Origin of the sequence: Acinetobacter sp. 1130196, from assembly GCF_000588095.1 — a bacterium.
Classification (GTDB): Bacteria; Pseudomonadota; Gammaproteobacteria; order Pseudomonadales; family Moraxellaceae; genus Acinetobacter; species Acinetobacter nosocomialis.
Genome location: NZ_JFWX01000033.1, coordinates 1 through 45,873 on the forward strand (window position 1 = coordinate 1; position 45,873 = coordinate 45,873).

43 protein-coding genes and 11 pseudogenes are annotated in these 45,873 nt (G+C 36.8%); 22 read left to right on the forward strand and 32 right to left on the reverse strand.

The genetic code is table 11. The features are described from left to right. Positions 1–328, forward strand: a 328-nt coding sequence (locus J671_RS25315; protein ID WP_031995575.1) for an IS30 family transposase, incomplete at its 5' end; no start/stop codon positions are given. Between the two features lie 78 nt (positions 329–406). Next, a complete protein-coding gene (locus tag J671_RS0104855) occupies positions 407–1,462 on the forward strand; it encodes an ATP-dependent nuclease (protein ID WP_228132360.1) in 1,056 nt (351 codons plus the stop codon). 270 nt (positions 1,463–1,732) lie between these two features. Here the strand turns inward: J671_RS0104855 and J671_RS18840 are convergent, their stop codons facing one another. From J671_RS18840 to J671_RS18850, 3 genes and pseudogenes are all read right to left on the reverse strand, one after another. Next, positions 1,733–2,053, reverse strand: coding sequence for a type II toxin-antitoxin system Phd/YefM family antitoxin (locus tag J671_RS18840; RefSeq protein ID WP_001081101.1), 321 nt, complete (start codon positions 2,051–2,053; stop codon positions 1,733–1,735). A gap of 242 nt (positions 2,054–2,295) precedes the next feature. Continuing rightward, positions 2,296–2,760, reverse strand: a pseudogene (locus J671_RS18845) (IS3 family transposase); the annotation flags it as partial. Between the two features lie 268 nt (positions 2,761–3,028). Beyond that, positions 3,029–3,712: a hypothetical protein gene (locus tag J671_RS18850; protein WP_000478902.1), complete on the reverse strand. Its 684-nt coding sequence runs from the start codon at positions 3,710–3,712 to the stop codon at positions 3,029–3,031. 557 nt (positions 3,713–4,269) lie between these two features. On the opposite strand from J671_RS18850, the gene J671_RS18855 reads away from it, so the two are divergent. From J671_RS18855 to J671_RS18865, 3 genes and pseudogenes are all read left to right on the forward strand, one after another. Further along, a complete protein-coding gene (locus J671_RS18855; protein WP_000269908.1) occupies positions 4,270–4,626 on the forward strand; it encodes a type II toxin-antitoxin system RelE/ParE family toxin in 357 nt (118 codons plus the stop codon). After that, positions 4,619–4,922 (forward strand): annotated as a pseudogene (locus tag J671_RS18860) (helix-turn-helix domain-containing protein). Before J671_RS18855 ends, J671_RS18860 begins: the two are co-directional and overlap by 8 nt. A 765-nt stretch (positions 4,923–5,687) precedes the next feature. After that, positions 5,688–5,915, forward strand: coding sequence for a hypothetical protein (locus J671_RS18865; protein ID WP_000555567.1), 228 nt, complete (start codon positions 5,688–5,690; stop codon positions 5,913–5,915). A 109-nt stretch (positions 5,916–6,024) separates the two neighbouring features. Here the strand turns inward: J671_RS18865 and J671_RS18870 are convergent, their stop codons facing one another. The 14 genes and pseudogenes from J671_RS18870 to J671_RS18915 form a co-directional block, all read right to left on the reverse strand. Beyond that, positions 6,025–6,234 (reverse strand): hypothetical protein, encoded by a 210-nt coding sequence (locus tag J671_RS18870; RefSeq protein WP_000069470.1) that lies wholly within the window; start codon positions 6,232–6,234, stop codon positions 6,025–6,027. Next, positions 6,227–6,529 (reverse strand): helix-turn-helix domain-containing protein, encoded by a 303-nt coding sequence (locus J671_RS18875; protein ID WP_001140619.1) that lies wholly within the window; start codon positions 6,527–6,529, stop codon positions 6,227–6,229. The genes J671_RS18870 and J671_RS18875 overlap by 8 nt, the downstream gene beginning before the upstream one ends. 40 nt (positions 6,530–6,569) lie before the next feature. Beyond that, complete coding sequence (locus tag J671_RS18880) at positions 6,570–6,878, reverse strand: type II toxin-antitoxin system RelE/ParE family toxin (RefSeq protein WP_000269910.1); 309 nt, start codon at positions 6,876–6,878, stop codon at positions 6,570–6,572. A 1,014-nt stretch (positions 6,879–7,892) separates the two neighbouring features. Continuing rightward, positions 7,893–8,009 (reverse strand): annotated as a pseudogene (locus J671_RS25325) (transposase); the annotation flags it as partial. 186 nt (positions 8,010–8,195) lie between these two features. Next, positions 8,196–8,489 (reverse strand): type II toxin-antitoxin system RelE family toxin, encoded by a 294-nt coding sequence (locus J671_RS18885; RefSeq protein ID WP_000221360.1) that lies wholly within the window; start codon positions 8,487–8,489, stop codon positions 8,196–8,198. Continuing rightward, on the reverse strand, positions 8,479–8,724 hold the full coding sequence (locus tag J671_RS18890) for a type II toxin-antitoxin system RelB/DinJ family antitoxin (RefSeq protein ID WP_000246757.1): 246 nt from the start codon (positions 8,722–8,724) through the stop codon (positions 8,479–8,481). The genes J671_RS18885 and J671_RS18890 overlap by 11 nt, the downstream gene beginning before the upstream one ends. 256 nt (positions 8,725–8,980) lie before the next feature. Further along, on the reverse strand, positions 8,981–9,883 hold the full coding sequence (locus J671_RS18895) for a hypothetical protein (protein ID WP_000466974.1): 903 nt from the start codon (positions 9,881–9,883) through the stop codon (positions 8,981–8,983). Between the two features lie 207 nt (positions 9,884–10,090). Further along, positions 10,091–10,603 (reverse strand): SMI1/KNR4 family protein, encoded by a 513-nt coding sequence (locus J671_RS18900; RefSeq protein ID WP_001089570.1) that lies wholly within the window; start codon positions 10,601–10,603, stop codon positions 10,091–10,093. Positions 10,604–10,734: 131 nt separating this feature from the next. Continuing rightward, complete coding sequence (locus tag J671_RS18905) at positions 10,735–11,253, reverse strand: tetratricopeptide repeat protein (RefSeq protein WP_000447196.1); 519 nt, start codon at positions 11,251–11,253, stop codon at positions 10,735–10,737. A gap of 316 nt (positions 11,254–11,569) precedes the next feature. Then, positions 11,570–11,665, reverse strand: a pseudogene (locus tag J671_RS26335) (DNA-binding protein); the annotation flags it as partial. Then, positions 11,663–11,833, reverse strand: a pseudogene (locus J671_RS25830) (IS3 family transposase); the annotation flags it as partial. The pseudogenes J671_RS25830 and J671_RS26335, both read right to left, overlap by 3 nt. A gap of 185 nt (positions 11,834–12,018) precedes the next feature. After that, positions 12,019–12,303: a putative quinol monooxygenase gene (locus tag J671_RS0104865; protein WP_000155817.1), complete on the reverse strand. Its 285-nt coding sequence runs from the start codon at positions 12,301–12,303 to the stop codon at positions 12,019–12,021. A gap of 20 nt (positions 12,304–12,323) precedes the next feature. Beyond that, entirely contained in the window at positions 12,324–13,322 is a 999-nt protein-coding gene (locus J671_RS18910) for a zinc-binding alcohol dehydrogenase family protein (protein ID WP_002120211.1), read from the reverse strand. A gap of 73 nt (positions 13,323–13,395) precedes the next feature. Then, entirely contained in the window at positions 13,396–14,136 is a 741-nt protein-coding gene (locus J671_RS18915) for an SDR family oxidoreductase (protein ID WP_001059480.1), read from the reverse strand. Positions 14,137–14,271: 135 nt separating this feature from the next. Here J671_RS18915 and J671_RS18920 point away from each other — a divergent pair, with 135 nt between their 5' ends. Next, positions 14,272–15,171, forward strand: coding sequence for a LysR family transcriptional regulator (locus J671_RS18920; protein WP_031983105.1), 900 nt, complete (start codon positions 14,272–14,274; stop codon positions 15,169–15,171). A gap of 50 nt (positions 15,172–15,221) precedes the next feature. On the opposite strand, the gene J671_RS18925 is transcribed toward J671_RS18920, so the two are convergent. The 8 genes and pseudogenes from J671_RS18925 to J671_RS25345 form a co-directional block, all read right to left on the reverse strand. Further along, on the reverse strand, positions 15,222–16,238 hold the full coding sequence (locus J671_RS18925; protein ID WP_031983106.1) for a zinc-dependent alcohol dehydrogenase family protein: 1,017 nt from the start codon (positions 16,236–16,238) through the stop codon (positions 15,222–15,224). Continuing rightward, positions 16,228–17,223, reverse strand: a complete 996-nt coding sequence (locus J671_RS18930; protein WP_031968895.1) for a zinc-dependent alcohol dehydrogenase family protein — start codon at positions 17,221–17,223, stop codon at positions 16,228–16,230. The genes J671_RS18925 and J671_RS18930 overlap by 11 nt, the downstream gene beginning before the upstream one ends. A 485-nt stretch (positions 17,224–17,708) precedes the next feature. Then, positions 17,709–18,399: pseudogene (locus J671_RS25835) on the reverse strand (IS5 family transposase). A gap of 195 nt (positions 18,400–18,594) precedes the next feature. Continuing rightward, positions 18,595–19,509, reverse strand: coding sequence for an aromatic amino acid DMT transporter YddG (gene yddG, locus J671_RS18935; RefSeq protein WP_000925802.1), 915 nt, complete (start codon positions 19,507–19,509; stop codon positions 18,595–18,597). Positions 19,510–19,521: 12 nt separating this feature from the next. Beyond that, complete coding sequence (locus tag J671_RS18940; protein ID WP_000794339.1) at positions 19,522–20,814, reverse strand: MFS transporter; 1,293 nt, start codon at positions 20,812–20,814, stop codon at positions 19,522–19,524. Between the two features lie 56 nt (positions 20,815–20,870). Further along, complete coding sequence (locus tag J671_RS18945) at positions 20,871–22,109, reverse strand: M24 family metallopeptidase (protein WP_001094923.1); 1,239 nt, start codon at positions 22,107–22,109, stop codon at positions 20,871–20,873. Between the two features lie 115 nt (positions 22,110–22,224). Continuing rightward, a complete protein-coding gene (locus J671_RS18950; protein ID WP_000941154.1) occupies positions 22,225–23,184 on the reverse strand; it encodes a GlxA family transcriptional regulator in 960 nt (319 codons plus the stop codon). Positions 23,185–23,350: 166 nt separating this feature from the next. Next, a pseudogene (locus tag J671_RS25345) lies at positions 23,351–23,929 on the reverse strand (DDE-type integrase/transposase/recombinase); the annotation flags it as partial. Positions 23,930–24,018: 89 nt separating this feature from the next. Here J671_RS25345 and J671_RS18955 point away from each other — a divergent pair. From J671_RS18955 to J671_RS18970, 4 genes are all read left to right on the forward strand, one after another. Continuing rightward, complete coding sequence (locus tag J671_RS18955; protein ID WP_001133624.1) at positions 24,019–24,294, forward strand: metal/formaldehyde-sensitive transcriptional repressor; 276 nt, start codon at positions 24,019–24,021, stop codon at positions 24,292–24,294. A 21-nt stretch (positions 24,295–24,315) separates the two neighbouring features. Then, positions 24,316–25,428, forward strand: coding sequence for an S-(hydroxymethyl)glutathione dehydrogenase/class III alcohol dehydrogenase (locus J671_RS18960; protein ID WP_000842149.1), 1,113 nt, complete (start codon positions 24,316–24,318; stop codon positions 25,426–25,428). A 228-nt stretch (positions 25,429–25,656) separates the two neighbouring features. Continuing rightward, the gene (fghA, locus tag J671_RS18965) at positions 25,657–26,487 is read left to right on the forward strand and encodes an S-formylglutathione hydrolase (RefSeq protein ID WP_000402510.1); all 831 of its coding nucleotides are present in this window, start codon (positions 25,657–25,659) and stop codon (positions 26,485–26,487) included. A gap of 334 nt (positions 26,488–26,821) precedes the next feature. Continuing rightward, positions 26,822–27,124, forward strand: a complete 303-nt coding sequence (locus tag J671_RS18970) for a putative quinol monooxygenase (protein ID WP_000920558.1) — start codon at positions 26,822–26,824, stop codon at positions 27,122–27,124. Positions 27,125–27,209: 85 nt separating this feature from the next. On the opposite strand, the pseudogene J671_RS26340 reads toward J671_RS18970, so the two are convergent. Then, a pseudogene (locus J671_RS26340) lies at positions 27,210–27,539 on the reverse strand (IS3 family transposase); the annotation flags it as partial. Between the two features lie 184 nt (positions 27,540–27,723). On the opposite strand from J671_RS26340, the gene J671_RS18975 reads away from it, so the two are divergent. The 3 genes from J671_RS18975 to J671_RS18985 all read left to right on the forward strand — a co-directional run bounded on the left by J671_RS18975 (position 27,724) and on the right by J671_RS18985 (position 30,975). Beyond that, the gene (locus J671_RS18975) at positions 27,724–28,881 is read left to right on the forward strand and encodes an iron-containing alcohol dehydrogenase (RefSeq protein ID WP_000931663.1); all 1,158 of its coding nucleotides are present in this window, start codon (positions 27,724–27,726) and stop codon (positions 28,879–28,881) included. Between the two features lie 85 nt (positions 28,882–28,966). Continuing rightward, positions 28,967–29,644, forward strand: a complete 678-nt coding sequence (locus J671_RS18980) for a type 1 glutamine amidotransferase domain-containing protein (protein ID WP_000697979.1) — start codon at positions 28,967–28,969, stop codon at positions 29,642–29,644. A 203-nt stretch (positions 29,645–29,847) separates the two neighbouring features. Further along, positions 29,848–30,975, forward strand: coding sequence for an alkene reductase (locus J671_RS18985; RefSeq protein WP_000655283.1), 1,128 nt, complete (start codon positions 29,848–29,850; stop codon positions 30,973–30,975). Between the two features lie 83 nt (positions 30,976–31,058). On the opposite strand, the gene J671_RS18990 is transcribed toward J671_RS18985, so the two are convergent. Further along, positions 31,059–31,289, reverse strand: a complete 231-nt coding sequence (locus tag J671_RS18990) for a hypothetical protein (RefSeq protein ID WP_001088959.1) — start codon at positions 31,287–31,289, stop codon at positions 31,059–31,061. Positions 31,290–31,396: 107 nt separating this feature from the next. After that, positions 31,397–32,002, reverse strand: a complete 606-nt coding sequence (locus J671_RS18995) for a TetR/AcrR family transcriptional regulator (protein WP_000805351.1) — start codon at positions 32,000–32,002, stop codon at positions 31,397–31,399. 145 nt (positions 32,003–32,147) lie between these two features. Here J671_RS18995 and J671_RS19000 point away from each other — a divergent pair, with 145 nt between their 5' ends. Next, complete coding sequence (locus J671_RS19000; RefSeq protein ID WP_000859510.1) at positions 32,148–33,167, forward strand: NADP-dependent oxidoreductase; 1,020 nt, start codon at positions 32,148–32,150, stop codon at positions 33,165–33,167. 15 nt (positions 33,168–33,182) lie between these two features. Further along, the gene (locus tag J671_RS19005) at positions 33,183–33,821 is read left to right on the forward strand and encodes a glutathione S-transferase family protein (protein WP_000631290.1); all 639 of its coding nucleotides are present in this window, start codon (positions 33,183–33,185) and stop codon (positions 33,819–33,821) included. 414 nt (positions 33,822–34,235) lie between these two features. Here the strand turns inward: J671_RS19005 and J671_RS19010 are convergent, their stop codons facing one another. After that, entirely contained in the window at positions 34,236–34,667 is a 432-nt protein-coding gene (locus tag J671_RS19010; RefSeq protein ID WP_000684953.1) for a PPC domain-containing protein, read from the reverse strand. A gap of 299 nt (positions 34,668–34,966) precedes the next feature. Between J671_RS19010 and J671_RS19015 the strand changes: the two genes are divergently transcribed. Next, the gene (locus J671_RS19015) at positions 34,967–36,166 is read left to right on the forward strand and encodes a tyrosine-type recombinase/integrase (RefSeq protein ID WP_000059636.1); all 1,200 of its coding nucleotides are present in this window, start codon (positions 34,967–34,969) and stop codon (positions 36,164–36,166) included. Positions 36,167–36,199: 33 nt separating this feature from the next. Beyond that, a pseudogene (locus tag J671_RS26075) lies at positions 36,200–36,421 on the forward strand (antitoxin HicB). A 276-nt stretch (positions 36,422–36,697) separates the two neighbouring features. On the opposite strand, the gene J671_RS19020 reads toward J671_RS26075, so the two are convergent. Next, positions 36,698–36,949: a hypothetical protein gene (locus tag J671_RS19020; protein WP_000937271.1), complete on the reverse strand. Its 252-nt coding sequence runs from the start codon at positions 36,947–36,949 to the stop codon at positions 36,698–36,700. 194 nt (positions 36,950–37,143) lie between these two features. Between J671_RS19020 and J671_RS19025 the strand changes: the two genes are divergently transcribed. After that, positions 37,144–37,365, forward strand: a complete 222-nt coding sequence (locus J671_RS19025; RefSeq protein WP_000627021.1) for a helix-turn-helix domain-containing protein — start codon at positions 37,144–37,146, stop codon at positions 37,363–37,365. A 544-nt stretch (positions 37,366–37,909) separates the two neighbouring features. Here the strand turns inward: J671_RS19025 and J671_RS19030 are convergent. Further along, entirely contained in the window at positions 37,910–38,842 is a 933-nt protein-coding gene (locus J671_RS19030; protein WP_001043693.1) for an IS5-like element ISAba13 family transposase, read from the reverse strand. Positions 38,843–38,978: 136 nt separating this feature from the next. Between J671_RS19030 and J671_RS19035 the strand changes: the two genes are divergently transcribed. The 4 genes and pseudogenes from J671_RS19035 (at position 38,979) to J671_RS0104870 (ending at position 45,081) form a co-directional block, all read left to right on the forward strand. Beyond that, on the forward strand, positions 38,979–39,956 hold the full coding sequence (locus tag J671_RS19035; RefSeq protein WP_000276416.1) for an MDR family oxidoreductase: 978 nt from the start codon (positions 38,979–38,981) through the stop codon (positions 39,954–39,956). A 93-nt stretch (positions 39,957–40,049) separates the two neighbouring features. Next, a pseudogene (locus tag J671_RS19040) lies at positions 40,050–41,273 on the forward strand (IS256 family transposase). Between the two features lie 43 nt (positions 41,274–41,316). After that, positions 41,317–43,983, forward strand: coding sequence for an excinuclease ABC subunit UvrA (locus J671_RS19050; protein WP_005804864.1), 2,667 nt, complete (start codon positions 41,317–41,319; stop codon positions 43,981–43,983). Positions 43,984–44,148: 165 nt separating this feature from the next. After that, positions 44,149–45,081, forward strand: a pseudogene (locus J671_RS0104870) (IS5 family transposase). 130 nt (positions 45,082–45,211) lie between these two features. On the opposite strand, the gene J671_RS19055 reads toward J671_RS0104870, so the two are convergent. After that, positions 45,212–45,873 (reverse strand): replication initiation protein (locus J671_RS19055; protein WP_031983109.1); only part of this gene is annotated, 662 nt, incomplete at its 5' end.

Here is a 45,873-nt window from a genome sequence, read left to right on the forward strand (position 1 = left end):
AGAACTGCGTAAAACGTTGACCTATGACCGTGGACGCGAGATGTCAGAACATAAAATACTCGAAGAAGATTTAGGCATAGATGTATATTTCTGTGACCCACATTCACCTTGGCAAAAAGGCACATGCGAAAATATGAATGGTTTAATTAGGCAATATTTACCTAAAGGGATTGATTTAAATCAGGCAGATCAGCATTATTTAAATCAAGTTGCCATGTCACTGAATACTCGTCCTAGAAAGGCGTTAGATTGGCTTACACCATTAGAGAAATTTGCTCAGCTTGTTGATTATCATATGGCTTTTGAAACTGTCGCACCTCATGTTTGAATTCGCCCACTATTTCAATATTGGTCTGCAAATCAGAACTTAAATATTGAATTTAAAATTGATAAAAAAACAGCTACTGTGAAAAGGCAAGTAAATACAAGTTATGGCAGTGCTACAACGGTCGATACAAATATTGTTGAACATGTCTTAGATATTCGAGTAAAAAACTCGAAAACGAGAGTTTCTTTACCTCTTCAGAATAGAAGTAAAGGATTTAATTGGTTTTTTTCATTCTTAGTTTGGTTTAACAAAATTCAGGCTGATTCAAATTCAAAATATATTCTACTCTTAGATGAGCCAGGCCTTAACTTGCATGCAACTGCTCAAGCAGATTTACTACGTTTTTTAGAAAGTTTGGTTGATAAGTATCAAGTTATTTATACAACTCACTCACCTTTCATGGTAGAAACAACGAAATTAAATCGGGTCAGAACGGTATTTAGTGACTCCGATAGCTCTATCGTTAGTGATAGTATTCAACAAAAAGACCCTAATACACTTTTCCCTTTACAAGCTGCTTTAGGGTATGATGTTGCACAGAATTTATTTATTTCTAAAAAAAATCTATTGGTAGAAGGTGTCTCAGACTTACTATACTTGACCACAATTTCAGAATATTTGAATGCGAATAAACGAACTGGCTTAAATGAAGATATTACAATTGTGCCTACAGGCGGTTTAGATAAAGTTGCTAGTTTTATTTCATTACTTCGAGGTTCAAAACTATCAATTTTCTGCCTATTAGATTCGTTTACTGACCAAAAGTCTCAGGCAAGATTTGATAGTCTAACTATTCAAAAAATTATATCTGATAAAAATATAAAATTTTTCCATGATTTTTTGGATAATAGAAAAAAAGCTGATATTGAAGATATATTTACTATTGATGAATATCTGCAACTTTTTAATATTTCTCTCTCATCTACCCATGCTGAAATTAAGGTGGAAGAATTAAGTACTGAAATTGAAGATATATTATCAAAAATTAATAAAGTTATTAAAAAGAATAGATTTAATCATTATTTACCTGCAAAAGAATTTGCTAGTAATAAGGATTTTGTTAATAGCCTTTCAGAAGCTACTTTATCAAGATTTGAAACTATCTTTAAAGAGGTCAATAAGAATCTTAAATAGTTTTTGGTTTAATAGACTTGCCTATTAGGGTGAGTCTATTACTTTACCCAGTACGTTATTTAATATAATTTTATAGACATCCAAGTGTTCTTTTTAATTTTCAATAAAATTAGTCAACTCTATGATGTCAGTGCTACTTAACTTACGAATATGTTTTCCACTTCTTAGTATTTTACGAAAATAAAAGCTCATTGTTCAACGAATATAAATATAAGATGACTTTTAAATCAGCTTGTCTCTAATCTCGAATCCGTTAATATCCTCAAAAAGCTATTTTTCTTGTCCATTTACTTCTTCAAATACACCTTTTGGGTTCAAAAGCATGTGTTTGATCGGTTGACCAGTGAGCTGATTAATATCCAAAAGATCATAAACCATTTGTTGTCCTAGCTGTTCACGCCGGACAGCTTCAATAATTTCCTGCATTTTTTGAAATTCTTCAAAACTCAGAACAACAGCTTCGGGCGCATTCTTCGTATAAACAAAAACAGGTTTATGACTATCTTTGACACATTGAACAATTTTGCTCCAAGATTTGCGAACATCAGTCGCAGAAACAATCGCACCGTTTATAAAAGTTAATCGATTCATATCTAAGACCTTATACGGGATAGCAAAAATTAAATCATTTCAGAATCTTGTTCCGAATGTAAGAAAACGACCGTTATTTATTATGGGACGATTTTATATTTCTAAAATTAGTAGATGATATTTGTATGTAACTATATAATCTAAAAAAATAAATTTTAAATCGTGCAAATTAAAAATAGGGAAATCTATGCTTACTGGAGTCTATGAACCGTACCGGGTTTGTCGGAGACTTTTTATTTAAGTTAGGCCACCTGACCTAACGGGTTAATCTTATCATAGTACATTGCTTCGAACTCAAAAGGCGATACATAACCCAGTGCACTGTGTACACGCTTTTTATTGAACCAATCTACCCAGTTTAGTGTCGCAAGTTGTACATCTGCTAAACCTTGCCAATCTGCTTTTAAATATTCAATCACCTCTGTTTTGTATAAGCCATTCACCGTTTCAGCCAGAGCATTATCGTATGAATCACCAGTTGTACCGACTGATGCTCGTAAATTTGCAGCTTCTAAACGATTGGTATAGCGAATAGAAAGATATTGAACACCTCTATCGGAATGATGAATCACATTCTTTGGCATGCCTCGATCATGCAATGCTTGCTCAAGTGCATCGAGCACCATATCTGTATTCATCCGTGTAGATACTTTCCATCCAACAATTGCTCGTGAGAACACATCAATAATAAAGGCGGTATAGAGAAATTTGATGTTTCTCAACCATCATGAAAGTATCATTGCTTATCCATCGTACTCTAGTTGGTAAGTCTACCGTACAGGGAAACTGATCTCCAATTAAACCAGCATTTTTTGAAAGAGATAGGCCAGCACAATTTCCGCCTTTCATATAAAGAGTTTTTCTTGTTAAAACAGTTTTGTAATCAGTTGCATTTCAACCCCTGTAAAAACTAATACACTCAATAAAATAAATCTTTTCATTTTTAACAAATCATCAATAACGCTATCTAAAAATTTAATCTAAATCATTAAACGTTGAGTATCTAACTAATTTATCTGCAAATATTTCTTTAGCTAAAACTCTCAATTGTGTATATAAATTTTCAATTCTATCTTCTTGATTTTTTATCTCAGAGAGATCTAAAAATAGATCTCTATTTTCTTCAGAGAGCCACATAAACTCATCTAATATGCTTTTAAAATTATCTATTTTTTTTTGCATATTAGTGTCTAAAGATTGAGATATAAAGAAAAGTTTGTATTTGATTTTTTCAGAAGATTCAACAAACTCACTAATACTTGTACTGGTGATCATATCGGAAATTTTTGCTCTAAATTCTTCTGATTTTCCTTTTTCGCTTTCATATTCTTTTAATTTATAGAATTGGCCAATAGTACATCCCAATGAATTTTTCAGAAAAAATAAGGATGATGCTAAATCATTTAGCATCGGGAATACTTCAGTTGAGTGTTGGCTAAGAATTTCGGCTTTCTTAATATCTCTCCAATCTTGAAATAGGATAACAGCAATGTAAGCAGTAAGTATTGTTGCTGCCGTGCCTGAGATATCTTTAATAAAACTAAGAATATCATCAATAAAAGGTAGAGATACTGCCGAGATTACGATGACTAAGATTGTTAGTATACAAACTGCTCGCCAAAACTTATTCTCAATACCTTCTTTATTTTTTAGAAACATATAGCACTCAAATTTTTAGTTTCTCTAAAATTAACATAATGGTGCTTATACGGAACGTGTTTTTAATATTACTTTAAGATTAGTATCTTATCGTTATTCATACCCTCTGGAACGTTCTCGTTCAACCGACTTGGAAACAAGTCGGTTTCTTTTTAAGCAAAACTGTAACTTTTAGCCAACAAAATTGATCAAAAAACATTCTATTTTGCATTTTTTCCTGATTTATCAATGTTCACATTTCAGAAATAACCCCCAATTTCTGCGGACAACTCTTGGGATAAAATAGGCCAACTTTGTAAGCTAAAACTTACACAGATTTAAGGATTTTGCGGATTGGTAATTCAAGTCATTAGCCGTATGATGAATATATAACGAAACTGGATGTTTCCAGACAACAAGAATAAGAAAATTGCGCAAGGAATGGGCAGCATGAGATCAGTAAGACGAGCAACCCGATATGAAAAAGCCCGACAGGATGTAGGGCTTTTTTATTGCCATTTGAAAACTGGCTGAGTTCGCTATAAAACATAGACTATAATCTATATTGTGGTTGTTGTATGTGGACAGTCATCACGACAGATCTGTTTAATGAATGGCTTGAACAGCAAGACGAATCAACACAAGAGAAAGTCTTAACCGCTTTAGTTGTTTTACAGCAGCAGGGACCAAGTTTAGGTCGCCCTTTAGTTGATACCGTATATGACTCTAAATTTACCAATATGAAAGAGCTACGCGTTCAGCATCGAGGAAAACCCCTGAGAGCCTTTTTCGCATTTGATCCATTTCGACAGGCAATTGTGCTGTGCATCGGTGATAAAGGCGGTAAAAAGCGTTTCTATAAAGAGATGCTGAACATTGCAGAGCAGCAATACGAACTTCATCTCTCAACCCTTGGAGATCAATCTAATGGCTAAAACCTTACAGGAATTATTGGCTAGTCGCTCTCCAGAGAGCCAAACTCGTATTCAACAAATGGCTGACGAGCTACTTTTAGAAACTCAGCTTCACTTTATTCGAGAAGAATTAGAGATTTCCCAAAAGGAACTGGCTGCAACTCTTGGAATCAAACAACCTTCATTGTCAGCAATCGAAAACCGTGGCAATGATCTTAAGATTTCAACCATGAAAAAGTATGTTGAAGCTATGGGGGGGGAAACTCCGTATTGATGTAGAGCTTCCAACAGGAAAACATATAGGATTCAATGTTTAACAAACAAAATGGGAGCGTTAATCTCTCCCATTTTTTTACTTCGTAGAGGCTCTATTATGTTTAACAAACTAGAATTTATTCTTCTATTTGAAAGGATTCTTAAAATACTCTTTTAATATGGAAATAATTAATAGTGTACTGATTAAAACTAGAAATACTATAAGAATCGAAAACATACAATCCAAAGAATATTAAACATTACTGATACAAAAATAATAATATTTTTTTGTCTATTAAGTAACTGAAATTTAGTTTTCTTTACAAGTTAAGTTTTTTATTAAGTTATAATTAAAAGTAAATTTTTCCCAACTAGTATAAAGTTTAAGATTATAGGTTATTGAATTGTTTCTTATGCAAAAAAAAGTCAAGAATCTTTATTTAAGAAAAGGTGAACACTCATTTGTTCTGCAATCACAGTTCATTTTTAAAGCTAAGCAGCAAAAATGGACTAGTGAAGATATCCAAAAAATTATAGAAAAGACCTTATATCAAGATAAATATAGGGTATATGCAATTTTGAGAGAGTATTCTAGCCAGAATTACGGGTAAATTTGACTTGAAAAGAGAAGGACTAAAGTCTTTTAGAAGGACATATCTTGGATCCTGAATAAGATTTTTAGTATTAAAGGAGTAAAGTTTAGCCTCGATATAAGTTTAATCTATTATTTTACAATAATATTCCATATATCAATACCTAATTTAACTTTAGTTCCTATCGCCAACCCTGTATGGTGCCCGTTCAGAAACACTCTATCCGAGGCTAATATGCATAGTTTTTCTGTAAAAGATTTAGATCAATTAATTGAAACGAATCTCAAAGATGGGAATAAATACAGTAAATTATTGATTGAATATAAATTATTTTCTGATTTGATGTATGATTCTATATTTTATACAGAAGTGTCTAATTCAGCTCTGAGCACTACGAAAAGAAAATATAAGCAACTAAAAATTAAAATCACCACACATCAATATCAGCTTCATTTTGAATAAATCAATAAAACGAAAGTTCTCAGCTCTCTCTTCGTATATGGGAAAGTCACAATTTATGGCCTTTCTCATATCTATTTAACATAAAATTTCTTATGCGAATCTTGAAAGATTAAGCTATTTCGTAATATTTTATCCAATAAGCATTGTCGAAAATATCAGTGTAATAGCTTAACTTCTTACAATGTGAAAAATAGTCACAGCATAAATCTCTAATAATTTCAATTTCCTCTAGGCTATCAGCAGCATTCACTAAAAATATAAACTTGTCCAAGTTAACAAGTAATTTACTACTATTTTTCAAAGGTTTATTATTAGACATTGAATCCTATATGTTTTCCTGTTGGAAGCTCTACATCAATACGAAGTTTTCCGCCCATTGCTTCGACATACTTTTTCATCGTTGAAATTTTAAGATCATGACCACGATTTTCGATTGCTGACAATGAAGGCTGTTTGATTCCAAGGGTTGCAGCCAGTTCTTTTTGAGAAATCTCCAACTCTTCACGAATAAGGTGAAGCTGAGTTTCCAACAATAATTCATCCGCCATTTGTTGAATACGAGCTTGACTCTCTGGAGAGCGATTAGCCAATAATTCTTGTAGGGTCTTAGCCATTAGATTGATCTCCTAAAGTTGAAAGATGAATTTCGTATTGCTAATCGGCAATATCTAACATCTCTTTATAAAAACGCTTTTTACCGCCTTTATCACCGATACACAGCACAATAGCTTGTCGTAAAGGATCAAACGCGAAAAAGGCTCTCAGTGGTTTACCTCGATGCTGAACACGTAGCTCTTTCATATTGGTAAATTTGGAGTCATAGACGGTATCTACTAAAGGACGTCCTAAACTTGGTCCCTGTTGCTGTAGAACGACCAACGCTGCGAGTACTTTCTCTTGTGTAGATTGATCTTGCTGTACAAGCCATTCGTTAAACAGATCCGTTGTAATGACTGTCCACATATTACAACCATAATATAGATTACAATCTATATTTTATGCTTAATTGAATTATTATTCAAATGAAAATAAAAAATCCCGACGTCATGTCGGGATTTTTCGGTGTGGAGCGCATAGGTAGGGCTGACTACCTAATGGTCATGGTGTCTGACTGATTATTCTTGTTTTAAGTCATTGAACATCCTGTTCATATAGATCGATCATAGGGACTTCACTGGTGCTTGGATACAAACAATTTCGTAAAATGCTGTAAGCCAAAGCGTACAAAAAATCATCAAAAATTATCCCAAAGCTTAACCGCAAGAAATGGGGATAAATTCAGAAATGGAAGCCTTAAGGAATCGGAAGGAACTTACGAATTGATCGTTTTTTAACCAATTTTATTGGCAAAATATATCAAAACTGCTCATAAAAAGCCGACTTGTTTCCAAGTCGGCTTTTCGTCATCGTCGAGCAAATTATTTATAGCATAAGTTTTTGATTTTTATATGTTTCAATTTGTTCATTTCGTATAACGCCCATTATGTTAAATGGATTAAAATTGAGTCATTTATCTGAAAGGATTTTTAAGATGTTCCTTCACTATAGAAATAATTAATAGTATACCAATCAAAACTAGAACTGCTATAAGAATCCAAAACATACAAACCACAAATATTAAACATTAATAATACAATAATAATATTTTTCTGAGCATAAAGTAACTGATATTTAGATTATTTTACAAGCTCAGGCTTTTGTTAAGTTTTAATTAACAGTAAATTTTTTCTAATTGGTATAAATTTAGAAGTAGTAAGCTATTTAATTGTTTCTTATGGAAAAAAGTAAAGAATCTTTATCTAAGAAAAGGTAAGCACAAATTTATTTTGCAATCAATATTCATTTGTAGGGCTAAGTTTCAAAAGTGGACGAATGAAGAGATCAATGAAGTGATAGAGAAAACTATATATGAAGATAAAATTAGGGTGTAGGAGATTTTAAGAGAATATTCTAGAAATATTTAGGGCGTGTTATCAATTAAGCCTGGTAGATCGCTGATAAAAAGTTTTGAGCCAATTTATCATAGCGTGTGGCAATAGCACGATACTGCTTGAGCTTGGTAAAAAATTTCTCGATCAGATGTCTTGCCTTGTAGGAGGCATCCCAGTATTGGGCTATATTTTGCAGCAGAACAAGCTGACAAAAAAATGTATGAGAATAAGCAAAAAATTAAATCAGCTTTAAAATTAGTTGCAGAAGCTATCTAAATTTTATATTAACTAAAAATTAACATAATACACCTTATACGAGGTCAAAAATGGGAGCTTGAAGCTCCCATTTTTAGTCTTTAATGCGTTTTTTTGCTTCGTCATAAACTATGCTGTCAGCTCGTTTCCCAACGGTGATGAGCAAGATAACTACCTGATCATCTTTGACTTGATAGACCAGTCGAACTCCAGTCTTTAGTAATTTAATTTTATAACATCCCGTGAGATCACCTCTAAGCATATTCTTGGGAATATGTGGCTGCTCTATGACCTTGGCGAGTTTCTTCTTAAATTGATCTCTTATAGCACTAGGAAGCTTTTCCCATTCAGCTGTGAAGTCCTTATTACGTAAAAGCTTATAAGTCATCTAAAGTAATTTCCTCGAACATTTCTTTAGGATCATTCATACGTTTACGAACAATCGCTAATAGCTCGGTATCCTCTTCTGAGAGTAAAGCTTTTTGTACAGGGAGTTTCCCAGTCGCTGCAATGTATTCAAGGACATTTGTAAAAAACTCAGTAGGTGCAATACCTTGTTCTCTAAGAACTGAATAAGATTTTTCTTTAAGGGCTTCATCAACCCTGAAGTTAACAGTAGCCATTATTTTTTTCCCATTTATTGAATGTATGGGGATATTGTAATGCGAATTGCATTACATAGCTAGTTTTTATAACAGCCATTATGTTAAATGATGAAATTTTAGATATTTTTACTAAAAAACGATATAGAACAGTAAAAGTAGCTGAGCAAACCTCGATCTAAGCAAGATCGAGGTATGGATTTTAGTTTTTATAGCTAGGAAATAGTAAAAACTTTATCTTAAATATAAGCGCTTATGTAAATTATAGACTACTATCTTACAAGCCTGATTTAGCTGTATTCACTAAATGTGAAGAAGTCTGTCTGTCTATAACAATATAATATTTATTGATCCACTCTAGTGCTTTATCTAATGATGATTCTTGAAAAGAGACTTGCTCTTCTCTAGAAATAGATTGGCCGATTAGAATGACTCTATTAAAAAAGCCTTGATCAACAGCATCAAAGTCAGCTTTTGAACATATTCCTTGAGAATACATGCCAGCATAAGCGATACGAAGAGCGTAAAGTAAGGGCATAAAAGTACTATGTGATGGCTGTTCATATAAGCTACTTAAATAATCCTCAAGGTCTTTGAACATGTCATAGTACTTTCCTTGTGCTGTATGGTTTGAAGGAGTAATAATTTTTGTTAAATCATCGGGTTCTAGGATAGTTTTTTTACTAGCTCCTTGTATTGAGTTAATGACATCAAACCATGCTTGAATTTCACCTTCTGGAAGATAAGAACTTCCAACCTGAATGTAGCTTTTTGCAAAAGTTAAACGGCTACTATTTAATGTGTTTTGATTTGCCTCTATTAACCTTTTTATAAGCGTACATCTTATTTTTACAGCCTCATCTATTCCTAACTCCTTAATCAACTGGGGGCTGACACTATTATTTAATATTGATAGTGGGCTATTAGGTAAGTCCATTGCAGATTCTTTATTTAATGCATTCCTATATTCAATTTCATGAAATTGTGAAAAATCTACTAGTTGTTTTCCATCATTGTTCCCTTGTGATGCTCCACAAAGTTCCTCAATTAAAAAAAGATAAAGCTCATTGGGTGATTTAATACTATTACTTAATTCTAAGTAGGCATTATTTATGAATTTTTCTAAGTAAACAGGGTTTTTTAAGGAGTTTTGCTTTTTAGAAGAAAAAATACCAAACATATATTGCACTCTTTAAATTTCTTTTAATTATTATACTGTTTTTATCCATTAGAAATATCTAAATTTTATTAATAGGAACTGTATAGATTTTCTAAAATTAACATAATACGCGTTATATGAAATTCAAAAAATGATACTATTTTTATGATAATTAAATAAATTTTAGGTGAACATAAGTTAAATAGAGCTTATGTCCGCCATATAATTTTAAGGTTCCCAGAATTTATCACCCTGAGTTTCATAAAATTTACTAATGAATTCTTGAAAAGTATTAGCAACAATGTACCAATCTTGTCTTTGATCTATAGGTAAGACAACAAAAATAGAGCCGTAATCATCACTATTAGGATCACATCGAACTAACAATAAGTCTGAATCTCCATAGAATTCTCCAATAATTAAGTCACTTTGAAGAGCGTCATTATTACGATTAATTTTATAAATTTTTGAAGCAAAAATTACTTCCTCAATAGAATATAATTTTAAGCCCCATTGTCCGTATTCTTGATCTTTAAATAGATCTGCACCATTAGATACTGTATAAAAATCCTCTAATACTTTTGGTAAAAGTACTTGGGGTATTTGTGAGTAAATTTTGCTTTTTAGGTTTAATGAACACTGCAAAGGAAAGGGACATTCCATACCTCTCTGAATAGCTTTCTTAGGTTCAATCTCCCATTCATTATGTATTTTTGCTATAATTTCATGAACACTATTCATTTATTAAACTCTTAAAAATCCTTAACTTTTACTAAAATTAACATAATACGAGTTATACAAAGCCTGAGCCAATTTCCTACGTTTTTTGCTTCGTGTAACCGCCATTATGTTAATTTTAGGAAGTCTTAAGACTAATTTTCAGACTTATCCCACCAACTTTGAGCTAAATCAGTATTTTTAGGAATGCCTATACCATCACGATACATAACGGAAAGACTTCGCATTGCTTTCTTATTACCTAACTTTGCAGCCTTTTCACGAAGTTCTAAAGCTTTCTTAATATTAACTTCTATTCCGCTATCTGCGCGAGTATATAGGTCAGCTAACTCAACCATTGATTCAGAATGACCATTTTCTGAAGCTTTCTGAAACCACTTAAAAGCTTTTTGGAAATGTTCTAAAGAATCGTTTTTGTCATCATCCTCTATTAATCTAGCATAGGTAACATATCCATCAGCTAACCAAAACATTGCTGCTACATTTCCATTTTCAGCTGATTTAATAGCCCAAATTTCAGCTTGATTTTCATCTGAATCAACACCATGACCATATAGATAAATCTCAGCTAATTCTAACTGGGCAGAAGTATCTCCACTTTCTGCTTTCGCTAATAAATCATTAGAAAAAACAGGTTCTGCAAATGTTTCCATTGAAAGGCAAACTCCTAAAGCCATAAAAATATTTACTAATTTATTCAATTCTTAACCTTTAAATTAAACTCTTAGGCTTGTATGTTTTTACATCATACCTAAAAGAGAACTCTAAAATTAGAGTATATTTTTAGTCCTATTTAACATAAAAACTCTTATACGAAATGCTATTTTTATTCCTTTAAAAATCAATTTTTTATATACTATTAAAAAGCTCATTTACCCTCGAATGGGCTTTTTTAATGATTTTTTATGTTCCACGCTTACTATTTGATCAATGTTCCACGGTTTTAATAAGCCAAGGTGAACAATCAGATCAGCCATACGGCTTAAAGAATCGGCTCCCAAAGCCTCTTTTTTCCGGTTAAGGCTCTACGTGTTCAGGAATAGGAATTCGCTTATTCTCGATTACCCAGTTTAGTGTCGCAAGTTGTACATCTTCTAAACCTTGCCAATCTGCTTTTAAATATTCAATCACCTCTGTTTTGTATAAGCCATTCACCGTTTCAGCCAAAGCAATATCATATGAATCACCAGTCGTACCGACTGATGCTCGTAAATTTCCTGCCTCTAAACGATGACATTGTTGTCAAAATGCAGGGTATTGGTGGCTCCCCTTAGGGGCATAATTTGTTGAAGCCTAGGTTACTACTAAAAAATTAAAAAAATATTAAAAAACAGGAGCTTATAGCTACAATTTTTATGTTAGCTTTCTAAGTCTCTATGTTAATTTGAAGAATACTTCATCATAATGTCCGAATACAGCTATATTTTTTTGATTTCTATAATATCACTTGATTCAATTAGCGATTGGATATTACCAAATAAACTTTGAATATAATCAGAGGCTATATGGATATCTAAATCCTCCCTGCTACGCCATTCTTCTAAGAAGAAATATCTACTCGAGTCATTTTCGCTAATATAAAGCTCATATTTCAAGCATCCTTCTTCTTGAAGCGTAAGCTCTATTACACTTTTTAAAAGCGCTTCTAACGTCTCTTTTTGATCTGATTTTGCCTTAAAGTTCGCAATTATTGAAATAGTCATTATTTCACCTTGAATTTGTTTTAGAAGTTTTCTAGTACAATTTTGCCTTTTGACTTGCCTGATTCAAGCAACTTATGCGCCTTCTCCAAGTTTGCAGCGTTAATTTTTCCTAGATTTTGGTTGAGGGTACTTCTAATTTTTTGCTGGTCAACTAATTGGGCAACCTGTTGCAATAGATTACCTTGCTTTTCAATATCATCGGTTTCATACATTGAACGGGTGAACATCAACTCCCAATGGATAGAAATAGATTTAGTCTTAAACGGCATAATATCAAATGCTTGTGGATCATCGATCAATCCAAGCTTGGCTTGTGGTGCAATCAGAGAAACTATTTGCTTGATATACGTTTCTGTATGATTTGTAGAGAATACATATTTTGGTTTTTCAATGCCTAGTGTCTCGATTTGTACATTTAAATCTTTGCTATGATCAATGACATGGTCGGCACCAAGTGATTCCACCCAAGATTTCGTTTCTTCACGTGAAGCTGTTGCTATAACGCTCAGATTTGTTTTTGCTTTTAGGAGTTGGATAGCAATTGAACCTACACCGCCTGCACCACCAATAATTAAAATACTGCCAACTTCTGTTTCTGAAATTTGAAACCGATCAAACAGCATTTCCCATGCCGTTATTGCAGTTAATGGCAATGCTGCTGCTTCTGCATTAGATACTGTAATTGGTTTAAGACTGATAATTCGTTCATCGACTGCTTGAAACTCAGCATTACTACCATCTCGGGTTAAATTGCCAGCATACCAAACAGAATCTCCTACTTTAAACGAGGTAACTTTTGAGCCAACTTCGATAATTTCCCCAACGGCATCCCAACCTAAAATACGATTATTTGCTTCAGACGAATTTTTTCTCACTTTAGTATCAACTGGATTCACAGAGATTGCCTGAACTTTTACCAGTACATCACGTTCCTTAAGCGTAGGCTTCGCTTTTTCAATATCTACCAATGAATTTTTAAAATCATCATGGTTATTTATAACATACGATACGGCTTTCATAGATTTGTCCTCAACTTTAAAAAAATATAGTAAAAATGGGAGCGAAGTACTCCCATTTTATGTTATTCAATAATTAAAACTCTTGGCTCGTTGGGCGCAAAACAATTTCATTAATATCTACATCCGCAGGCTGTTCAATTGCATAAGCAATTGCTCGAGCGACTGAGTCAGCTGGTATGGCTTGTTTGTAGAAATCAGTAACAAACTCTGAACTTTCTTTATGAGAAGAACCAAATTTTAGTTCTGACTCAATTGCACCAGGCTCAATAGTAGTCGTTCTAATTGTTCCCCCAACTTCATGACGAAGGCCTTCAGAGATGGCTCTTACAGCAAACTTAGTACCGCTATAAACAGTACCTCCTGGACTAAATACTTTTAACCCTGCAACAGATGCGAGATTAATAAAGTGTCCAAAGTTTTGTTTTTGGAAAACAGGCAGTGTAGCTGCTATACCATAAAGAACACCTTTAATATTAATGTCGATCATACGATCCCATTCATCAACTTTTAGCTCACTTAATGGTGCAATAGACATTAATCCAGCATTGTTTACCAATACATCGATTTGACCAAATGCGCTTAATGCCTTTTCAATAAGTGCTTGTACTTCATGTGGTTTGGTTATATCCATACCAATAAATTCAGCTTGACCACCTTCAGCACGAATGTCGTGAACAATAGCCTGTAATTTTTCAGTACGTCTAGCACCAAGTACAACCTTTGCACCTTTTTTAGCAAGTAAGCGAGCAGTAGCTTCACCTAAACCACTACTTGCACCAGTGATAACAATAACTTTATTTTCTATATTATTCATATAAGTAACCTTCAACCTATCTGTCAATCATATTTGATGGGTTAAGTATTACAGCCTTGTCAGGTATAATAAATGAATAATATTATCTTTCAGAATTCCTATTTACGGAATAATTACCATAACACAGGATTGGACATGCAGAACAAATTGGAAATGATGCGTATCTTTTGTGTCGCAGCAGAGTCTCGAAATTTTAAGGAGGCAGCAACTCAGCTAGGTATTTCCCCACAGGTAGTGACACGGGCAATAAAAGAGCTAGAAGAGCAGCGCGGAGAGATTCTGTTCTACAGGAGTACTCGACAAATTAAAATTACCGCTGATGGTGAGCGTCTGGCAAAGCAAGCACGTTTTGCGGTGGGATCAATCGATGCTTTGCTTGTAAAAGACACCAAGGAAAAACGAGATGAAATGCGTGGGACTGTCCGTCTTACTGTGTCGTCTGTGTTAGGGCGTAAATTGGTAATACCTGCACTAGCAGAATTTGCCACACGTTATCCAGATATTGTCGTTGATTGTGTGCTAACAGATTCACACTCGGATGTGATCGATGAGCGGATAGATATCGGGATCAGATTTGGATTTTTGCCGGACAATCGATATGTGGCAAAGGAATTGGCTAAAGTGAACTTTTATTCTGTGGGTACGCCAGAGTTAATTGATAAGGTTGGAATGCCCAAAAAAATTATTGATCTTGATAAATACCCTCTAACAGCACTAGTCGATCATAAAACAGGGCGTTACTGGCCATGGACATTCACCGAAAGTCGAAGCTTTACGCCATCAAAGCCCCGTTTTATTACAGATGATCTAGAAGCTGAATTTCAAGCTATTCTCGCTGGAGGCGGATTCGGACACATGCCTGGATTTCTAGTTTTGCCGTGGCTTAGGAGTGGTAAGCTCATTCAGATACTTCATGAGGAAAACTCTCCCGTTTGGCGCCTGTATTTATATCGTCCACAGCGGGGCCCGACACCTTTGCGAATCCGAGCATTGTTTGATTACTTAGCGGAAGTGCTGGGCCATATAGAAACTTGAATCAGATGTAACTAACCTTTTTTTTAGAAAGTAGAAATCAGATAAGACCATCATGTATTTAGAGTAACTACAATTTTTCCTATTTGCTGATTTGATTCAAGATAGCGCTGAGCGTCATGCATGTCCTCAAAGTTAAAGCAACAGTCGATCACTGGACGAAGATATCCTGCACCTATACTGCTAAGAATAAATCGTCTGGCTTGCTCCCTTAGAACAGGGTCATGGAGAACCTCAAGGAATAAAAAACCTCGCATGGTTAAGCTTTTGCGTAATGCAACTTTAAGGGGAAATGGTGTGATCTCCGGGCTAAGTGCACCATGCATAACCATAGTTCCTCCCACAGACATCGCTTTTGCAATCTGTTCAATATGTGGCCCTCCCACAGCATCGAAGGCGACATCAAGATGTTCTCCACCTAAACGTAAAACAAGCGCCTCATACAAATCTGGTTCATCTTCACGGGCTATAACATTTTTAACACCGAGATCCAGTAAACGTTGCTTTTTCTCTATCGTCTGTGTACTTGCAATGACCTTAGCATCCGCTGCTTCAGCTATCTGTATCGCAGCTAGTCCTACGCTACTTGAAGCTGCTGTGATCAAGATCGTTTTTCCTTTCGAAACTCCACCAGCATGGATTACACCACCCCAAGCCGTCAAATACTGCATCCAGATTGAAGAAGCTTCTTCCCAGCTTAAACTATCAGGTTTGTGAACTAAAAAAGTTTCTGGAATCAGAAGCTTGTCCGTATATGTCCCATATTTGGCTAGATTGTCAGTCGGAAGAATCGATACTGCATCTCCTGGAGAAAATTGGCGTACACCTTCACCTATCGCAAGAACTATGCCTGCTCCCTCATATCCCAGACGAGAAGGGAATACTGCCTTTTGAATATAAGTACCACGCCGAAACATTACATCAGCCCGGTTGAGTCCGATCGTTTTCATCTGTATTAGAACTTCTCCTGCGGCTGGGAAAGCAACAGGAAGTGTTTCTAATGTCAGAACATCTGTATCTCCAATACAATTGAAGCGCCAAGTCTTGGCCTGAAGTGCGTTAAATGACATCAATAACGACCTTAATATTGGCAGAGCGATCTTGAACAGCATCATGAGCCTCAATCGCTTGGTCTAGAGTAAAATGACGAGGATCAACAATAGGACACAGTTTACCTTCCTCAACGAGACGGGTAGCGATCTTAAGGACATCACCATGATGAGAACGGCGATTGCCTGTTAACATCGGCAATAGGACGAATACGCCAGACAGTGTGGCACATCGTAGAGATGAACTCGCTAAATTATGATTACCAAATGCAGCACAGCTGGTAATGTGGCCATAGTGAGTTGTCATGGAAAGTGAGGCTTCGAGTACTGGACCACCCACAGTGTCGTAAACAATGTTAAAGCCTTGACCCTCAGGGCTTGCAGCAATAATGTCATCGGAAGATGCTGTTGTGTAATCGAGAGGTGTTGCACCGAGTTCTGAAATCAGCGATTGATCAGCTGTACGACCAGTCGCCCAAACATTTGCATCAAGTGCTTTTGCAAGCTGAACAACCATATAACCAACGCCACCAGCACCACCCTGAACCAGTACAGTTTGCCCTGGTTGAACCTTAGCATTATCCACTAAACCTTCCCAAGCGGTGAGGAACGTCAATGGTAGTACTGCTGCCTCGCGCATAGAGATATTCCGTGGCTTTAATGCGATCAGATCAGCATCTGCTACAATATATTCTGCTAAAGATCCTTGAAGATTACGAACGCCACCAATCAGACCGTAAACTTCATCTCCGACGTTGAAGTGAGTGACCCCTTCACCAATAGCAGTTACACCCCCAGCCATATCTGTTCCCAACACGGCAGGAAGCTCTGGCATAGCATATGGTGCTTCACCAAGACGAATTTTATAATCAATAGGGTTTACACCACTAGCATGAATACGTACTAGAACTTGCCCAGCCTCTGGTTGAGGTATAGGGAGTTCTACACGTGTAAATTCATGATCACCAAAATTTTCTAGGATAAGAGCACTCATCATCTTATTCATAGTTGTTCCTTATTCATAACTGGGGGTTGATATGCACAGTACCAAAGTAAAATAATCCAATAAATGATATTTATAGGATTTAATAATTCCTAAATAATGAATAATAAATATCATCCGCTCACTAAAAATAATCTAGTACAGTCTGTAAAGGCATTTTTAATCTAAACTATCGGTAGTATTTTTAAGGTGTGATACGTTCAAAATATCTACAAAGTGGCTAAAAGTTGGAAACATAATTCTAAAAGGTCACAGCATTACAAAGAACATGAGCCAAAATAAAAAAATGGGAGCTAAAGCTCCCATTTTTTTGTGACTTTTGTATAAGCTCTACTATGTTTATTTAAAAAAATTAAAAATAGAGACAGAAAATTTTCGCTAAAGACCTTTTTGATTTTTCGATTTATAAAAAGTATTGCTTTTTATACTATGGGGCACTATAGTATAAAAACTAAAAAATAAGGAGGTCTGATGTCTAGGGCATGTCCTCATTTGGCTTTGCACCAAATTAACATGCAAGCAATGTAAATCATAGACTGATAATTTCGTGCAAGCTTATCAAATCGGGTCGCTATCGCTCGGAAATGTTTTAATCTCGCAAAGGCATTTTCAACTAGATGACTTAAACGATATTAATACCGATCAAATTCTTTATTTTCTCTCTTACTATTTGATTTCATTGGGATGATCGGCACAATATTTTGCTTTCTTGGCAACGTCCTAATTTTTTCCGAATCATAACCTTTATCTGCAATCAGATAATCTGCCTCACCAATCAACTACTCCGCAACTTGGCTGTCATGGAGTTCACCTCTAGTGATTTTAAAATCAATCGGCAATCCATTCGCGTCGGTTGCAAGATGAATTTTTGTGGTTCTTTCACCTCTAGACCGTCCAATTGCTCGCTTGAAACCGTGCCGAGCTCCACTTGCATGCTGATGCGCGCATATGTAGCTTCCCTCAATGAATACTCATTCTTGATCCAATACGCCTCGTAGTTTAAAAAAATTTACCCCACAAGCCCTTACTCGCCCAACGATTAAAGCGGTTATATGCTGTTTTCCAAGGACAAAATTCTTCAGGAATATCACGCCATGTTGCATCTGTACATAATTTCCATAAGATGGCTTCCATGATATTTCTACCGTTCTTTGAACAATAACAACCATGAAATTGCATCGTAGACTGGATTTGTTGTCAAATATCATCGGTGAGTAGAGTTCGTGCCATTGAGAAATATACAAATAAAAAGAGGTTAAATCATTCTTTTAAATCTTTAAAATCAATTTTTCAAATGAGGACACGCCCTAATAGATAAACAGTTTCAATATCTTGACTTCGCTTAAAGTCTAGTATGTTAATTTTAGTATAACTCTAAATAATTTGTTTCTTTCGAGTCGCTAACCAACACAAAACTGCTCCTGCTGTCACCATTGCAACACCTTGCCAAAAGATAAAAGATAAGGACGTACTTAGAATTAATGCCGCAAACAAAGCTGATAGCACGGGAATAAAATAAGAAGCTCCAGCCATTAACGTCATGTTCCCTGAAATAATTCCAATATTCCAAGCACCATATCCCAAACCTAAAGCACCAGCTGCCATAATCAGAGTGACTGTATTGTCATAAGTAAAATTAAGAGCTGACCCACTCATGAGAAGGTATTTGATCCATAGTACAACTCCAGTCAAGGCAAAAAATATAGTGACTAGATTTTTACCCTGAGATGTTTTTACTGTCACAGAACAATATGCAGCCCACAAAATAGCAGCAGCAAAAGCTAAACCATAACTAAGAGGATTAGCTTTTAAATTAGTAAATATCTGAAAAAAATCAAATCCAGTATCTCCTCCTAATACCCAACAAATTCCAACTAAAGCGAATATGCAGCCAGGAATAATTAAAATATTGGCCTTAACGTTGTTAAAAATAATTGCGAATAGTAGAGTAAATGTTGGCCATAGATAATTAATCATGCCGACTTCGATTGCTTGTCTACTGTTTTGCGCATAGCCAATAGAAAGGGCAAAACATAATTCATAAGCAACAAATAAAAGGCTTCCCCACCATAAATAGGATTTTGGGATGGTAGAAAACTTAGGCATACCAACCATGAAAACTAAAATCATGGATGCGACACTGTAAATTAGAGCAGCACCAGCTACAGCTCCAAAGCTCTCACTGACACTACGCATTAAGCCTACATTTGTACTCCAAAATATGACAGCTGTAAGACCAATTAAAGTCGATATATTTCTATTGAATGTAGGGAGAGCATTTAAAAGCATAACCTATTCCTTTTAAGCCTTAGCATTGATTAAATGATGTGATTTCCTCTCTAATAAAGCCATACTTGCAAAAATTGCAACTATAACTAATAAGATACTAGGTGCTAAGGTATTAGCTGTTTGTTGAATTAACCAAGTTGCAACGAAAGGAACTGTTCCACCTAACAGTGCATTAGCAGTATTAAAACTAAAGGCAAAACCGGTATAGCGCACTTGTATAGGGAATTGTTCTGTTAAATATGCAGGTAAGCTCCCATCGTTCATTGCTAATAATGTGCAGAACATGAGCTGAATGATCACCATTTCAATAAAACTGGCAGTTGAAAGTAAGTAGAACAAGGGTACAGTCAGTGCTATAAAGCTTAGACCTGCCCAAAGCAACATTTTCTTACGTCCAATTCGATCTGAATATTTGCCCATCACAAAAACTACAGCAATATAAAATAGCAATGAAATTGACCCTGATATAAAGGCTTGGGATTTATTTACACCTAACTCTGTAGCTAAATAATTTGGCATATAACTAAAAATAAGATAGAAGGCGGTGGCATTTAAAGATGCAACTGCAAATGCTTTAAAAAGTGCTGGTTGATACTGAGTAAATAAGGCTTTGATTGGAAAATTTTCTTTGTTGCTATTTTTTTGATGTTCTAAAAACTCTGGGGTTTCTTCTAACTTTACACGGATATAATACCCGATTAAACCTAATGGTGCTGCCAATAAAAATGGAATTCTCCAACCATATTCGTGTAAAAACGCCTCTGACATGAAAGCGAACATCGCCGCTGCCATTAAAGAGCCGAGTAGTAAACCCGTTGCAGTACTTGCAGGAACTAAACTGGTATAAAGTCCTCTTTTTCCCTTAGGGGCGTATTCTGCAAGAAAATTTGCTGCACCAGCATATTCACCTGAAGCGGAGAAGCCTTGGATCATCCGGAATATTAATAACATAATCGGTGCAAAAATACCGATACTTTGATAACTTGGTAACAGTGCAATACATACCGTAGCCAGTGTCATTAATATAATCGACCACGATAGTGCATTTTTTCGACCAAATTTATCCCCAACATGCCCCCAAAAAATACCGCCTAATGGACGAAAAATAAATGAAATTGCAAAGATCGCATATGTAGCCATTAATGCGGTTAAAGGGTCACTTTTCGGGAAAAAAACCACTGCAATAACTGTTGCCAAAAAACCATATGCAGCATAATCAAACCACTCCACAAAATTACCAATAAAGCTGGCGCTAGCAACACGTCTTAGAGTATTTTTTTGCTCTATTTGATGATTGTTTTTCATTCTATTTACTCCTAATTAAATAGGCACTCATTTTCAGAGTGCCTATTTAAAATCTTTTATTTGATAATGTTATGTTCTGGACCATATGGGAATTTGGTAATATTTTCATTTCCTGATTCTGTAACGACCAAGATATCATGTTCACGGTAACCACCAGCCCCAGCCATTCCTTGCGGAATCATAATCATAGGTTCCATTGAAATCACCATGCCTGGTTCTATCACCGTATCAATATCTTCACGTAATTCTAAACCGGCTTCACGACCGTAATAATGTGATAACACACCAAAGGAATGTCCATAACCAAATGTGCGGTACTGCAATAAACCTTCTTCATAGAAAATTTCATTTAACTCTTTAGCAATATCACTGCAACGTGCACCTGGGCGAATGAGTTTTAAGCCAGCTTCATGCACCTTGACATTCGCCTCCCAAATTCGTAATGAAGCATCATCACAGTGATCAAAGAACTGTGTACGCTCTAAAGCTGTATAATAGCCAGCAATCATAGAAAAGCAGTTTAAACTTAAAATATCACCTTTTCGGACTTGGCGGGTTGTAACAGGATTATGTGCACCATCCGTATTAATGCCTGATTGAAACCAAGTCCACGTATCCATGAGTTCAGAGTTTGGAAAACGTTTGGCAATTTCACGTACCATGGATTGAGTAGAGGCTAAAGCCACTTCATGCTCTGGCACACCTTCACGAATTGCTGCAGTCACTGCAAAACCACCAATATCACATACTGCAGCACCTTGGGTGATATGTGCAATTTCTTCAGCAGATTTAATCATGCGTAGCTTCATGCATGCGGCACTAATATCCACAAACTGCACATTCGGTAAAACTGCTTTTAACTTGTTTAAACGTTCTAAAGGTAAATGATCAAACTCAATTCCTACACGGCCTTTATTTGGAATTTCTTGTGTAACCGCTTTAAAATAGTTATCACGCTGCCAGTCAGTATAAACTACGTTATAGTCGCCAATCGTACGACGCCAAGGTTGCCCAGCATCAATATTTGCTGAAATTGTCACCACTTTTTCTGGGCTAACCACCAGACCGTAGAAGCGCCCAAATGAACAATAAATAAAGTCTGCATAATAGTTAATGTTATGGATTGAACTAAATAGAATATGATCAATTTCTAGCTCTTCCATTAGTTGGCGTAACTTGCTCTGTCTATTTTGATACTCAGATAATGAAAATGTTGCAGAAACTTTTTCACCATTTTCAATGGTTAATAATGATGGTAGTTGTGAAGCAACAAAATTATTTACTAAAGTATTCATATATTTTCCTAGATCAATGTAATGTAATCAATGAGCTAAGCTTATGCAGAATATGAATAGGGATTTTTGCTAAAAGCGTCAAAAAGTTGTCAAAAACCGACAAGACTAAAAAACACTAATGAGCAAAATCCAGAATGTTACGTTCAAATTTGGGGGAATAGTTAAAAAAAGCTTTATAGGCTTTAGTAAAACTAGATACATTACAAAAACCACATGCCAAAGCAATATTTGAAATGTTTAACGTAGACTGTTTAAGTAGATTCTGTGCATAGGTGAGTCTTAGTTTTAAATAATATTCTTTTGGAGCCAATTGTAGATTCATTTTAAACAAGCGCTCTAAAGTACGCGGTTGAATTTTTACATGCTGTGCAATTTCAGCAATAGTTAAAGGCTCATTAATATTATTTTCCATTAAGCGCAATACTTCTTGAATCTGAAAATCAAGTTTTTTCTTATGTTCAGCAATAGGTTGATGTTGAATTTCATTGCTCTCACGCACTTGATGAACAATAAATTGCTCACAGATTCTTTTAGCAATATTTGGATAGTGTATTTCAACAAGTGCCAAGCCTAAATCAATCGCTGCAAGCCCACCAGAACAGGTAAAACGGTTCGCATCAATGGTAAAAATATGTGGGGTAAACTGTACTAATGGAAACTCTTCTTGTGCCGCTAAGGTATTTTCCCAATGAAGGCTAGCACGAAAGCCATTTAGTAGATTGGCTTTCGCTAATACATAAGCGCCTGTACATAAACCACCTAAAGCAATTTTTTGTTGATCCAACCTATATAAAAAATTCTTTAAGCGTACTGTCATATTTTTATAAAGTTGAAAACCACCACAAATAAAAACTATATCCATGTTCAGTAAATGTGACCAAACACAGGTATGTTGTATTTGAAGACCATTGCTTGCGCAGCTATGATGACCATCTAAACCCGTTACATTCCATTGGTATAAATTGTCTTCTGTAACATAATTAGCCATACGCAAGACTTCAACCATGTTTGAGAAAGCAATCATTGAAAAGTTATCGAGTAATAAAAAACCAATACGCTTAGAGTTTTGTAACATAAATTTAATGTTCTTCACTTTTTTCAATATTTTTATAAAGCAATTTTGAGACCACAATTTTGATTTTTTCAGATTTAAAAGTCACTTTTGTCTTTATTTCCATGAGGCTTTGTTGCATAAAGCCTTTGATAGCAGAGTGAACCGTACTGGGTTTGTAGGAGACTTTTTATTTAAGTTGGGCCACCTGAACTAACGGGTTAATTTTATCATAATACTTTGTTTCAAAATCAAAAGGCGATACATAACCAATGCACTGTGTACACGCTTTTTATTGAACCAATCTACCCAATTTAATATCGCAAGTTGTACATCTGCTTTTCAATAGTCAATCACCTCAGTTTTGTATAAGCCATTCACCGTTTCAGCCAAAGCATTATCATAGGAATCACCAGTTGTACCGACTGATGCTCCTAAATTTGCTGCCTCTAACAGGAAAACGAATAGAAAGATATTGCACACCTCTATTTAAATCATGAATTACATTCTTTGGCATACATCGGTCACGTAATACTTGCTCCAGTGCATCAAGCACCATATCTCTATTCATCCGTGTTGATACTTTCCATCCAACAATTGCGCGTGAGAACACATCAATAATAAGGGCGGTATAGACCTAGCCTGAATTTGTTTGAATATAGCTGAAGTCTGCGACCTGACATACAAAAAGCACTGCTTCGCAAGGGTCAGGATGATCAGCACTAAAATTACGGTTCACCAAGCCAACTGCCCGTTTTTGGTCATCTCGTACAAAGCCTTTTCGATTTATAAAAAAATATTGTTCTTTTTTATACTATAGGGTACTATAGTATTAACACTAGCAAATAAGGAGGTCTGATGCCTAATCAGGTTGAAGACAAAAAAAAGATTCTTCTACGCGTCAGAAAGATCAAAGGTCAGACGCAAGCGATTGAAAAAGCGTTAGAAGACAATGTGGAATGTGGTGCAATTCTGCAACAAATATGCTCTGTGCGCGGTGCTATTAATGGTTTAATGAATGAAATGTTGGAGGTTCATTTAAAGGACACTTTAGTATCAGGTGAAACCACAGAACAACAACGAAAAGAAGAATTGGCTGAAATCGCCAAGATTTTAAAATCATATTTAAAATAGATCTGTATAAGGAATTATTCCATGAAGTCACGTGCTGCTGTTGCGTTTGGTCCTGGTCAACCTCTTCAAATTGTTGAAGTTGATGTTGCACCACCGAAGAAAGGTGAAGTATTAATCAAGATCTCCCATACCGGTGTGTGTCATACAGACGCATTTACTTTATCTGGCGATGATCCTGAAGGTGTTTTTCCCGCTATTCTCGGGCATGAAGGTGCTGGTGTTGTAGTTGAGGTTGGTGAAGGCGTGACTAGCGTCAAACCAGGTGATCATGTAATTCCACTTTACACTGCTGAATGTGGCGAGTGCGTATTCTGTAAATCTGGAAAATCGAACTTGTGTATTTCCGTTCGCGAAACTCAAGGTAGAGGCGTAATGCCAGATGGTACCACTCGTTTTTCCTACAACGGTCAACCGATTTACCACTATATGGGCTGCTCAACGTTCAGTGAATACACTGTAGTGGCAGAAGTATCATTGGCTAAAATCAATCCTGAAGCCAATCACGAACATGTCTGCTTACTGGGTTGTGGGGTAACAACGGGTATCGGTGCAGTACATAACACGGCTAAAGTACAAGAAGGTGATAGTGTTGCGGTCTTTGGTTTAGGTGGTATTGGTTTGGCAGTCGTACAAGCCGCACGTCAAGCTAAAGCAGGGCGTATTATTGTGGTTGACATGAATCCAGATAAATTTGCGCTGGCAAAAGAGTTTGGTGCAACGGACTTCTTGAACCCTAAAGATTACGATAAACCAATCCAGCAAGTAATTGTCGAAATGACTGGCTGGGGTGTAGATCATTCATTTGAATGTATTGGTAACGTGAATGTGATGCGTGCAGCCCTTGAAAGTGCACACCGTGGCTGGGGACAATCCGTAATTATTGGTGTAGCTGGCGCAGGTCAGGAAATCTCTACCCGTCCATTCCAACTGGTTACTGGTCGTAAATGGCTAGGTTCTGCCTTTGGTGGTGTAAAAGGTCGTACGCAACTTCCAGGAATGGTTGAAGATGCCATGAAAGGTAAAATTCAATTAGAACCATTTGTGACACATACGATGGGCTTGGATCAGATCAATGAAGCCTTTGATCTAATGCATGAAGGTAAGTCAATTCGTACTGTAATTCATTACGAATAATTGCGTCAGACCTTATACTTTTCCATGCATGTGCATCATGAATGACATGCATGGAATCCTCTAAAACGGCACATCATCTGTAAAACAGATCTATCTGTGTAGGCATCGTGTATAGGTTCAATAAACCTGCCTACATTTTAAATCTTTATCACTATTCTCTGTGGAGAATGTAAGACTCTTTGTTTACTTGATTTCTCATGAAGTCTTGCTCAACATAGGTAATTGATTATGGAAATAATTGAGAAGCATGCTTCTTTTGGTGGATCGCAAGAAGTGTATCGCCATCAGTCAATAGCATTAAACTGTTCAATGAAATTCTCAATATATCTGCCACCTCATGACAAAGATGAGCGGTTGCCAGTGTTATATTGGTTATCAGGATTGACTTGCAACGAACAGAACTTTATTACTAAAGCCGGAGCACAAAAGTATGCGGCTGAACATAAAGTCATTATTGTTGCACCAGATACCAGCCCACGTGGAGAGGATGTACCAGATCATGCAGATTATGATTTAGGCCAAGGCGCAGGATTCTATGTGAATGCAACACAAGCACCCTGGTCGCAGCATTTCAAAATGTATGATTATATTGTGGAAGAGCTCAGAAATCTGATTGACCTGAATTTTCCGACCAATCAAGTCCAAAGTATTATGGGTCATAGCATGGGTGGTCATGGTGCATTAGTAATTGGATTAAAAAATCCTGAGCTGTATAAAAGTATTTCTGCTTTTGCACCAATTGTTGCACCTAGCCAAGTACCTTGGGGGAAAAAGGCTTTTACACACTACCTAGGTGAAACCGAAACTTTATGGAAAAGCTATGATGCGATTGAATTAATCAAAAACGCTGAAGTTCATTTACCTATTTTAGTCGATCAAGGAACAGCTGATGATTTTCTTGAAGAACAGTTAAGGCCTAAGCTTCTTAGTGATATTTGTTTGGAACAAGAATATCCTCTTACACTTAACCTAAGAGAAGGGTATGACCATAGCTATTACTTCATTGCGAGCTTTATAGAGAAACATATAGAGTTTCACAGCAAATTCCTAGCTAAATAACTTTCATAGATATGAGGATGTACAATATTGTTCTTGAATGCTTCTTGAGCAATATAATTTCCAGATGAAGAGGTCAGCTTATAAAGCTAAGGTAGAGTCAATTGATCCTTATATAAATAAGATTGAATTTAATCATCTCATATCTTGATTTTTTGATTCAAATGTTAATGATATTAACTTGAATAAATTCATAGCATTATGTCGAAATAAAAACCTAAATTTTGGCTCAGCTATGGGAATTTTTTCTAACTTTTATACAACAAAACTTTCTGACATGCATACATTAGCAATGTCAGAATCAGTTTGAATTCTAATCAATTATGGAGTTTTAGTCATGCTTAAAACAGCTTTATATGTCCGTCTTGAAGCTAAACCGGGTAAAGAAGACGAAGTGGAAGCTTTTCTTAAAGCCGGTTTACCTATTGTAATGGAAGAACCTGCGACAGTTGCGTGGTTTGGCCTACGTCTTGGACCTACAACATTTGGTATTTTTGATGCATTTCCTGATGAGGCGGGTCGCCAAGCGCATTTATCTGGCAAGGTTGCAGCTGCGTTGATGGCTCAGGCCGAAGAGCTATTTTCAGAGCCACCGTCTATTGAAAAAGTAGATGTTTTGGCGAGTAAACTACCAGCTTAAACCGATGCTTAAATGTATGAGGGTGCTGTCTGAAATTTTGAATGTAAGGCAGCACTTCAACCCTATGATGTTTGTCAGAGGCTTTCTATTCAAGTTGGGCTACTTTATTTAATGGCTTAATCTCATCATTTACAAGGGTCAATATCCAAAACAGGGTAAATAAACAAATGCAACTATTTACACGCTTTATATTGAACCAATCTATCTAATTTACTGTCGCATTTGTACATCTGCTAAACCGTGCCAATCTGCTTTTAAAATATTTAATCATTGCTATTTTGTATGAGCCATTCACTGCTTTAGCCAATGCGTTCACGACCATGTCAGTAGTCATGCGTGTTGATACCTTCCATTCAACAATCGCTCGTGAAAATACATCAAGAATAAAAGTGGTATAGAACAAGCCTGAATGTGTTTAACCATCACTAAGGTCGGCAAGCTGAAATAATTTTTATAAAAATAGACGACTGGTCTATTTTTGTGTATAGTTAGCACATAGTGCAGTCAAAAGCCGCAGTGTTGTCCAATTTTTTTAAAGTTTATTTGATGAATAACGGTGGTTTTTCAAATCAATTAGCTGATCATCCTAGGATAAAAATATGTTGAATTTTAACTTTTATAATCCGACTCGCATTATTTTTGGTGGCGATACAATAGCTAAAATCAATGACTATGTGCCTACAGAAGCAAAAGTATTAATGTTGTTTGGTGGTGAAAGTGCACGTAAGAATGGTACTTTAGCTGAGGTGCGTGAAGCATTAGGTGCAAGAGAAATTCATGAATTTGGCGGAATTGAGCCGAATCCGAGTTATGAAACCCTCATGAAAGCTGTAGAGCTGATTCGAGAACAAAAGATAGATTTCTTGATGGCTGTCGGTGGCGGATCGGTAATTGATGGTACTAAATTTATTGCAGCAGCAGTCAATTATACAGGGGATACATGGGAGATTTTAGAAACCCATGGTACTAAAATTACTCAAGCTTTGCCTTTTGCGAGTGTACTCACCCTTCCGGCAACTGGTTCAGAAATGAATAGCGGTGGGGTAGTAACCAGAAAATCGACCCAAGCCAAATTGTCATTTAACAGCCCCTATGTTTTTCCGCAATTTTCCGTACTGGATCCGAATAAAACTTTTAGCTTGCCGACGCGCCAATTAGCAAATGGCGTGGTCGATGCATTTGTTCATGTCATGGAACAGTACTTAACTTACCCTGTCAATGCACAAGTACAAGATCGTTTTGCCGAAGGTCTATTGCAAACTCTGATTGAGATTGGACCGAAAATCTTGGAAGATTCAGCAGATTATGACACGCGTGCGAATTTGATGTGGGCTGCTAGCATGGCACTGAATGGGCTAATTGGAGCTGGTGTACCACAAGATTGGTCAACTCATTTGATTGGGCATGAGCTCACGGCTTTACATGGTATTGATCATGCTCGTACCTTGGCCATTGTGTTGCCGGCCAATCTACAAGTGCGTCGTCAAGAGAAGCGAGAAAAATTACTACAGTATGCAGCTCGAGTCTGGCAGATTGTCGAAGGTGATGAAGAACAACGTATTGATACTGCTATTGCTCGTACTCGAGCCTTCTTTGAGCAACTTGGATTGCCGACTCGTCTTAGCGATTATGGACTGGGGGAGACAGATATTGAGATCATCATTACGCAACTTAAATCACACAATCTTACACAGCTAGGCGAACATAAAACTGTTTCATTAGAGATCAGTCGCCAAATTCTCGAGACGAGTATCTAAATAAGCGTATCTGTCATGGTCACGTTACACGACAAGTGATCATGCAACAATGCTCCTCAATCCTGAAAAATATCGGAGAAATAACATGAAAATTTTAATCGTTTTAACCTCACATGATCAACTTGGCAATACTGGTAAGAAAACAGGTTTCTGGCTAGAAGAACTTGCTGCACCGTATTACACCTTTATTGACTCTGGTGCTGAAGTTACGCTGGCGTCGCCTCAAGGTGGGCAGCCACCACTAGATCCGAAAAGTAATTTGGCCGATGCGCAAACTGAAACCACTCATCGTTTTGAAGCTGATCCAACTGCAATGCAAGCATTGGCACAGACGCATAAACTTAGCGAAATTTCTGTAGCTGATTATGATGCAGTGTTTTATCCAGGCGGGCATGGCCCATTGTGGGATTTAGCAGAAGATCCGATTTCAATTTCTGTGATTGAACAGGCGATTCAGTCTGGCAAACCTGTTGCAGCAGTGTGTCATGCCCCGGGTGTTTTTCGACATGTGAAAGCGAGTAATGGAGCGCCTTTAGTTAGCGGTAAATTAGTGACTGGTTTCACCAATACTGAGGAGGCCGCTGTAGGTTTGACTGAAATTGTACCATTTTTAGTCGAAGACATGCTTAAAGAAAACGGTGGTCATTATTCTAAAGTGGATGATTGGCAAGTATATGTTCAAGTAGATGGCTTGCTGGTTACTGGACAAAATCCAGCATCTTCTGCTGCAACCGCTACAGCATTACTTCAATTGTTGAAATAAAGAGTAGCTAGTCTCTGTTGTGGTGCTTAGCAGTGAATAAACTTCTGACTCTGAGCAACTGGCGCAATAAGCAAAATAACCCTCACTTAATGGTGAAGGGCCTGAGTGAATAGCTTTCCTTCCTTTATTTTTCTATATACAGGAAGGAAGGTTATTTTTTTTAATTTAGATCAATTAAGCCATGATGACTTGGATTCAATGAAATGAAAGACAGCAAACTTTTTCAAAACTTAAGCTTAGGCCCTTATGTTTTGCAAAACCGTATTGTATTGCCACCATTAACGCGGTCGCGTAGTACTCAGCCAGGGAATATTCCAAATGAACTGATGGCAACCTATTATCAACAGCGTGCCGGGGCAGGATTTATGGTGACCGAAGGTACGCAAATCGAGCCACGTGGTCAAGGCTATGCTTGGACTCCCGGTATTTACAGCCCTGAACAGATTGCTGGATGGCGTAAAGTGACGGAAGCAGTGCATGCTAAAGGAGGCATTATTTTTGCACAACTTTGGCATGTTGGGCGTGTTTCACATACATCTTTGCAACCCGATCACGCATCACCGGTCGCGCCCTCGGCTATTAGGGCTGATAGTAATGTTAAAGTCTTTATTGAAACCGGGCCCAATGCAGGGGCCTTGGCTGATCCTTCAATGCCACGTGCTTTAAGCAATGCAGAAGTTAAAGAATTAGTGCAACTCTATGCTCAAGCAGCGCGTAATGCATTGGCTGCTGGTTTTGATGGGGTTGAAATTCATTGTGCAAATGGTTATTTGGTAAATCAATTTATCTCTGCACATAGTAACCACCGTGAAGATGAATATGGTGGATCACTAAACAATCGTTTGCGTTTTTTACGTGAAGTAGTACAGGCAGTTGCTGAGGTGGTTGGTGCAGATCGTTTAGGAGTGCGTTTTGCCCCGCTATTTGAAAGTACAGAGGAAGATCGTGTTTATATGGGGTTGGTTGAAGATGATCCACATGTGACTTATATTGAAGCCATAAAAATACTTGAAGAAGTTGGGATTGCCTATTTATCGATTGCAGAAGCTGATTGGGATCATGCACCAGAACTTCCTCATAATTTTCGTAAAGATGTCAGAGACACTTTCAGTGGTCGGATTATTTATGCAGGTCGATATACGGCAGAAAGAGGGACTCGAATTTTAAAGGCAGGGCTGGCCGATTTAATTGCATTTGGACGCCCATTTATTGCGAATCCAGATTTACCCGATCGCATCGCCAATGGCTGGCCATTGAATGCAGTAGATGCAAGCACTATGTATGGTGGGACGGAAAAAGGCTATATTGATTATCCAGCTTACGCAGATTAATATTGACTAAGTGAGTTATTTTGCCAACCTTTGTGGTTGGCAAAATAAGGACTTAGGATTGCTGTTGCCAGCATAAATTCTTATTAAAACAAATTCTTAAAAATTTTTAGCTGTGTAATGAGCCAACCTGCCAGTGGGAAAGAAATCAGTTGCGTTACTGGCACTAATACTATGACTTCAATCAACACCATCATCGGGAAACTTTGATGCTGAGTAATTGGCTTTAATAAAGTGAGTACCAGTAATAGTGTGGGATATAAGCCTAAATATCCGACTAAAATACGAGTCATGAGGGCTTTAGGAGAAGAATTCATTGTGCGCTATACTCATGGATTGTAAATTAATCTAATAGCAACACATTAATAACTAATCATTGGGCTGCTGTCATTAATTATGTAATTGATATTTAATCTAAATTTTATCAATCTTCACTTTTTAATAGAAATTTAGTTGCTCTCAGAGCTTGATGTAATGGTGTTTTATCTTTTTGCAACTTACTCAGTAATGCTGCACCTAACCACATTTGGTAAAGTACTTGTGCCAACGTCGAGGCCTCAGTATTTGCTTGAATAGACTGATCCTGTTTTCCCAAATCAATTAAACCAGCAATACGTTGGATTACATCATCCACGCCAGCGGACATAATGGAACGCATATCTTCAGATAGATCGGCAACTTCTGCGGCAAGTTTCACAATTAAACAGCTATTCGCCCAACCACAGTGTGTTTCAGGATCTTCTATCCATAAATTAAAATACTCAATCAGCTTTTGATAAGGGGATTTATCGCTACGCCATACATCATTTAAACGGACTTGGTAATTATCCACATAATGCTGTACCAATTCACATCCGAAAGCTTCCTTGGATTGGAAATAATGATAAAACGAGCCTTTGGGGATCTCACAGCTCTGTAAAATTTCCTGTAATCCTACGCCAGTAAAACCTTTATGCAAAATCAGGTCTGAACTGGTGTTAAGAATGTGTAAGCGCTTCGCTTCAGACTTTTTAATAGGAGTAGGCTTCATATTAATTATTTACTCTATTGTAAAAAAAATAGACCAGTCGTATTGTTTTTTATTATAACTCATCTACAATGGATGTAAAGAAATTTTAATCATAATTTTTGATTATGAAGAGAAATACTTTTAAATAAAACATGGAGTTATATGTGTGAAAACAGTTATTAATCAACGCATCGTTTTAGCTAAACGGCCAGTGGGTGAGCCAAAACACAGCGATTTTCGTATTGAGCAAGTTGAGCTCAATGAACTTAAACAAGGCGAGATATTGTTAAAAACCATTTACTTGTCACTCGATCCTTATATGCGTGGTCGCATGAGTGATGCTCCCTCATATGCAGCACCGGTTGAAATTGGCGAAGTGATGGTCGGTGGAACAGTCAGTCAAGTGATGGCCTCTAAAAACCCAAAATTCAAAGAAGGCGAGTGGGTTCTTTCTGGAAATGGTTGGCAGGGCTACGCAATTTCTGATGGGACTGCATGTCAAAGCTTAGGTATGCAACCCGAACATCCATCTTGGGCATTGGGTATTTTGGGGATGCCTGGCTTTACTGCTTATATGGGGTTGTTGGACATTGGTCAGCCTAAAGCCGGTGAAACTTTAGTCGTTGCAGCTGCAACGGGACCTGTTGGTGCTACAGTTGGACAAATTGGCAAACTTAAAGGTTGTCGCGTGGTTGGCGTCGCAGGTGGGGCTGAAAAATGCCATTATGCAGTACAAGAACTCGGCTTCGATGCTTGTATCAATTATCATGATGAAAATTTTGCAGAACAATTACAACAAGCAGTTCCCAACGGTATTGATATTTATTATGAGAATGTAGGGGGTAAAGTGTTTGATGCGGTATGGCCATTGCTTAACTCTGCGGCACGTGTACCGGTGTGTGGTGTGGTTTCGCAGTATAACGCTACCGAGCAAGCACAAGGGCCAGACCGTTTACCTGGCTTTATTTCCACTCTTTTAAGAAAGCGTATTCGCATGCAAGGCTTTATTATTTTTGATGATTATGGCAATCAGTATCCGGAATTCAATCAGCAAATGTCTGAATGGTTGAAAGACAGAAAAATCAAATATAAAGAGCATATGGTGCAAGGTTTAGATAACACGATCAATGCTTTCAATGGTATGTTAAAAGGCAAAAACTTTGGCAAAGTGGTTGTAAAAATTTAAAAAAATAGGAATATTATGATTACACTACATCATTTAGATCAATCACGTTCTTTTCGCATTTTGTGGTTACTTGAAGAAATCAAGCAGCCCTATGAGCTGAAAAGCTATTATCGTGACTCAAGCACGCATTTGGCCCCTGAATCTTTAAAAAACATCCATCCTTTAGGGAAATCTCCAGTATTGGAATGGGATGGCAAAGTTATTGCAGAGTCAGGCGCAATCGTTGAGTTATTAATTCAGAAACTTGCGCCGCATTTAGCACCAGATATGGATGAACCTACCTATGTCGATTATCTACAGTGGATTCATTTCTCAGAAAGCTCTGCCATGCTGCCATTTTTATTAAAAACGTTTAATGCGATTGAAACCAAGCAGGGTACGAAGTTGGTATTTCTAGAAAATTATACTCAAGTTGAGTTCGATAAAGTATTCGGCCATTTAAATGAATATTTAAAAGATAAAGAATTTCTAGTGGCAGACCGTTTAACCGGTGCTGACTTTATGATGGGCTTTGGACTACATGCTTTAGTTTATCATATGGGACAAGGTGAAAATTATCCCCATATCCAACGTTATGTAGCAGGTTTAAGCCAACTACCTAGCTGGCAAGCCGCAGTACAAATTGAACAAAATGGTGTGAAAAGTCAAAAATAGCAAGATTGATTTTTTAAAGGCAATTTAGAAAAAGAATCGTGATTGTCAAGTACATCTAGTTATAAAATAAGCTGACACTTATTTAAATTAAACGCCTAATGAATTTCATCGGGCGTTCTCTATTTTAAAGATAAGGAATTACCATTATTTAAGACAAGTTTCGCCTATTCTTCCCATCAAATTCCTATCAAAAGAGTTTGAATATCACGACGGTTACGTTGAAAGATATAATCAACTTCTGAAAGAAAGAAACGTGACTAACGCACAGCAAGATTAAATTATTCCTCGGGGTATTAAACAAGTAAACTACATCATTTTACTAACATAAACGCATATACGTAAAAATCACGCCCCGTTTAACTGGCAATAGTTTTTGAACCCTTGTATAAAAGTTTAAACGAATCTAGCAAGTCTTTATTTAATGTTAATACTCATCCAGTATTGAGGTTTTTTATCTTTTCTTGCCTGTGATCTAGGTTGTAATACTCTAATTTCATACTCACCTGAAGCAGGTAAAATATAAATACCATTATCATCAAGCTTTGGAGAATATTCTCCAAGATTGATGGAGTCTTTTAATTGATTACCCCATAAGTAAGTTTCAACATTTCCTCCAGTCAACCTCACTTTTAACTTTTGCCCTTTTTTAGCATAAAATTTGTAGGAATCATACTTGTATCCATCTATCCTTCCGTAATAATTTGCAGAGTAAGCTTTTTTAGCAAACTTAACTACAACAGTCTTTCGTATATCATTGTTATCATTTGCAAGTGCGGCAGGGCTAAGCATAGTTAAAGTTAGGGTCATAAAAGCACCAGCTAGTAATTTCGTATTCGCTATTTTCATAAGGTTACCTTAATTCTTGTATCGCCCCTGACATAGTAACATAAGTAATAAGTAACCATGAATCATGGAACAGAACTGTGAATAGTCATAACATAGAGTTGCACTTCAAATGTTAATTTAAGACTTGCGAAATCAATGGTTAATTAATTGGTCACTAAGGAATAGCCAATCTATATATAAACTTTATTTAACAAATACTTATAAAAATATATGATGCGTATCATACGCATCATATATAAAGCGTTCTATTTTGATATAATTGATCCAATCAACCCCTTATTAGGTTTCATTTAAATTCCATGAGTCTTACTGATATTAAAGTTCGCCAAGCTCATTGCAAGGAAAAAACCTGTTTTTTATCCGATGAAGATGGGCTTAGCCTGAAGATTGAGCCGAGTGGAAGAAAATCTTGGTGCTATCGCTATACAGATCCACAAACTAAAAAACGTCGACGCATTCAGTTAGGTCTTTATCCTGATTTATCGCTGAAAAAGGCACGACAAGTCAGAGATGACTTTAAAGACAATAATTTCTGTTTTGAACATGATACTGCCTCTAATCTTATCACCTTTGGTAAGGTCGGGGAGGAGTGGTTACAGTTCAAACTGAAGAATGCCTTCAACGATCTACCCCGCTGTGGTGTACTACAGTTAGCAGAAAGATGCTTACAGCAAGATATTTATCCAGACCTTCAGGATTTACCTTTTCAAAACATCAAGCGCTATGACCTGGTTTCAGTAATCAAAAAAATAGAGGGACGCCAAGTAAAAGAACCTGTCAAAAAAGCTTGTAGTTATTTGAACCAAATTTATGACTACGCTGTAGCGATGGGTTATTGTGAGTTCAACATCGCTCATGGTTTAAATAAAATCACCATTAACAGCAAAATCAAGAAAAATTATCCGTATTTGAAAGCGGAGGAAATATCTGATTTTAAGAATAAATTACAAAAATTGGATGCCCATCCCATTATTAAAAAAGCACTGATGTTCAAATTACATACTGGCGTGAGAGGGGCCGAATTGTTATTGGCTGAGCCTCATCATTTTGATTTAAATGAAAAAATCTGGAAAATACCTGCCTTGCATATTAAACAGTTTCGACGAAAAGTCATATTAGGCCATGAGATTCCAGATTTTTTAGTTCCACTTTCAAATCAGGCTTTAGAGATTTTGAAAGACGTCATGCAGTGGTCATACGGTGAAAAATACCTTTTTGCTAGCCCTCGCAAACACAATCAACCGATTCATTTTAATACTCTAAATATGGCCATACGTAAGATGGGGTATGGCAAACATCAACTATCTTCTCATGGATTACGTTCTACTTTTAGTACCATTTTGAATGACTCAGGTTTGTTCCAAGATAATTGGATTGAGGCACAACTTTCACATATTGATAAGAACCGTACCCGTGCCAGCTATAATCACGCTGACTATTTAGCTCAACGGACTGAAATGATGCAGTGGTGGGGTGATTATTTAAGTACTAGTAAGTGAAAATCGTACTTTTATACATAAACTTAAAACATGATGGGGTGTCAAATGGATAGTAAACAATATACTTACCGTGTTAAATGGTCAGCTGAAGATAATGGGTATGTTGGGTTGTGTGCTGAGTTTCCATCATTGTCTTAGCATGATGCGGATCAGTCTAAAGCATTCTCAGGAATAGAGGAGCTCGTTGCTGATGTTGTCGCTGATATGATTAGCAATAATGAAAAAGTTCCTACACCACTCTCCGGAAAAATATAGTAGGCAATTTATTGTCCTTGTTCTCAGTGGTTCAACAAAAACTAGCCCTCGAAGCTGCAGAACGTAGTGTGGGCATGAATCGTTTAGTATCAGTAAAAAGAGCTATGTAATTTTAGTCTTTACTAAGGTCTAGTAGGAGTGAGTGATAAAGCAGGAACAAGAATTTATGCTTCATATACTCTGTAAATCGTATGAATTTGAATTAATAGGTATTTTAAAAGAAAGTTTTCTTTGATTTAGTGTTTTTATATAAAAAAAATAATTTTTAAAAATAACTTAGGCTAATTGATAAACACTATCTGGAAAGATTAAAAGAAAATATTTTTTAATTTCTGCTAATTCATTTAAGGCAGGTTCTCTTTCTAGCAGTTGAAATGTCCAAATAAGTACAGCCTGATGATTATCATAGCAAGTATTTACTCCAAGAAAATTAGCCAATCCATAACTTCTATTGATGTTCATTTCTTTAATTAATTGATTTCCTAAGTCACGAGCTTGCTGGCTGATTAATAACTCATTTGGTAACACGGCGGTCATCTCCACAAAAAAATCTAATGCAGGTTCAATCCTTATATTTAAAAAGTTATAATTTAATTGAAATGGATAAAATATACTTTCTATAAGTTGTAATAACCTGCTGTAGGTTAATTTTAGCAAAGTATTACTCAGGCAACAACTTCAAATAACCCACAGCAAGTTATTTTTTGTAAATTAATTTAAATATGATTACTTGTAAGTTATCTAGCCTCATGGGCGATAGAAAAATTTTAAAATTAAGTGAAGTGGTGCATGCGACAGGAATTAATCGTAATACGCTGACAAGTATGTATTATGACCGTGCTATACGTATCGAATTGCCAGTCGCTGATAAGTTATGTAAATACTTTAACTGTACGATGAATGATTTGTTTGAGTTTAAGGAAGAAGTTGAAGAAAAAGATTAACCAATACTTCTTTTGATAAGTTTTCTCTACAGGTCTAATACTGAACTTTATAAAATTTCATCGAAAACAGAGATTTACTTTATTATTTATATAAAAGAATCAATCGAATGATAGAGGTTTTTTTCTTATAACTTAATCAAGAAGAGGGCTAATGACCCACAATAGCGGTAACTATTGTGGGTTTGTTCCATGTAATGCAAATTGCAGTACAAGGAATTTAAAATGACTTCACTGCTGATCTTACGTTGCCTTGTACTTATTGCAAGATTTTTAGTCTTTTTACATGATTTTTCATTTCACCATTTAAATTTCTTCTTTTTATCATTTTGATAATTTTAAGTACCCGATCTTGACGTCATAGTGTTTGAGATCGAACGTTCGATAGATGTCCGCAATCCATCGAATAGCTGAATCTCATTTGAGGTTCGCAGAGAGTCCAATATATTTTAGCTCAAGGACTCTATGATTGCTTTGGGATTTCTAATTCTAAATGGCTTTGTTGCACAAAGATTTAAAAGTTAAGACTTCTCATATCTACTCAAATTTAAGTGACAACTCGGGTATGTGGTCTGCCTAAGTCCGTAAATTTATTTAATACTGCCATACGTGCATGAATCTCATTGACTTGGCTTTGAAAATTTCTCGCACTGAGTTTATCCCCCAATAATTTGATGCAATGCATCTTGGTTTCAACCAAACTTCGCCGATGATAGCCTGACCATTTCTTCCAAATAGTTCTTCCTAAACGTTTAACTGTTAGAAGCAACTCATTGCGTTCTAGCGAGCCCATCTTTTTATCTTTCCATGGCTTCGCATTTTTTCTTGGTGGAATCACTGCATGTGCTTGCTGATCCGCAATGACCTGTCGGCACTGTTTGGTATCATAAGCTCCATTGGTATAGACGGAGTCAACTCTCTCATCTTGTGGAATCTGATCGAGTAAATCACCAAGTACCTGTGAATCACTCACATTGTTGGTTGTGAGCTGAACAGCGCGTATTTGTAAGGTTTTAGCATCTATACCAATATGTAGTTTACGCCATTGGCGACGATATTCAGGCTGATGTTTTTTACGCTTCCATTCACCCTCACTTAAGAATTTCAGACCTGTAGATTCAACGATTAGATACAGTCCATCACAACTTTTTTGATAGCTAATCACAATATCAATATGCTGTTGTCGTCTACAAATTGTAGTGTAGTCTGGCGCTATCCAATTTAACCCACAAAGATGGATGAGACTTTGAACAAAGCCTGTGACCATGCGTAAAGACAATCGAAAGAGAGATTTAATCATTAGGCAGCATTGGATAGCTGCGTCGGAGTAAGTTTGATTTCGTCCTTGTTTGCCTTTTGATGGGGCATACCATTGCGTAGCAGGATCAAACCAAATGGCAATATTTCCACGATTAATGAGAGCCCGGTTATATGAAGACCAATTGGTTGTGCGATAAATTTTAGGTGTCGACTTATTCATTTGAAAATTATATTGTGGAATAAGCCTTTAGAGATAGGTTTGTGCAACAAAGCCATTAAAAAATAAATGCAGACGTCTGTATTTATTTTTTAATTAATTCTAGACAAACAGTCTAATTAAATAGAGAGGAAGTTCTATGTACAAAGGTATTGTAATTACTAAAGATGAAGCAGGTTACACATCAAAAATTACTGAGATTGCATCAAAGCCTTTACAAGAAGGAGAGGTTAGAGTCGAAGTCAAATATTCAACACTCAATTATAAAGATGCTTTAGCCATTACTGGGCGTTCACCAGTGGTGCGTAGTTTTCCTTTGACCCCAGGCATCGACTTTTCGGGTGTTGTGATTGAATCAAAACATCCAGCATGGAAAGAAAGAGATGAAGTTCTACTAAATGGTTGGGGAGTGGGTGAAAAGTATTTTGGAGGGCTAGCCGAGCAAGTCACTGTTTCTGGTGATTGGCTCATACAAAAACCTTCTGCTTTTTCTTTTAAAGATACGATGGTTATTGGTACAGCAGGTTATACCGCAATGTTGTGTGTCATGGCTTTACAAAAACATGGTATTAAACCAAGTGATGGAAAAATTTTAGTGACAGGTGCAAATGGTGGAGTAGGTAGTATTTCCATTATTATTTTGAATCATCTTGGTTATGAGATTACAGCTTCAACTGGTCGACCTCAAGAGTCAGAATATTTAACCTATCTAGGTGCGAGTGAAATTATTGATCGTATTGAATTATCTTCCTCAGGAAAGCCATTAAACAAAGAAGTTTGGGCTGGCGTGATTGATACTGTTGGAAGCCATACTTTAGCCAATGCATGTGCTAGTACAAAATATCGTGGTGCAGTTGCTGCGTGTGGTTTGGCAGGCGGAATGGATTTTCCAGCAACAGTTGCTCCATTTATTCTAAGAGGGATCACCTTATATGGAATTGATAGCGTGATGGCACCAATCGAATTAAGAAAAGAAGCATGGGAACGTTTGGCTACAGAATTAGATCAAACAAAATTAGAAACAGTAACGACTGAAATTCAGTTAACAGATGCTTTAAATATTTCCAATGAAATTTTAGATGGAAAAATTCGAGGTAGAGTTGTTGTACAGATATAGTTCAACAAAATGAGTTGTGGGACTGTTCTAAATTTTGTGTAAGTACTTAATTTTCATTTATCCTACTGAGGATAATAAAAAGAGGTACTTCACATGGATGAAGCTACAATCAAAAGTATGGCAGCTGAATTAGCTAAAGGTTTAAAAACTCCTGAAGATTTAAACCAAATGACAGCCATATTCAAAAAGTTCATGATCGAAACCGCTCTGAATACTGAGCTTTCTGAACATTTAGGCTATGAAAAGCATCAACCTAAGAATGGATCTAATGCACGTAATGGTTTTAGCTCCAAAACAGTTCTAACACAAGGTGGGCAGCTTGCTTTAGATATCCCTCGTGATCGTGACGGCTCTTTTGAACCACAGATTATTAAGAAGCATCAAACACGCATTACTAGCATGGATGATCAAATTCTTTCGCTATATGCGAAAGGAATGACAAATAGAGAAATTGTTGCTTTTTTTAAAGAAATGTACGATGTCGATGTATCTGCCTCCCTTATTAGTAAGGTGACGGATGCTGTCATTAAACAAGTGACAGAATGGCAAAATAGAACACTCGATAGTCTTTATCCTGTTGTCTATTTAGATTGCATTGTTGTTAAGGTTCGTCAGCATTCAACAGTAATCAATAAATCAGTTTATTTAGCATTAGGCATTAACCTAGATGGCCAAAAAGAACTTCTTGGCATGTGGTTTGCTCAAACAGAAGGTTCCAAATTCTGGCTGTCAGTCATGACAGAGCTTAAAAATCGAGGAGTGCAAGATATTCTTGTAGCCTGCCTTGCGAAGCAGCGCTTCTCAGGACTAAAAGGCTTTCCTGATGCGCTAGCCTCTGTCTACCCTCATACTGATATCCAGCTGTGTATCGTGCATGTTGTACGCAATAGCCTGAGATTTGTGAGCTGGAAGGACTACAAAGCTGTAACAGCAGGATTGAAGGCGATCTATCAGGCAAGTACAGAGGAAAATGCTTTAAAGTCCCTAGATATCTTCTGCGATCAATGAAATCACCAGTATCCAAAAATTGGAGAATCTTGGCGGGCAAATTGGGAAAATATCCGAACGATCCTTAGCTATCCTGCTGAAATACGTCATGCGATTTATACAACAAATGCAATTGAATCATTGAATAGCGTGATCCGCCATTCAACTAAAAAGAGAAAGATCTTCTGTTCTGATGATTCAGTGAAAAAGGTCATTTATTTAGCAACTTCAAATGCTGCTAAAAAATGGACCATGCCAATTCAAAATTGGCGTTTAGCAATGAATTGGTTTACGATTCAGTTCGATGATCGATTAAAAGATCATTTATAAAAAAATGGGACTTACACAAAATAATTTACAGGCTCGTAGAAACATGAAAATACATTCTTTTGGTGAACACAATAACATTACTTTATCTAATAATTGTATTGAAGTTCGAGGTGCACGTGAGCATAACCTTAAGGATGTAGATGTTTCTATCCCAAGAAATGCACTTGTTGTTTTCTCAGGTGTATCGGGTTCAGGAAAATCATCACTTGCTTTTGGAACTATTTTTGCTGAAGCACAAAGAAGATATTTCGAATCTGTTGCACCTTATGCAAGACGCTTAATAGATCAGGTCGGAGTACCAGATGTTGATGCTATTGATGGTCTACCACCAGCAGTAGCATTGCAACAACAACGTGGTGCAAGTAATACCCGTTCTTCTGTTGGAAGTGTAACAACTTTATCAAGTCTCGTGCGAATGATTTATTCGCGTGCTGGTGCATATCCTGCCGATCAGCCAATGTTATATGCCGAGGACTTTTCACCGAACACTCCTCAAGGCGCTTGTCCTACCTGTCATGGTTTAGGTCACATTTATGAAGTTACAGAATCGATAATGGTTCCTGACCCAACACTGAGTATTCGTGAGAAAGCTATCGCATCATGGCCACCTGCTTGGCACGGGCAAAACTTACGCGATATCCTAGTAACCCTAGGGTATGATGTTGATCGACCATGGAAAGATTTACCGCAATCGGATAGAGACTGGATTTTATTTACTGAAGAAACCCCAACAGTTCCTGTCTATGCTGGTTTAAGCCCCGCTGAGACTCAATCTGCACTTAAACGTAAACTAGAACCCAGCTATATGGGCACTTTCACTGGTGCTCGTCGCTATGTCCTTCATACTTTTGCTAATACCCAAAGTACGTCGATGAAAAAACGTGTTTCACGTTTTATGGAAGGAAAAATATGCCCTTCCTGTCATGGTAAACGCCTTAAACCAGAAGCCTTATCTATTACCTTTGCTGGAATAGATATTGGTGAGTTTATGCAACTTTCTTTGGATAAGTTAACTTGCCTGCTTGAGCCCATTGTTCTTGGCAATTTCGAAGCTCATGATGCTGGAGAAAAGACTAATAATAAAGTAACCCAACTTGATAGATCTGAACGAGCAACAACAGGTAGAGCAGTGCATTCTGTATCTCCAGATGTAAGACGTACGTCAGCACTTTCAGATGAAAAGAAAATTGCTGCCCAGCGTTTAGCAAATGGTGTGGTGGGGCGTTTAAATCAATTACGCCAGTTAGGTCTTGGTTATCTAACATTAGATAGAGCCACACCGACTCTTTCAGCGGGAGAGTTACAACGTTTGCGTTTAGCAACACAATTAAGTTCTATGCTATTTGGTGTAGTTTATGTACTGGATGAACCGTCTGCTGGATTACATCCTTCAGATAGTCAGTCATTATATGATTCTCTCGATAAATTAAGAGACGCTGGAAACTCCGTATTTGTTGTAGAGCATGATTTAGAGCTCATGCGTCGTGCTCAATGGTTAGTGGATGTTGGACCAGATGCAGGAGAGCAAGGTGGTAATATTTTATATAGTGGAGTACCTCAGGGTTTAAGTGAGATTTCAGCTTCACGTACTGCAAGTTATTTATTTAATAAAATCCCAGTTACTCAAAGTTATGGACGTACACCCTCTGGTTGGCTTGAACTTAACAATATTTACCGACATAACCTGCATAATATTGATGCTCGTATACCTCTTGGTGTACTTACAGCAGTTACAGGTATTTCAGGTTCGGGTAAATCTAGTCTCGTTTCTCAAGCTTTACCCGAGTTAGTACTTTCATATTTAGGCAATGAATCTGAAACTAAAAACAATAATGAAAATAATCCTTTAAATGAAGGAATGTTGGTTACCGAGGTTACACAGGGTTCTCTGGCTGGTGATGTGGAGGCTATACAGCGTCTGGTACAGGTTGATCAAAAACCAATTGGTCGTACTCCACGTTCTAATCTGGCAACTTATACGGGTTTATTTGATCATGTTAGAAAGTTATTTGCTGGGACTCCTGAAGCTCACCAAGCTCATTATGATGCTGGACGTTTTTCGTTTAATGTGGCTAAAGGGCGATGTGAAACTTGTGAAGGTGAAGGCTTTGTCAGTGTAGAATTATTGTTTATGCCAAGTGTATATGCCCCTTGTCCGACATGTCATGGTGCTCGATATAATGATGACACTCTGAAAATTCGCTGGAATGGACGTAATATTGCTGAAATATTAGGAATGACCGTCAATGAAGCACGTGATTTTTTTGATGGAGAGGTCTCGATTGCTCGTTCACTACAATTATTAAAGGAAATTGGCCTTGGTTATTTACGTTTAGGGCAACCAGCGACTGAACTATCTGGTGGAGAAGCGCAACGTATTAAATTGGCGACCGAGCTGCAACGCAATCAGCGTGGAAATACACTGTATATACTTGATGAGCCAACTACAGGTTTGCATCCATCAGATGTAGATCGATTGTTAGTTCAATTGCAGCGATTAGTCGATGCGGGTAATACCGTGGTTATGATTGAGCATGATATGCGTGCCGTTGCACAAGCAGATTGGGTGATTGATGTGGGACCAGGTGCTGGAAATGCTGGTGGGAATATTGTTGTGGCAGGGACACCAAAACAAATAACAGAAAATCAAGATAGCCGTACTGCTCCATATTTAGTTAATGAGTTAGTGAGTCGTGATACTAAACGTTGATATTGCGAGTGGGTAGAATAAAACATTAAATTAAAAGCCTGTAAAATCAATCAGATATTTTTTGTTTTAGGTGGTGTGTGAGCATGAAATCTAAAAGTTTTTTCAACTAAGGGCTTTGTTGCACAAACCTATCTGTAACGGCTTTTTCAGCGATATAATTTTTAAATGAAGAAGCCTACACACAAAATCTACCGCACAACCAATTGGCCCGCATATAACCGAGCACTCATGAGTCGCGGAAATATTGCCATTTGGTTTGATCCTGCTACGCAATGGTATGCTCCATCAAAAGGCAAACAAGGGCGAAATCAAACCTACTCCGACGCAGCTATCCAATGCTGGTTAATGATTAAATCCTTATTCCGTCTATCTTTACATATGGTCACTGGCTTTGTCCAAAGTCTGATTAAAATTTGTGTATTAAATTGGACAGCACCAGATTACACCACGCTTTGTAGAAGACAAAAGCATATTGATATTGCAATTAGCTACCAAAAAAGTAGAGATGGTCTGCATCTACTCGTGGACTCTACTGGCTTGAAATTTCTAGGTGGAGGGGAATGGAAATGCAAGAAACATGGATCTGAATATCGTCGCCAATCGCGTAAGCTCCATATTGCTATAGAAGCTGAAACCCTTCAAATACGTACAGTACAACTCACGACAAATAATGTCAGCGATTCACAAGTGCTCGAAGATTTACTTTCTCAAGTTCCCTTGGATGAACGAATTGATTCAGTTTATACAGATGGTGCTTATGACACAAAGCACTGCCGACAAGTCATTTTAAATCGTGATGCACATGCGGTCATTCCACCCAGGAAGAATACAAAGCCTCGGAAAGATTAGCAAGTCAGGTCTATAGAGCGAAATGAGTTATTGAAAACAGTCAAACTGCTAGGAAGGTCACTTTGGAAAAAGTGGTCTGGTTATCACCGTCGAAGTTTGGTGGAAACCAAGATGCATTGCATCAAATTATTAGGCGATAAATTAACAGCAAGGAGTTTTCCTAGTCAGGTGAATGAGATTCATGCACGCGTAGCCCTTTTGAACAAATTCACAGAATTGGGGCGCCCTCACACCCAAGTTGTCACTTGAATTTGGCTCAATTAGGATCGCTTCTATCTTTCAAACCTTTATGCAACAAAGCCCTATAAAAATATGACATAAACTGATATTAAGCTTATTTTACATCTTATAGTAAAAAGTGTAGCAACTTGCTACACAGTCATATAACGTCTTTTCCAAAGATTTCATTCAATCGTTTTCTATTTTCTTTTACAAAATTTGGATTATTTTTTAATTTATATTTCATTTCTTTCTTAAATTCACTCATTGAACTGCCAGCTACAGCAAAATCCATTTGGAACATAATATCATTAACTATCACATTTGCTTGAGATTCAGTTAAGCACCCTTCTGTCTTAAACCACTTACTAAACTGTTTATAATTTGGGTCGTTTGCATAGATGTACCAAGACCTTACAGTCATATCGAACTTCGCACCTAATTCTTTAACAAGCGCGTTATCATCAAAATTGACATCTAAATAGATTTGAGTCTTATCATTAGTATTAGATACAACAACTTCAGTGGCATGCCTATTAAGAATTTTAAATCGAACTCCGACAATAGGTCGACCTTTCTTGATGGTATCGTACTCTAATTGAAGACTAGTCCTTTCATTAATTTCTTCAATAATCTTGTCTAAAACGTATCGTCTAAAATCAACCCAACGATCGTATTTTTTCTCCCCAATATCAATTAATGCTTTGATATTCTCAAGTGAAAGTTCAACCTCATAAGAATCTTGATTAGCATACTTAAATTCATTTTTGATAAAGTATGAATACAAACTCATACTGGTTACAGAGTCCAAAGCAAATAAAT

Excerpts from the sequence above, each read along its gene's own strand:
- J671_RS18840 (WP_001081101.1), bottom strand. The coding sequence starts at position 2,053 with ATGAATCGATTAACTTTTATAAACGGTGCGATTGTTTCTGCGACTGAT.
- J671_RS18850 (WP_000478902.1), bottom strand. The coding sequence starts at position 3,712 with ATGTTTCTAAAAAATAAAGAAGGTATTGAGAATAAGTTTTGGCGAGCA.
- J671_RS18855 (WP_000269908.1), top strand. The coding sequence starts at position 4,270 with ATGTGGACAGTCATCACGACAGATCTGTTTAATGAATGGCTTGAACAG.
- J671_RS18865 (WP_000555567.1), top strand. The coding sequence starts at position 5,688 with ATGCATAGTTTTTCTGTAAAAGATTTAGATCAATTAATTGAAACGAAT.
- J671_RS18870 (WP_000069470.1), bottom strand. The coding sequence starts at position 6,234 with ATGTCTAATAATAAACCTTTGAAAAATAGTAGTAAATTACTTGTTAAC.
- J671_RS18875 (WP_001140619.1), bottom strand. The coding sequence starts at position 6,529 with ATGGCTAAGACCCTACAAGAATTATTGGCTAATCGCTCTCCAGAGAGT.
- J671_RS18880 (WP_000269910.1), bottom strand. The coding sequence starts at position 6,878 with ATGTGGACAGTCATTACAACGGATCTGTTTAACGAATGGCTTGTACAG.
- J671_RS18885 (WP_000221360.1), bottom strand. The coding sequence starts at position 8,489 with ATGACTTATAAGCTTTTACGTAATAAGGACTTCACAGCTGAATGGGAA.
- J671_RS18890 (WP_000246757.1), bottom strand. The coding sequence starts at position 8,724 with ATGGCTACTGTTAACTTCAGGGTTGATGAAGCCCTTAAAGAAAAATCT.
- J671_RS18895 (WP_000466974.1), bottom strand. The coding sequence starts at position 9,883 with ATGTTTGGTATTTTTTCTTCTAAAAAGCAAAACTCCTTAAAAAACCCT.
- J671_RS18900 (WP_001089570.1), bottom strand. The coding sequence starts at position 10,603 with ATGAATAGTGTTCATGAAATTATAGCAAAAATACATAATGAATGGGAG.
- J671_RS18905 (WP_000447196.1), bottom strand. The coding sequence starts at position 11,253 with ATGGAAACATTTGCAGAACCTGTTTTTTCTAATGATTTATTAGCGAAA.
- J671_RS0104865 (WP_000155817.1), bottom strand. The coding sequence starts at position 12,303 with ATGACTATTTCAATAATTGCGAACTTTAAGGCAAAATCAGATCAAAAA.
- J671_RS18910 (WP_002120211.1), bottom strand. The coding sequence starts at position 13,322 with ATGAAAGCCGTATCGTATGTTATAAATAACCATGATGATTTTAAAAAT.
- J671_RS18915 (WP_001059480.1), bottom strand. The coding sequence starts at position 14,136 with ATGAATAATATAGAAAATAAAGTTATTGTTATCACTGGTGCAAGTAGT.
- J671_RS18920 (WP_031983105.1), top strand. The coding sequence starts at position 14,272 with ATGCAGAACAAATTGGAAATGATGCGTATCTTTTGTGTCGCAGCAGAG.
- J671_RS18925 (WP_031983106.1), bottom strand. The coding sequence starts at position 16,238 with ATGTCATTTAACGCACTTCAGGCCAAGACTTGGCGCTTCAATTGTATT.
- J671_RS18930 (WP_031968895.1), bottom strand. The coding sequence starts at position 17,223 with ATGAATAAGATGATGAGTGCTCTTATCCTAGAAAATTTTGGTGATCAT.
- yddG (WP_000925802.1), bottom strand. The coding sequence starts at position 19,509 with ATGCTTTTAAATGCTCTCCCTACATTCAATAGAAATATATCGACTTTA.
- J671_RS18940 (WP_000794339.1), bottom strand. The coding sequence starts at position 20,814 with ATGAAAAACAATCATCAAATAGAGCAAAAAAATACTCTAAGACGTGTT.
- J671_RS18945 (WP_001094923.1), bottom strand. The coding sequence starts at position 22,109 with ATGAATACTTTAGTAAATAATTTTGTTGCTTCACAACTACCATCATTA.
- J671_RS18950 (WP_000941154.1), bottom strand. The coding sequence starts at position 23,184 with ATGTTACAAAACTCTAAGCGTATTGGTTTTTTATTACTCGATAACTTT.
- J671_RS18955 (WP_001133624.1), top strand. The coding sequence starts at position 24,019 with ATGCCTAATCAGGTTGAAGACAAAAAAAAGATTCTTCTACGCGTCAGA.
- J671_RS18960 (WP_000842149.1), top strand. The coding sequence starts at position 24,316 with ATGAAGTCACGTGCTGCTGTTGCGTTTGGTCCTGGTCAACCTCTTCAA.
- fghA (WP_000402510.1), top strand. The coding sequence starts at position 25,657 with ATGGAAATAATTGAGAAGCATGCTTCTTTTGGTGGATCGCAAGAAGTG.
- J671_RS18970 (WP_000920558.1), top strand. The coding sequence starts at position 26,822 with ATGCTTAAAACAGCTTTATATGTCCGTCTTGAAGCTAAACCGGGTAAA.
- J671_RS18975 (WP_000931663.1), top strand. The coding sequence starts at position 27,724 with ATGTTGAATTTTAACTTTTATAATCCGACTCGCATTATTTTTGGTGGC.
- J671_RS18980 (WP_000697979.1), top strand. The coding sequence starts at position 28,967 with ATGAAAATTTTAATCGTTTTAACCTCACATGATCAACTTGGCAATACT.
- J671_RS18985 (WP_000655283.1), top strand. The coding sequence starts at position 29,848 with ATGAAAGACAGCAAACTTTTTCAAAACTTAAGCTTAGGCCCTTATGTT.
- J671_RS18990 (WP_001088959.1), bottom strand. The coding sequence starts at position 31,289 with ATGAATTCTTCTCCTAAAGCCCTCATGACTCGTATTTTAGTCGGATAT.
- J671_RS18995 (WP_000805351.1), bottom strand. The coding sequence starts at position 32,002 with ATGAAGCCTACTCCTATTAAAAAGTCTGAAGCGAAGCGCTTACACATT.
- J671_RS19005 (WP_000631290.1), top strand. The coding sequence starts at position 33,183 with ATGATTACACTACATCATTTAGATCAATCACGTTCTTTTCGCATTTTG.
- J671_RS19010 (WP_000684953.1), bottom strand. The coding sequence starts at position 34,667 with ATGAAAATAGCGAATACGAAATTACTAGCTGGTGCTTTTATGACCCTA.
- J671_RS19015 (WP_000059636.1), top strand. The coding sequence starts at position 34,967 with ATGAGTCTTACTGATATTAAAGTTCGCCAAGCTCATTGCAAGGAAAAA.
- J671_RS19025 (WP_000627021.1), top strand. The coding sequence starts at position 37,144 with ATGATTACTTGTAAGTTATCTAGCCTCATGGGCGATAGAAAAATTTTA.
- J671_RS19030 (WP_001043693.1), bottom strand. The coding sequence starts at position 38,842 with ATGAATAAGTCGACACCTAAAATTTATCGCACAACCAATTGGTCTTCA.
- J671_RS19035 (WP_000276416.1), top strand. The coding sequence starts at position 38,979 with ATGTACAAAGGTATTGTAATTACTAAAGATGAAGCAGGTTACACATCA.
- J671_RS19050 (WP_005804864.1), top strand. The coding sequence starts at position 41,317 with ATGAAAATACATTCTTTTGGTGAACACAATAACATTACTTTATCTAAT.